This window comes from Lactobacillus sp. M0390 (assembly GCF_016102085.1).
Classification (GTDB): domain Bacteria; phylum Bacillota; class Bacilli; order Lactobacillales; family Lactobacillaceae; genus Lactobacillus; species Lactobacillus apis.
The window spans coordinates 1-57,671 of the sequence record NZ_JACFPH010000005.1 but is presented as its reverse complement, the minus strand read 5'-3'; the positions used below and the strand labels follow the sequence as shown (position 1 = coordinate 57,671).

At 36.9% G+C, this 57,671-nt stretch carries 58 protein-coding genes and 3 tRNA genes (1 of these 61 running past the window's edge); 49 read left to right on the top strand and 12 right to left on the bottom strand.

Features of this window, described 5'->3' with window-relative positions:
* The 8 genes from H3R25_RS08165 to H3R25_RS08130 form a co-directional block, all read left to right on the top strand.
* Positions 1 to 739, top strand: partial view of a PTS transporter subunit IIC gene (locus tag H3R25_RS08165; protein WP_198194953.1) — the 3' portion only. Its footprint begins 680 nt before the window's first position; only the last 739 of its 1,419 coding nucleotides appear in the window; its start codon lies off the left edge, out of view; the stop codon is at positions 737 to 739.
* A gap of 40 nt (positions 740 to 779) precedes the next feature.
* On the top strand, positions 780 to 1,007 hold the full coding sequence (locus tag H3R25_RS08160; protein ID WP_232349923.1) for a hypothetical protein: 228 nt from the start codon (positions 780 to 782) through the stop codon (positions 1,005 to 1,007).
* Between the two features lie 296 nt (positions 1,008 to 1,303).
* On the top strand, positions 1,304 to 2,020 hold the full coding sequence (locus tag H3R25_RS08155; protein ID WP_074426396.1) for a GntR family transcriptional regulator: 717 nt from the start codon (positions 1,304 to 1,306) through the stop codon (positions 2,018 to 2,020).
* 31 nt (positions 2,021 to 2,051) lie between these two features.
* Positions 2,052 to 3,215 (top strand): SIS domain-containing protein, encoded by a 1,164-nt coding sequence (locus tag H3R25_RS08150; protein WP_198194952.1) that lies wholly within the window; start codon positions 2,052 to 2,054, stop codon positions 3,213 to 3,215.
* Positions 3,216 to 3,366: 151 nt separating this feature from the next.
* Positions 3,367 to 3,855: a PTS sugar transporter subunit IIB gene (locus H3R25_RS08145; protein ID WP_198189147.1), complete on the top strand. Its 489-nt coding sequence runs from the start codon at positions 3,367 to 3,369 to the stop codon at positions 3,853 to 3,855.
* Positions 3,856 to 3,865: 10 nt separating this feature from the next.
* Positions 3,866 to 4,780, top strand: a complete 915-nt coding sequence (locus H3R25_RS08140) for a PTS sugar transporter subunit IIC (protein WP_198194950.1) — start codon at positions 3,866 to 3,868, stop codon at positions 4,778 to 4,780.
* Complete coding sequence (locus H3R25_RS08135; protein WP_074426349.1) at positions 4,767 to 5,585, top strand: PTS system mannose/fructose/sorbose family transporter subunit IID; 819 nt, start codon at positions 4,767 to 4,769, stop codon at positions 5,583 to 5,585. The genes H3R25_RS08140 and H3R25_RS08135 overlap by 14 nt, the downstream gene beginning before the upstream one ends.
* A 64-nt stretch (positions 5,586 to 5,649) precedes the next feature.
* Entirely contained in the window at positions 5,650 to 6,051 is a 402-nt protein-coding gene (locus H3R25_RS08130) for a PTS sugar transporter subunit IIA (RefSeq protein ID WP_198194947.1), read from the top strand.
* A 55-nt stretch (positions 6,052 to 6,106) separates the two neighbouring features.
* Here the strand turns inward: H3R25_RS08130 and H3R25_RS08125 are convergent, their stop codons facing one another.
* On the bottom strand, positions 6,107 to 8,125 hold the full coding sequence (locus H3R25_RS08125; RefSeq protein ID WP_198194945.1) for a hypothetical protein: 2,019 nt from the start codon (positions 8,123 to 8,125) through the stop codon (positions 6,107 to 6,109).
* Between the two features lie 471 nt (positions 8,126 to 8,596).
* Between H3R25_RS08125 and H3R25_RS08120 the strand changes: the two genes are divergently transcribed.
* Positions 8,597 to 11,296, top strand: a complete 2,700-nt coding sequence (locus H3R25_RS08120) for a TIM-barrel domain-containing protein (protein WP_198194942.1) — start codon at positions 8,597 to 8,599, stop codon at positions 11,294 to 11,296.
* Between the two features lie 175 nt (positions 11,297 to 11,471).
* The gene (locus H3R25_RS08115) at positions 11,472 to 12,464 is read left to right on the top strand and encodes a tagatose 1,6-diphosphate aldolase (protein WP_122034372.1); all 993 of its coding nucleotides are present in this window, start codon (positions 11,472 to 11,474) and stop codon (positions 12,462 to 12,464) included.
* 249 nt (positions 12,465 to 12,713) lie between these two features.
* Here H3R25_RS08115 and H3R25_RS08110 read toward each other — a convergent pair whose 3' ends face one another.
* Both H3R25_RS08110 and H3R25_RS08105 read right to left on the bottom strand, forming a co-directional pair.
* Positions 12,714 to 13,874: an SLAP domain-containing protein gene (locus tag H3R25_RS08110; RefSeq protein WP_198194940.1), complete on the bottom strand. Its 1,161-nt coding sequence runs from the start codon at positions 13,872 to 13,874 to the stop codon at positions 12,714 to 12,716.
* Positions 13,875 to 14,132: 258 nt separating this feature from the next.
* A complete protein-coding gene (locus H3R25_RS08105) occupies positions 14,133 to 14,894 on the bottom strand; it encodes a MurR/RpiR family transcriptional regulator (protein ID WP_109715153.1) in 762 nt (253 codons plus the stop codon).
* Between the two features lie 118 nt (positions 14,895 to 15,012).
* Between H3R25_RS08105 and pfkB the strand changes: the two genes are divergently transcribed.
* The 3 genes from pfkB to H3R25_RS08090 all read left to right on the top strand — a co-directional run bounded on the left by pfkB (position 15,013) and on the right by H3R25_RS08090 (position 19,103).
* Positions 15,013 to 15,945 carry a 1-phosphofructokinase gene (gene pfkB, locus H3R25_RS08100; RefSeq protein WP_187158705.1) on the top strand — a complete coding sequence of 311 codons (933 nt, stop codon included), beginning with the start codon at positions 15,013 to 15,015 and terminating at the stop codon, positions 15,943 to 15,945.
* On the top strand, positions 15,945 to 17,846 hold the full coding sequence (locus H3R25_RS08095) for a fructose-specific PTS transporter subunit EIIC (RefSeq protein WP_198194977.1): 1,902 nt from the start codon (positions 15,945 to 15,947) through the stop codon (positions 17,844 to 17,846). Before pfkB ends, H3R25_RS08095 begins: the two co-directional genes overlap by 1 nt.
* A 594-nt stretch (positions 17,847 to 18,440) precedes the next feature.
* Complete coding sequence (locus tag H3R25_RS08090; protein ID WP_198194938.1) at positions 18,441 to 19,103, top strand: hypothetical protein; 663 nt, start codon at positions 18,441 to 18,443, stop codon at positions 19,101 to 19,103.
* 81 nt (positions 19,104 to 19,184) lie between these two features.
* On the opposite strand, the gene H3R25_RS08085 is transcribed toward H3R25_RS08090, so the two are convergent.
* The gene (locus H3R25_RS08085; protein WP_198194936.1) at positions 19,185 to 19,904 is read right to left on the bottom strand and encodes a GntR family transcriptional regulator; all 720 of its coding nucleotides are present in this window, start codon (positions 19,902 to 19,904) and stop codon (positions 19,185 to 19,187) included.
* Between the two features lie 184 nt (positions 19,905 to 20,088).
* On the opposite strand from H3R25_RS08085, the gene H3R25_RS08080 reads away from it, so the two are divergent.
* The 16 genes from H3R25_RS08080 (at position 20,089) to H3R25_RS08005 (ending at position 32,354) form a co-directional block, all read left to right on the top strand.
* Positions 20,089 to 21,084, top strand: a complete 996-nt coding sequence (locus H3R25_RS08080) for a sugar isomerase (protein ID WP_187158702.1) — start codon at positions 20,089 to 20,091, stop codon at positions 21,082 to 21,084.
* 257 nt (positions 21,085 to 21,341) lie between these two features.
* Positions 21,342 to 21,764, top strand: a complete 423-nt coding sequence (locus H3R25_RS08075; protein ID WP_046306097.1) for a PTS sugar transporter subunit IIA — start codon at positions 21,342 to 21,344, stop codon at positions 21,762 to 21,764.
* Positions 21,761 to 22,231: a PTS sugar transporter subunit IIB gene (locus H3R25_RS08070; protein ID WP_046306099.1), complete on the top strand. Its 471-nt coding sequence runs from the start codon at positions 21,761 to 21,763 to the stop codon at positions 22,229 to 22,231. The genes H3R25_RS08075 and H3R25_RS08070 overlap by 4 nt, the downstream gene beginning before the upstream one ends.
* Positions 22,232 to 22,248: 17 nt before the next feature.
* A complete protein-coding gene (locus tag H3R25_RS08065; RefSeq protein WP_046306101.1) occupies positions 22,249 to 23,037 on the top strand; it encodes a PTS sugar transporter subunit IIC in 789 nt (262 codons plus the stop codon).
* Between the two features lie 9 nt (positions 23,038 to 23,046).
* Complete coding sequence (locus H3R25_RS08060) at positions 23,047 to 23,883, top strand: PTS system mannose/fructose/sorbose family transporter subunit IID (protein ID WP_198194934.1); 837 nt, start codon at positions 23,047 to 23,049, stop codon at positions 23,881 to 23,883.
* A 53-nt stretch (positions 23,884 to 23,936) separates the two neighbouring features.
* A complete protein-coding gene (locus H3R25_RS08055; RefSeq protein ID WP_187158700.1) occupies positions 23,937 to 24,914 on the top strand; it encodes an SIS domain-containing protein in 978 nt (325 codons plus the stop codon).
* A gap of 110 nt (positions 24,915 to 25,024) precedes the next feature.
* The gene (locus H3R25_RS08050) at positions 25,025 to 26,002 is read left to right on the top strand and encodes an SIS domain-containing protein (RefSeq protein ID WP_198194932.1); all 978 of its coding nucleotides are present in this window, start codon (positions 25,025 to 25,027) and stop codon (positions 26,000 to 26,002) included.
* Between the two features lie 21 nt (positions 26,003 to 26,023).
* Entirely contained in the window at positions 26,024 to 26,728 is a 705-nt protein-coding gene (locus H3R25_RS08045) for a GntR family transcriptional regulator (RefSeq protein WP_341464002.1), read from the top strand.
* A gap of 146 nt (positions 26,729 to 26,874) precedes the next feature.
* Entirely contained in the window at positions 26,875 to 27,933 is a 1,059-nt protein-coding gene (locus H3R25_RS08040) for an SEC10/PgrA surface exclusion domain-containing protein (protein WP_198194928.1), read from the top strand.
* Positions 27,934 to 28,034: 101 nt separating this feature from the next.
* Positions 28,035 to 28,550 carry a GNAT family N-acetyltransferase gene (locus H3R25_RS08035; protein WP_198194926.1) on the top strand — a complete coding sequence of 172 codons (516 nt, stop codon included), beginning with the start codon at positions 28,035 to 28,037 and terminating at the stop codon, positions 28,548 to 28,550.
* Positions 28,551 to 28,668: 118 nt separating this feature from the next.
* Positions 28,669 to 28,740: transfer RNA gene (locus H3R25_RS08030), tRNA-Gln, on the top strand.
* A gap of 164 nt (positions 28,741 to 28,904) precedes the next feature.
* Complete coding sequence (locus H3R25_RS08025; protein WP_187158695.1) at positions 28,905 to 30,086, top strand: aminotransferase class I/II-fold pyridoxal phosphate-dependent enzyme; 1,182 nt, start codon at positions 28,905 to 28,907, stop codon at positions 30,084 to 30,086.
* Positions 30,087 to 30,148: 62 nt separating this feature from the next.
* Positions 30,149 to 30,230 (top strand) — tRNA-Tyr (locus H3R25_RS08020).
* 7 nt (positions 30,231 to 30,237) lie between these two features.
* Positions 30,238 to 30,309 (top strand) — tRNA-Gln (locus H3R25_RS08015).
* A gap of 149 nt (positions 30,310 to 30,458) precedes the next feature.
* The gene (locus H3R25_RS08010) at positions 30,459 to 31,574 is read left to right on the top strand and encodes a hypothetical protein (protein ID WP_187158694.1); all 1,116 of its coding nucleotides are present in this window, start codon (positions 30,459 to 30,461) and stop codon (positions 31,572 to 31,574) included.
* An 81-nt stretch (positions 31,575 to 31,655) separates the two neighbouring features.
* Positions 31,656 to 32,354 (top strand): GntR family transcriptional regulator, encoded by a 699-nt coding sequence (locus H3R25_RS08005; protein ID WP_046306117.1) that lies wholly within the window; start codon positions 31,656 to 31,658, stop codon positions 32,352 to 32,354.
* 74 nt (positions 32,355 to 32,428) lie between these two features.
* Here the strand turns inward: H3R25_RS08005 and tagD are convergent, their stop codons facing one another.
* On the bottom strand, positions 32,429 to 32,815 hold the full coding sequence (tagD, locus tag H3R25_RS08000; protein ID WP_198194924.1) for a glycerol-3-phosphate cytidylyltransferase: 387 nt from the start codon (positions 32,813 to 32,815) through the stop codon (positions 32,429 to 32,431).
* A gap of 125 nt (positions 32,816 to 32,940) precedes the next feature.
* On the opposite strand from tagD, the gene H3R25_RS07995 reads away from it, so the two are divergent.
* The 10 genes from H3R25_RS07995 to trxA all read left to right on the top strand — a co-directional run bounded on the left by H3R25_RS07995 (position 32,941) and on the right by trxA (position 43,972).
* A complete protein-coding gene (locus H3R25_RS07995; protein WP_187158693.1) occupies positions 32,941 to 33,672 on the top strand; it encodes a WecB/TagA/CpsF family glycosyltransferase in 732 nt (243 codons plus the stop codon).
* A gap of 2 nt (positions 33,673 to 33,674) precedes the next feature.
* Positions 33,675 to 34,775 (top strand): glycosyltransferase, encoded by a 1,101-nt coding sequence (locus tag H3R25_RS07990; protein WP_198194922.1) that lies wholly within the window; start codon positions 33,675 to 33,677, stop codon positions 34,773 to 34,775.
* Positions 34,776 to 34,846: 71 nt separating this feature from the next.
* Positions 34,847 to 36,325 carry a nicotinate phosphoribosyltransferase gene (locus H3R25_RS07985; protein ID WP_198194920.1) on the top strand — a complete coding sequence of 493 codons (1,479 nt, stop codon included), beginning with the start codon at positions 34,847 to 34,849 and terminating at the stop codon, positions 36,323 to 36,325.
* Complete coding sequence (nadE, locus tag H3R25_RS07980; protein ID WP_198194918.1) at positions 36,322 to 37,155, top strand: ammonia-dependent NAD(+) synthetase; 834 nt, start codon at positions 36,322 to 36,324, stop codon at positions 37,153 to 37,155. Before H3R25_RS07985 ends, nadE begins: the two co-directional genes overlap by 4 nt.
* A gap of 326 nt (positions 37,156 to 37,481) precedes the next feature.
* Positions 37,482 to 40,118 carry an alanine--tRNA ligase gene (gene alaS / locus H3R25_RS07975; protein WP_198194910.1) on the top strand — a complete coding sequence of 879 codons (2,637 nt, stop codon included), beginning with the start codon at positions 37,482 to 37,484 and terminating at the stop codon, positions 40,116 to 40,118.
* Between the two features lie 52 nt (positions 40,119 to 40,170).
* Positions 40,171 to 40,428: an IreB family regulatory phosphoprotein gene (locus H3R25_RS07970; RefSeq protein WP_046306129.1), complete on the top strand. Its 258-nt coding sequence runs from the start codon at positions 40,171 to 40,173 to the stop codon at positions 40,426 to 40,428.
* Positions 40,428 to 40,856: a Holliday junction resolvase RuvX gene (gene ruvX, locus H3R25_RS07965; protein WP_198194908.1), complete on the top strand. Its 429-nt coding sequence runs from the start codon at positions 40,428 to 40,430 to the stop codon at positions 40,854 to 40,856. Before H3R25_RS07970 ends, ruvX begins: the two co-directional genes overlap by 1 nt.
* A 1-nt stretch (position 40,857) precedes the next feature.
* Complete coding sequence (locus H3R25_RS07960) at positions 40,858 to 41,163, top strand: DUF1292 domain-containing protein (RefSeq protein ID WP_187158690.1); 306 nt, start codon at positions 40,858 to 40,860, stop codon at positions 41,161 to 41,163.
* A 53-nt stretch (positions 41,164 to 41,216) separates the two neighbouring features.
* The gene (locus tag H3R25_RS07955; protein ID WP_198194906.1) at positions 41,217 to 43,577 is read left to right on the top strand and encodes an endonuclease MutS2; all 2,361 of its coding nucleotides are present in this window, start codon (positions 41,217 to 41,219) and stop codon (positions 43,575 to 43,577) included.
* A gap of 83 nt (positions 43,578 to 43,660) precedes the next feature.
* Positions 43,661 to 43,972 (top strand): thioredoxin, encoded by a 312-nt coding sequence (gene trxA, locus H3R25_RS07950; RefSeq protein ID WP_074426377.1) that lies wholly within the window; start codon positions 43,661 to 43,663, stop codon positions 43,970 to 43,972.
* A 78-nt stretch (positions 43,973 to 44,050) separates the two neighbouring features.
* On the opposite strand, the gene mscL is transcribed toward trxA, so the two are convergent.
* Positions 44,051 to 44,425, bottom strand: a complete 375-nt coding sequence (mscL, locus tag H3R25_RS07945; protein WP_074426378.1) for a large-conductance mechanosensitive channel protein MscL — start codon at positions 44,423 to 44,425, stop codon at positions 44,051 to 44,053.
* Positions 44,426 to 44,497: 72 nt separating this feature from the next.
* Positions 44,498 to 44,905, bottom strand: coding sequence for a YslB family protein (locus H3R25_RS07940; protein ID WP_046306141.1), 408 nt, complete (start codon positions 44,903 to 44,905; stop codon positions 44,498 to 44,500).
* A 78-nt stretch (positions 44,906 to 44,983) separates the two neighbouring features.
* Between H3R25_RS07940 and murI the strand changes: the two genes are divergently transcribed.
* A complete protein-coding gene (murI, locus tag H3R25_RS07935; RefSeq protein ID WP_198194904.1) occupies positions 44,984 to 45,772 on the top strand; it encodes a glutamate racemase in 789 nt (262 codons plus the stop codon).
* Between the two features lie 12 nt (positions 45,773 to 45,784).
* A complete protein-coding gene (locus H3R25_RS07930; RefSeq protein WP_198194902.1) occupies positions 45,785 to 46,399 on the top strand; it encodes an XTP/dITP diphosphatase in 615 nt (204 codons plus the stop codon).
* Between the two features lie 64 nt (positions 46,400 to 46,463).
* Here H3R25_RS07930 and H3R25_RS07925 read toward each other — a convergent pair whose 3' ends face one another.
* Complete coding sequence (locus H3R25_RS07925) at positions 46,464 to 47,279, bottom strand: mechanosensitive ion channel family protein (RefSeq protein ID WP_198189168.1); 816 nt, start codon at positions 47,277 to 47,279, stop codon at positions 46,464 to 46,466.
* Positions 47,280 to 47,392: 113 nt separating this feature from the next.
* Here H3R25_RS07925 and H3R25_RS07920 point away from each other — a divergent pair, with 113 nt between their 5' ends.
* The gene (locus H3R25_RS07920; protein WP_198194900.1) at positions 47,393 to 47,824 is read left to right on the top strand and encodes a DUF948 domain-containing protein; all 432 of its coding nucleotides are present in this window, start codon (positions 47,393 to 47,395) and stop codon (positions 47,822 to 47,824) included.
* 19 nt (positions 47,825 to 47,843) lie between these two features.
* Positions 47,844 to 48,221 (top strand): DUF1269 domain-containing protein, encoded by a 378-nt coding sequence (locus H3R25_RS07915; protein WP_074426384.1) that lies wholly within the window; start codon positions 47,844 to 47,846, stop codon positions 48,219 to 48,221.
* Between the two features lie 73 nt (positions 48,222 to 48,294).
* Here the strand turns inward: H3R25_RS07915 and H3R25_RS07910 are convergent, their stop codons facing one another.
* On the bottom strand, positions 48,295 to 49,401 hold the full coding sequence (locus tag H3R25_RS07910; protein WP_187158684.1) for an aminopeptidase P family protein: 1,107 nt from the start codon (positions 49,399 to 49,401) through the stop codon (positions 48,295 to 48,297).
* Between the two features lie 146 nt (positions 49,402 to 49,547).
* On the opposite strand from H3R25_RS07910, the gene H3R25_RS07905 reads away from it, so the two are divergent.
* Positions 49,548 to 50,549, top strand: coding sequence for a substrate-binding domain-containing protein (locus tag H3R25_RS07905; protein WP_198194898.1), 1,002 nt, complete (start codon positions 49,548 to 49,550; stop codon positions 50,547 to 50,549).
* A gap of 48 nt (positions 50,550 to 50,597) precedes the next feature.
* On the opposite strand, the gene H3R25_RS07900 is transcribed toward H3R25_RS07905, so the two are convergent.
* Positions 50,598 to 51,968, bottom strand: a complete 1,371-nt coding sequence (locus tag H3R25_RS07900) for a glycerophosphodiester phosphodiesterase (RefSeq protein WP_187158683.1) — start codon at positions 51,966 to 51,968, stop codon at positions 50,598 to 50,600.
* An 83-nt stretch (positions 51,969 to 52,051) separates the two neighbouring features.
* Between H3R25_RS07900 and H3R25_RS07895 the strand changes: the two genes are divergently transcribed.
* The 5 genes from H3R25_RS07895 to H3R25_RS07875 are packed head-to-tail and all read left to right on the top strand — an operon-like array spanning position 52,052 to position 55,733.
* Positions 52,052 to 52,384: a hypothetical protein gene (locus H3R25_RS07895; RefSeq protein WP_074426388.1), complete on the top strand. Its 333-nt coding sequence runs from the start codon at positions 52,052 to 52,054 to the stop codon at positions 52,382 to 52,384.
* A 10-nt stretch (positions 52,385 to 52,394) separates the two neighbouring features.
* On the top strand, positions 52,395 to 53,795 hold the full coding sequence (locus H3R25_RS07890; protein WP_198194896.1) for a bifunctional UDP-sugar hydrolase/5'-nucleotidase: 1,401 nt from the start codon (positions 52,395 to 52,397) through the stop codon (positions 53,793 to 53,795).
* Positions 53,770 to 54,351, top strand: a complete 582-nt coding sequence (locus H3R25_RS07885; protein ID WP_198184049.1) for a YutD family protein — start codon at positions 53,770 to 53,772, stop codon at positions 54,349 to 54,351. The genes H3R25_RS07890 and H3R25_RS07885 overlap by 26 nt, the downstream gene beginning before the upstream one ends.
* Positions 54,352 to 55,128 carry a TIGR01457 family HAD-type hydrolase gene (locus tag H3R25_RS07880; protein WP_198194894.1) on the top strand — a complete coding sequence of 259 codons (777 nt, stop codon included), beginning with the start codon at positions 54,352 to 54,354 and terminating at the stop codon, positions 55,126 to 55,128.
* Positions 55,125 to 55,733 carry a TIGR01906 family membrane protein gene (locus tag H3R25_RS07875; protein WP_074426392.1) on the top strand — a complete coding sequence of 203 codons (609 nt, stop codon included), beginning with the start codon at positions 55,125 to 55,127 and terminating at the stop codon, positions 55,731 to 55,733. Before H3R25_RS07880 ends, H3R25_RS07875 begins: the two co-directional genes overlap by 4 nt.
* Positions 55,734 to 55,745: 12 nt before the next feature.
* Here the strand turns inward: H3R25_RS07875 and H3R25_RS07870 are convergent, their stop codons facing one another.
* Entirely contained in the window at positions 55,746 to 56,396 is a 651-nt protein-coding gene (locus tag H3R25_RS07870; protein WP_198189174.1) for a VTT domain-containing protein, read from the bottom strand.
* 11 nt (positions 56,397 to 56,407) lie between these two features.
* Positions 56,408 to 57,409, bottom strand: a complete 1,002-nt coding sequence (locus H3R25_RS07865; RefSeq protein ID WP_198194892.1) for an NAD(P)/FAD-dependent oxidoreductase — start codon at positions 57,407 to 57,409, stop codon at positions 56,408 to 56,410.
* Between the last annotated feature and the right edge of the window lie 262 nt (positions 57,410 to 57,671).

Here is a 57,671-nt window from a genome sequence, read left to right as displayed (position 1 = left end):
TGGTTTTTGGGGAAGCAGATTTGCAATTGGTGTTTATCTGGGAGTTTTTGTTTCTTTATTAGCTGGTAATAATTTCGCTACTGAACAAGGTTGGAAAGATATGTTTACTCTTTCTTTCATTGGAGGATCGTGTATTGAACTGTTTTCTGTGATTGGTTCATGGTTTATCGCATCTGTTGAACCACTATCACAAGGTATTGCTGATTTTGCAACTAAGAAATTTTCAGGTCGTACATTTAATATTGGTTTAGATTGGCCATTCTTGGCAGGACGTTCTGAAATTTGGGCAGCAGCAAATGTTTTGGCTCCAATTATGATGCTTGAAGCAATGATTTTACCAGGTAACAGATTAATGCCTTTAGGCGGTATTATTGCGATGGGTGTTACACCAGCATTACTAGTTGTTACTCGCGGTAAAATAATTAGAATGATTATCATTGGTACGGTTGAATTACCAGTCTTTTTATGGGCGGGTACTTTAGTAGGACCATTTGTAACTAATATGGCTCACTCAGTTGGTGCCTCAATTCCAGCTCATACATTAGTTTCAGATACTACAATGGAAGGTCCTGTTGAAAAGTTTTTGGCATACTTGGTTGGTAATGCATGGAAACAACAAGGAATGTTCATTGTTTACGCATTAATTGCTTTAGCTGTTTACCTCTTACTGTTTATCTGGTATGCAAGAGAAATGAAGAAGCGTAATGCAGAATATGAAGCAAAAGAGCAACAAGCCTAAAAAATTTTAGTTTAAGACGAAGGTGATTGGATTGAAAAAAATGAAAAGTTCCTCAAAGGAAAGAGCAAGGCAAAATAAAATCTTCTTTTGGGCTGTAGTCGTAATTGGTATCAATTTTTTACAGTTAATTTTTAAAAACTGGATTACTAGTTTGATTGCAATGGTCGGCACAATTTATGCATTATATCGAATTGTTGTATTCGATAATCCTAAAAATCGCCTTAGTCAGAAATACTATGATTGGAAAGGCAATAAATTAATTAAATAGTAACTTTAAAAACCATTAGGGGTACTTACCTAATGGTTTTTTTGACTAAATAAGTAGTTTTCAAAGTTACAAAAAATATAAATAGTGAGAGACATTATATAAAGGTTTAAATTATATTTTTTGAAATTTCAATTGAATTGTATAAAGCCGGTGACTACATTGTAAGAATCAGTAGACTATTAGTTTAGTTGACACAATTATTTGTAAAAAAGTAATTGAAAGCAGATTGAAATAAAACGCTTTCTTTGCTAAGCTTTAAGTGGTATCAACCAGTTAAAGAGAAAGGGAGTGTGTTAATGCAAAAACCACTTTACCGACAGGTCATTCGAGATTTAGAAAACCAGATTAGACAAATGAAACCTAATGAAAAATTGCCTAGCGAACGCCAATTATTAGTAAAGTATAGCGTTAGTCGAAATACGATTAGGCTTGCTTTACAGGATTTGGAAGAACGCGGGCTAATTTACCGTCTCCATGGCAAAGGGACTTTCGTTTCAAGTAACTTTTTAAGTCAACCCAACATCGGTGGGATGTACTCGTTTACTGAAGAACTTAAAAAAATTGGGCAGAAGGCCTCAACGCAAAATCAAAGTTTGTCGCTAATCGTTCCTGACGAACATATTGCCACACAGCTAAATATGGCTTCGACTGAAAAGGCATATAAATTAGTCCGCTTACGATTAGCTAATAATCAACCACGAATTTTTAGCACATCTTATTTACCAGAAAAATTATTTCCTGGACTTGAACTGTCAGACTTAAATGACAAACCTCTATATGATGTAATGAAGGAAAAGTATGATCAGATAAGTGTGATGGCTTTTGAAGATGTCCAAGCAGTTTGTCTTAACCAAGAAGAAAGTGAAAACTTGGCAGAAAAAGTCGGTTCGCCTAGTTTGAAAATTTTCCGAAAAACAATTAATGATAAAAATGTGCCAATTGAATTCACAATTTCGTTAGCGCGAGGCGATAAATTTGTTTATCGGTCAAGACAATATAACGATTTATTTTAATATTTATAACAACTAAGGAAGGCTTAAAAAAATGTTTACTAAAACTGATGAAGAATTAACAAAAATGGGTGCAAAGATTACAACACGTGAAATTGAACAACAACCAGAATTATGGCAAGAAACCTGGTCAATATATCAGAATAATAAAGCAAAAATAACTGACTTTTTAAATCAAGTTCAAAATCAATGGGGCAAAGTAAGAGTGATTTTCACAGGTGCAGGAACTAGTGCATACGTGGGAAACATGATAATGCCTTATTTACAAAAGAATGGCGATCGTACTAAGTACAATTTTGAGGCAATTGATACAACCAAAATAGTTTCTACACCAGAAGACTATTTAGAAGAGCAAACTCCAACTATCTTGGTATCATTTGCTCGTAGTGGTAATTCACCTGAATCAGTCGCAACTGTTGAATTAGCTAAAAAACTAGTCAAAAATTTGGCCCAAATTGCAATAACTTGTGCACCTGAGGGACAGTTAGCTCAAGATTTAAAAGATGATGCTAATGGATTAGTACTATTGATGCCAGAGAAATCTCTTGATCAAGGATTTGCGATGACCGGATCATTTTCTTGCATGAGCTTAATGGCACTACTAGTTTTCGATACGTTAGCAGATGATCGTAAGGAAAAAATAATAGGTCAAATTGCACATATGGGTCAAAGTGTTATCGAACGAGAAGATGAAATTCAAACTTTGGTTAACACTGACTTTAACCGTATTGCCTATATTGGAAGTGGATGTTTAGGTGGATTAGCAGAAGAGACACGACTCAAGATTCTAGAGTTAACTGCTGGCGAAGTAGCAGCATTATTTGATACTTCGATGGGCTTACGTCATGGTCCAAAGTCATTTTTAGATAAGAAAACCATTGTTTTTGACTTTGTATCCAACAGCACGTACACAAGACAATATGACTTAGACATTTTAAATGAAATTAAAGACGACCAAATTGTTCCATTAGTAATGGCAGTTGGACAAGAAAAAGACGGTCAAAACTTTTCAGGAAAGGCATTTACCTTTAGTGATGAAGAGCTGTTACCTGATGCTTACTTGGCACTGCCAGATGTAATGTTTGGTCAAACAATCGCCTTATTAACTTCAATTAAAGTTAATAATAAACCTGATACACCATCACCAACAGGTACGGTTAACCGTGTTGTCAAGGGTGTAACAATTCATGAATTCTAGTTTTAGAGAATCATTACTATATAAAATGTTTTTATAAGTAAACTTTTTATCAGGAGCATATTGACAAAAAGTGGTTGGTACCTTAATATGAAATTGTGAAAGCGTTTTAATTAATATTTAGATTTCCTTATAAAGATATGGAGGAAGAAATATGAATATTGTGGGGGCAAGAGTCGATGAACGCTTAGTTCATGGTCAAGTTGCTAATCTTTGGACACCAAATTTGCAAGTAGAGCGAATTATTGTACTTGATGAAAAAGCGGCACAGGACGACATTCAAAAAAGCGGTCTAAGGATGGCAACACCAATGACTACAAGATTAAGTGTTTTACCAACTGAAGTAGCTGCTGATCACTTAAAGAAGAATCGCTATGGCAATCAGAGATTGTTTCTTGTTGCCAAAAAGCCAGATAAGTTTCTTGATCTTCTTAATTTAGGAGTTGATCTCGATACAATCAATGTTGGTAATATGTCAAAACAAGATGATACTACTGAGTTAACTAAACAGGTTAACATTAATGCCGATGAAGCTCAGACTTTCAGAGAAATTGCCAATAAGGGCGTTAAGTTGATTGCACAGCTCAATCCTAGTGTTGATGCTCGTGACTTGATGAAATTAATTGATGAAAAAATGAAGTAGGAGGAAGAAAATGGCTTGGTGGCAAATATTACTGCTTACTTTGTATGCAGGATTAGAAATTTTAGACGAACTACAAGTTTATTCAGCATTGAATACACCAGTTGGTGCTGGCTTAATTGCTGGTATTATCATGGGCGATTTGCCAACAGGATTATTCATTGGTGCTTCAATGCAATTAACCGTTTTAGGAATCGGTACTTTTGGTGGAGCATCAAAGATTGATGCAACGACTGGTACAGTCTTAGCAACAGCCTTTTCTACTACTGTTAAAGGAATGAGTCCACAAACGGCTATTTCTTCAATTGCTGTTCCGGTTGCTGCAATTATGATTGAATTGGATATTTTAGCTAGATTTGCAAATACCTATTTCTCTCACAGAATTGATCACTTAATTGATCAAGATAAGATCAACTATAAAGCAGTTGAACGAAATGTTTTATATGGTGCAATTCCTTGGTCCTTATCTCGTGCAGTCCCAGTCTTTATTGCTTTAGCCTTTGGACGTGGCCTTGTACAAACCATCGCTAATGCACTAAATGGTGATTTATTATGGCTAGGTAATGGATTAGCAGTTGCTGGTGCTACTTTACCAGCTGTTGGTTTTGCAGTTTTATTGCGTTATCTACCAGTTAAAAAGCATGCCGCATACTTGATTTTGGGTTTCACGGTTACCACATTGTTCTCAGTTCTCTTTAGCAGTATTCAAGCTCTTGGAACTGGCCTATCTCAAGTTAATAAAGGCTTTACTTCAATTTTCAATGGCTTACCAATGCTTGCAATTGCAATGCTAGGACTAGCTCTCGCAATTTTGCACTATAAGAGCATCCCACTTACAAAGGGTGCTACCCAAACTACTGAAAACCAGAGTAGCAATGCAAATTCTGATTCTGACGATGAAGGAGAGATTACTGATGACGAACTCTAAACCTAAATATAAATTGACGGATCAAGATTTCAATCAGATTAACCGGAGATCACTCTTTGGCTTTCAACTAGGTTGGAATTATGAAAAAATGCAGAACAGTGGCTATCTTTACACGATTTTGCCACAATTACGTAAAATTTATGGTGATGATACACCTGAATTACGTGAAATGATGAAGACGCATATGCAGTTCTTCAACACTTCTAATTTCTTTAATACGATTATCACAGGCTTGGATCTTGCCGTTGAAGAGAATGAAGGAATTGAAGGTAAGGATACTGTAACTGGTATTAAAGTTGGTTTAATGGGCTCATTTGCAGCCATCGGTGACTCGATTTTTGCATCATTAATTCCAACTATCTTTGGTGCCTTGGCAGCTTCAATGGCTACGCAAGGAAATCCAATTGGAGTAATCATTTGGGTTGCTGCATGTTTGTTAATCTGTGTCTTCCGTTGGAAGCAACTTCGCTTTGCCTATGGTAAGGGTGTCTCACTTGTTACTGACATGAGAGATCAGCTTAATGCCTTAACCGATTCAGCAACTGTACTAGGTGTCTTCATGGTTGGCGCATTAGTTGCAACGATGGTTAACATTAAATTTGCTTGGGTACCACAAATTGGTAAGGTAACAATGAATATTCAAAATAATTTGGATATGATTATTCCTAAGTTATTACCAGCTGCGGTTGTGGGCTTTGTATACTGGATGCTTGGTAAGAAGGGTATGACTTCAACTAAAGCAATCTTTATTGTTTTAATACTTTGTGTCATTCTAGGTGGTCTTGGAATTGTTACAAAGATATAATAGAATATAGTGACAGTTACTAAGACATCTTAAATGATTTGATTATTAAATAGAGAGATAAAGTATGGCAGAAAAAGAGTTAATTTTAATTAGTCATGGAACCATGGCAGAAGGTGTGAAAACCAGTGCCGAACTGATTATGGGTGAACAAGAGCACTTGCACACAGTTTGTTTACTACCGTCAGAAGGTCCAGATGATTTTAAACAAAAGTTTGAAGAGCAAATTTTAGGAATGAATGCTGAAGACATTACAGTTTTTGCAGATTTGATGGGTGGTACTCCAGCTAATGTGGTAAGTAGAATAATCATGAGTGGCCAAAATATCCATTTGGTTTCAGGAATGAATTTACCACTTGTAATCGAATGGCTTAACAGTCAAATGAACGGAACAGAATCCGATTTGATTACAGCGGGTAAAGCAGGAATTGTTGATGTTACTAAAATGTTAGCCAACATGAAAAAATAAAATTTGCTAAGTTAAAAGCCTAGTTCTTATTAAAGAACTAGGCTTTTTAGTTGGATTAAAAACATAACTGAATTGTTTCTAAGGAACTAAGTGGTTCGTCAATTGTAGCAATGTCATGTTCAATGTGAATTTGAACTTGCTTTCTTTCCAACTTATTACCATGTTTTCTGATGATGGTAACTGTGTCACTTGGAAGAGGTGCGGCTAGATGCCAATTAATTTGTTGGTAACCATCTAAGGTAAAGTTAGATAGCCATGCGGCTGTACGATCTTCTTGTACAAGTAATTTAACGTTTGGCATTTCCACTAAATAGTCGGCTGGACAAATGCTATTTATCATTTGCTGTAATAGACCCTGTTTATACGTTGTGAATTGTGCTTCCCAACCATGAGCAGGATCTTGATCTATCGGCAAGATAAGAATGTGGTCATCAACTATTGCCATTACATTACCAAGCTTTTCATCAAGTGAGTTATATGCATAAGACCAAATGCTGACATTACTATTCGGCTGATATTCCAACTTTAAGTAACTACCAGTTTGTTGCAGCATAGTGATTCGTGGGTTATCGACACCTTCAACAGTATGACCATCTGCTTGTTCAAACACTTGGTAATTTGACCTATGAGGGTGCCATTCAGCTTTTTTGATATGTAATAAACTACCTAAGCCTCGATCAAGCAATACTTGGATACTCTCACCATCGAGAAGAACATGATTGTTTGCAATTAAGTCCGAGATTTGCGTATTCGTTAAATTGCGGAGCAGTTGCCCCGAAATTGCAAGAGTTTCACCTGTCAAACGGCTATTTGCTGCAAGTGGAAAAATTGTTGTGGCGAAACTAAATGATCCCAAGAGACTTGCCCAATTTTTTTCGTGAGGTAAGAGCTCTTGGATGTCTTTACCTGTCGTTGTATGTATGTGATAGCTCGAATCTTGATCTACTAAGATTTTGATGCCGCTTAAATGGTCAATTGGCAGACGGTTTTCTACTAATTGGTTAACGAATGGTTTGATTTCCGCAAGCATTTCTGCATATTGCCAACTATTATTAATACCATTTCCCATCATATCGAAAAGGTTTAGCAAAATTCCTTGACTGCCTATTAAAGCAGTGGAAATGATTTGGAACTTAGTAAATGACAGTGATTTAACTAGCGGTGAGTACATATAGCTTTCTAGCTCAGGATATAGCTCTGCATTTTCACCTAGAAAAGCGGCAGTTATTCGTGTGTACTCTTCAAAGGCACGCCCGTACTGCAATGGAGCCACTTCATTGTATGCAGGTAAATGGGGACGTGCAATTTTTGGATGTCCTGCTCCTGCTTGGGCTGAGAACAACTTATTCCAGTCGCGTCCTTCTAGGGCATGCCAGTCAGGATAGGAGGTCATTTGTGCCAAATCAGTTTCTGGACTAACTTGATGAACTGCCTGTTCAATTAGATGCTCGGTTTCAATCATTTCAATTCGTGCTTGATCTAAATAAACTTTTCGCTCAAGTGTCGGTTCCCCTGGCTGCAAAAGTTTGGCAACAAATTCTGAGCGCGTTTCTTCATGTGGTAACTTCTGATTATAAAGTTGCATGTGATAATCACAAAAGCACATTAATTTTAGTGGTGAGTGGTTATAGTGACGAAAATCATCTTCTAGCCAGAGGCGGCGAGGATGAATACTGGCATATTGTGCATATGTTTCGGCTAAGTACTGCCGCCATTTTGGATCGGCTGGGCAAGCCATGTCTTTAGCCTTATTACCGTCAAAATCAACAAAAGTGTTAAAACCAATTTCAGGATTAACATGATAGCCGCGATCTGAATGCATAATTGTTGTCCAAGGATTCAGACTTGTAGTAACGCCAATCTCCGCTAGCTCTTTCTGCAATGGTTTAATTGCATCAAGCCAGCGCTCGGTCTCATTTCTAGTCAAATGACTGTGGTTCATTTCCTCACCGTTAATGAAAAACGCAACGTCGTCAATTTGCCCTTTTTTTACAAAATCAATTAGTTTCTGATCTTTAGCTGGAGTATTTGACCGTGGGTCCAGCATGTATCGTAGTGTATAAATAAAGCTCATAATTTCATTCCTAATAATAAAAACTGCTAAATTATTTAAACTTATCATAGCAGTTATTGATGAAATAGAACATTAGTTAAAAAAATATTAATCATTTTTAAACTATGCTATCGGTGAAAAGAAGCTAGCCGGAAAAAATTTATGCCTTGCAATCTAAATAAGTGGTTGGACCTTTAATTCACAACTATCTATTTATCTGACATTTAAAATAGCTTATAATAACTTTTATTAATATTTTTTAATAAAAATCAAATATTTGTTAATTAGCGTGATAATTACGCGCAATTGACTTGTTAAATGAAAACCTTAAAAACTATCAGTTTATAGGAGGAAAGAGCAATTAATCAGCAGAAAGAAACCGAGCAGGTAAAAGAAGTTAAAACATTAAAACTACAAGCAATTGCAAGTGTTGAAAAACAGTGTGATTATTTTGAAATTAAATATGTAGGTGGCTTAGTAGGACGCCTATATTTGATTGATGCAACTACGTTCCGCTACTATGTTGATCCATTGAAAAAATTTCAAGAGCCGGAACAGTCTGAAGAAGGGCTACACGCACAAATCTTTGTTAAAGATGTTTACGGTTATGCAGGGATGAATGAAGCTAGTTTAAAAGAAACTGCAAACGGCTGGCAAATTTCAACTGGAGTAATTGAGATTTGCTTCAAGCAAGCACCGGCAGTAATGTCTGTAAACAAAAATGGTCAAACTATCCTAGAAGAAGCAGAGCCACTTGAACTGACTAATGTAAAAACAACACAGACTTTGGTTAATCATAGTGCAAGCTATTTTGGTGGTGGTACACAAAATGGACGATTTAATCTAACGGGTGAAAAGATCGAAATCGTCAATACTGGTAACTGGGTTGATCAAGGTGTAGCTTCTCCAAGTCCATTTTATTGGTCCAATGCAGGTTATGGCGTCATTCGTAACACCTATAAGCCAGGCCACTATGATTTTTCTAATATTGATAGTCAGAAAATAACTATCAATCATGAAGAAGAGCGTTTTGATGCAGTTTACTTCCTTGCGGACACTGCATATGAATTACTTCATGAGTATCATCAATTAACTGGTCAGCCGATTTTAATGCCAATCTTTGGTTTTTATGAAGCTCACTTGAACGCATATAACCGTGACTATTGGGTTGAAGTGAAGCCAGATGAAAAAGGTGCAATTAAATATCCAGATGGCAAATACTATCGTGAGTATTTGCCTAAGGACTTGCCAGCAGAACTAAAGCAGCAGTCAATTAGAGAGACTTTGAATGGGGAGCATGGCGGTGTAACTTATCAATTCAGTGCACGAGCAATGCTAGAACAATATCTTGAACATGATATGCCGCTAGGCTGGTTTTTACCAAATGATGGTTATGGGGCTGGTTACGGTCAAACAGATACATTAGAAGGAAACTTGGCCAATCTGGCAGAATTTATTAAGTTTGCCAACGCTAAAGGAGTTCAAGTAGGATTATGGACGCAACAAAACTTATCTCCAGTTGATCCTGAACATCCGAAACCAGATGATCGTGACTTTGAAAAAGAGCTTGTTGCTGGTGTAACTGCATTGAAAACTGATGAAGCTTGGGTTGGTAATGGTTATTCATTTGGTTTAAACGCTACTCAAAGCACAGCTAAGATGGTTGAAAAAATAAAAGGAGATCAGCTCCGTCCATTTATTCTCACGCTTGATGGCTGGGTGGGTACCCAGAACACAGGTGCTGTTTGGACTGGGGATGAAGTTGGTGGAGAATGGGAATATATTCGCTTCCAAATTCCGACATATATCGGCGAAGGGCTTTCTGGTCAGCCAAACGTTGCTTCTGATATGGATGGCATCTTTGGCGGTGAACATCCAATTATTAACACTAGAGACTATCAATGGAAAACATATACACCAATTGAACTTAACATGGATGGTTGGGGCAAAAATCCCAAGAATCCTTTTGTTTTTGGCGGTATCACAACTAAGCTTAATCGGGCGTACCTGAAACAAAAATCAATGATGCTTCCTTATAGCTATAGTATTGCGGCTCAAGCTTCCTTTGAGAGTAAGCCAATGATTCGTGCAATGTTTTTGGAATATCCAGAAGTTCCGGAATACTACACTAATTTAGTTAGGTATCAATATCTCTGGGGACCTAATTTCTTGGTAGCACCAATTTATCAGGATACGGCAAGTGATAAAGATGGTAATGACGTACGTAATGAAATCTACTTACCTGATACTGAGCAAATTTGGATTGACTATTATACAGGTCAAGAATATCAAGGCGGACAAGTTATCAATAACTTTGATGCGCCTTTGTGGAAATTGCCTGTCTTTGTTAAAGCTGGGGCAATTATTCCGATGGCACCTGCAACGAATACACCGCGCGACTATCTGAAACTAAAGAAACAACGACAAATAGTGTTTTATCCTGCTGGTGACACCAATTTCACTCTTTATGAAGATGACGGTATTTCGGCTAAATATCAAAAGGGTGAGTATGCCCAAACAAGAATAGCAAGTCAGTTGGCCGATAATAATTTGACAATCAAGCTTGAAAGAACTCAGGGTGGGTACGATGGATTTGATCCTGAAAAAGTAACTGAACTAGATATTAGAACTAAGAAAGCTCCTGTAGCTATTGAAGTGAAGGCTGGAAATGATGAGATTAAGCTAACTGAGGTAAATAGTATAGAAAAATTTGAAAAGCAAGCTAATTGTTTTTATTTTGACCAACACTATTTAACTAATCCATATTTGAAAGAATTCGATCCAAAGCTTGAACAATCCTTTTTAAGAATGAAAATTAGTCAGACTGATGTTGTTCAAACTGATTTAACAGTAAATATTACTGGGGTTGATGCCACTCCTGTTGCCGTTAATAAGATTCCAGCAGTAAATGATACTGTGGCTATTCCAGTGGAACTTAAGCAAGATGAGACCAAAACAACTGACACTGCTATTAGTGTTTTGTGGGAACCAGTTCTTCGTAGTGAGAGTTATCAACTAAAAATTGATCACCTTTTATACACTAATATCAAAAAGCCACAGTTCACTTTGAATAGTTTAAAACCCGACACCCTACATGAATTTCAGGTACGTGTTGTAACTGAAAAGGGTGTATCTGCTTGGAGTCCAAAGGTTAACTTTAAGACAAAAATACAAGTTGAAAAAGAGAAATAATTTTCGAACTAAAAAGAAATATTTTCAGTAAATCAGACATTTAACAGAAAATATTTTCAAAAAACTCCACATAGTTGGAAACCTTTACAAATATGTTAGCGCTTCTTTAAAACGGCATTGTATCGGTATATAATAACAGTGTGCGATTAAAGAAAATACTAAAAGGAGACATATAATGAGAACAATTTCTGCGGCAGTTGCCAAACATATGGAAAATTTGTCAACAACTGATGGGGTAATTAGCGCTTTAGCAATTGACCAACGTGGTTCACTTAAACAAATGTTGGCAGATGCTGCTAACAAGCCAGCTGATGAAACAACAATTGTTGATTTTAAAAAGGCAGTTTCAAGTGAATTAACGCCATATGCTTCGTCAATTTTGACAGATCCAGAATATGGTTTACCAGCAACGAAAGTAAGAGATAAGAATTGTGGTTTACTGCTTTCATATGAAAAAACAGGATATGACACAACAGAGCCTGGTAGAATGCCTGACCTTATTGCTAATCAATCTGGTTTGCGTATCAAAAATGAAGGCGGAGACGCAATTAAGTTTTTAGTTTATTATGATCCAGATGAAGGTCAGGAAATTAATGATAAAAAACAAGCCTTTGTTGAGCGTGTTGGTGCAGAGGCAAGAGCAAATGAATTGCCATTCTTTTTAGAAGTCTTAACTTACGATGCAAATATTGCAGATGCCAAAAGTGAAGAATTTGCAAAAGTTAAGGCTAACAAAGTTATTGAGACAATGAAAGAATTTTCAAAACCTCAATATGATGTAACTGTATTGAAGGTAGAAATACCTTTTAATATTAAGTATGTTGAAGGCTTCAATGGCTCTAACAATGTTGTTTACACTCAGCAAGAGGCAAAGGACTTATTAAAAGAGCAGTCTGAAGCAACAGACTTGCCATATATCTTCCTGTCTGCTGGAGTAACCAGTGAAGAATTTATTGCCGAAATTAAAATGGCTGAGGAAGCTGGCGCTGACTTTAATGGTGTTTTATGTGGACGTGCTACTTGGAAACCATCTATTGAACCATTTGCTGGCGAAAGTGAAGAAGCAGGTCGAAAGTGGCTATCGACAAAAGGTAAAGAAAACATTGAAAATCTTAACGCAGCTCTCAAAGGTGCAAAATCTTGGCGTGAAAAGTTAAGTGTTGAATAATAGCTTTAATGTTTGAAATTAATTAACTGAATATACTTTTTATACTATTGCTGTATTGAAAAATATAGCAATAGTTTTTTGTTTGTATCTTACCGGTACTATCTGCTAATTATTAATTCGTACTTGTTAAATTAGTTTCAATAGATCTGCAGCTGTAGATCTAGCTCTCTCAGCTGTTGTTTAAAGAACAGATTTTTTTACACATAAAAAGGCACTGTTTTTAAGTAATGCCTTTTGCTTTTTTACATATTAATTTTGGTTATAGTAATCTATCCATTCTTGGCTGCTACCTGTTACTTCAATAAACACTAATCCAACACAAGAGGAATTTCCGTCCCAGTAATAGTTTAATCCTAAAGAACCGTATGATAATTTATCGTCTTTGCCTAAAATGGTTCTGTCGTAGTAATCATCATTTTTTAGACTTTCAAAGATTTCAGTTGCTACATGCTCAGGATTTCGATCTTTTATATTAAAAACGGCTGGAGCCCCTAAGTAGTTTCCGTAATACTTATAGTTATCAACTGCACGTATAGCGTTTACTCCTTTTGACGTCAAATTTGGCAAGTGCTTTTCAAGGTCTGCACCATTAATATCGTCCGCATAAATAATCATGTTAGCTGATTTTGATGTCACTTTTTTGATAAAGGAATCTAATTCCAAATTAGACTTATATGCGGGATAGCCTTTTTCTACACGATAGGCTTGTATTTTCTCCCATAAATGGTTTTTTACTTGGGCTAGTTGACTGTCACTAAAATATACTGCATATCCTAGTTTATCATTGCTATTTGCAAGTAAACTTCTAACTTCTTTTGGTGTCGGCTTATCTCTTCGCTCTGATAGCCCTGTGTCAATTTTGTCAGTGGAATCACTGGTCTTATCTTTTTCAGTATTAGTTGCAGTGCCACTACTCTTAGCAGTAGAAGCTAAAATATACTGATTATTCCCAAGTTTGTAGAATAAATATCCTTTAATTTTAGTAGTGCCATATGCAACTTTTTGTGTGCCAGCAGAAATAAGTTTACCTGTCGATACAAATTTGCTATTGAAAATCATAGCAGGCTTAGTCAGTGTTATTTGAAACCCGTTGTTTGCTTTTCCTTGGTTTGAAGTAGCAGCTGCATTAGCTGATTTAATATACCGTGTCTTCGACAAACAGTAGTATTTTTTACCTTTTATATTTATTGTGCCGTGCGTAGTGAAGACTTGCCCTTTTTTCAAACTTTTACCGTGTTTTCGTACACCGCGCTTAGTATATACATATGCGTTGCGCTTGAGCTGCACCATTGTGGTAGCAGCATTTGCTGTTTGCGTGAGAGGAGCTGGGCTTTGTTTACTATTAAAGCTAATTCCTAATAATGCAATGCCAAGAAGAATAGCTATATACTTTTTTCTTTTAGTTTTCATTTTTAAATTCTTTAAGATGGTATTTTATAATTTGATAGATCCTGTGTTTATAATACATTATGGCAAAATTAAGGTAAAGTCGGTCACTAGTCTGTAGACGGTTATCTTTTTTATGACTTAAAATTCTAATACATAAAAGGCATTCTCCAAACTAATATTTGGAAAATGCCTTTTTGCTTGAATTCTTAGTTTTTCTGACAAGATACAACTGACCATTAAGTTAAATGAGTTAGGTATATTTAAGCATAGTTGTGATTGCTACTTACTTTTATAAAAATTAGTTCGAACAGAATATGCATCACTAAAGATACGCGTCATGATCTGTAGTGGCAAGCGTGATCTGACCTCATATTCAGGGAAATAATTTGTTTTTGACTGGTAGCCGATAAATGAAAGCGTTGAATAGTGACTAATACTGCCATTTGAATTCGTCGAGAAAGTTAAAATTGGAATATCGTTTTTGTTTAAAATTTTAGCTGCAGCAACCAATTCTTCAGTTTCACCGTTGAGGGTAATAAAAATCACTAACGAGTCAGGTTTAATTTTTTTAGCAATTGTTTTGATGATATTGGGATCCGAATGGAACTCACAGTACTTACCGGTAAGCTGAAGCTTTACCATCATCTCATTTGCGATTGATTCTGATAAGCCGCGAGCAAAAATATAGACTAATTTAGCTTGTTTAGTCATTGAAATACTGTCTTCAAGCGTACTATAGCTCAAATTATGGAGTGTGTTGTTCATTTCAATTTCGTTCTTAGTAATTACACTACGGATTTTATCGTCTGCGTCATTGAGAACACTAAAAGAAGAGGAGGAGTTACTCTTGAGCTTTAATGATTCACGATAGGACGTATAACCACTGTATCCCATTTTTTGCATTGTTCTGACAATTGTAGCTGTAGAGACATGAGCAAATTGGCTTAACTTAACAATCGACATTTTCGCAATCTTATCAGGATTGTTTTCTACAATATTCCACAAATGTAGTTCAGCAGAACTTAATTCTCTTGATGACATTCTTTTACCCCTTTTGTAAATGTTTTTCTGCTTATTCAAGTAAACGCTATCATTATTGAAAATCGTTACACTCTATAGCCTGTATAATAATCCAAAAGGTGGTAAAGGAGAGAATACTTTGATATACACAATAACTTTAAATCCGGCAATTGATTTAGTAATTGTAACCAAAAAATTAGAGCCTAAGGTTGTTAATCGAACTGAGCGATTTGAATTGCAACCTAATGGTAAAGGTGTCAACGTTTCATTTATTTTAAAGAAACTAAATATTGACAGTATTGCAACAGGAATAGGTGGTGGTTTCACATTAGATTATGTTACATCGGGATTAGAAGATAGTGGGATTAAGGCCAACTTCTATAAAGTTGATGAACCAACTAGGGTTAATGTTTTTACTAATGTAATTGATCAAAATACTGAATATAAAGAGGTTAATCCAGGTCCCATAATTAGTCAAGCTGTCCAAGAAAAGTTTTTGAACTACTTGGATTCTAGCGTTCATAAAAACGACATGATTGTAATTTCTGGAAGTTTTTCTAGGGGAATTGAACCTAACTTTTTAGTTAAGATTGCTCAAATTGCAGAAAAAAATGCAGTCAAATTAGTAATTGATTGTAGCTACCTGGCAGTTTTGGATACATTAAGGTTTCATCCATTTTTGCTTAAACCAAATGATGATGAACTTGCCACTTTTTTTAATTATCACGGTGAGATGACACAAGAAAAGATAATCGAGCTTGCACAAAGATTAATTAGACTGGGGTGTCAGAATGTCCTGGTTTCACTAGGAGCACAAGGGGCTGCGTTAGTTAATGAAAACACTGTACTTTATGCTAATGCACCTAAAATCAAGTTAGTGAATTCAGCTTGTGCAGGTGATACGATGCTTGGAACATTTATTGGATTATTATCCAAGGGCAAATCAGCTAAAGAAGCTCTTAAAACAGCAGTTGCTGCAGGTAGTGATACAGCTAGCAGATTGGGGTTAACCAATTTTGAACTAGATGAGTTATTGCCACAAATTACAATTAGAGAAGGGAAGACTGAATGATGACTAAATATGACTTGGTGGGAGCAACTGGTTGTGCAACCGGTGTTGCCCATACTTTTATGGCTGAGGAAGCTTTAGAAAAAGCTGCTCAAAAGCTGGGATATACAATTAAAATTGAAACGCACGGTCAGACCGGTATTGAAAACAAATTATCACCAGAAGAAATCAAGGATGCCAAGGCAGTCATAATTGCTTCTGATATAGATGTTGGAACAGATCGTTTTGCTGGAAAAAGGCTAGTTATGGTCCCAGTTGCACGAGGTGTAAAAGATCCAGATGCATTAGTGAAGAAGGCTCTAACAGCGCCTATTTATAAAGAAGGGCAGACGGCCAAAGGAGAAAACGAAGCTAGTGCGACACAAACGCAGAATTTCGGCAATAAGATTTATACTTCATTAATGAATGGTGTTTCTCACATGTTACCGTTCGTGGTTGCAGGCGGTGTCTTAACAGCTATTTCCTTTTTCTGGGGAATTGACTCTGCTAACCCTAAAAGTAGTGAGTATAATCAAATTGCTGCAATGCTAAATACGGTCGGTGGTACCACGATGAACCTGATGGCACCAGTTTTGGGAGCTTACATAGCTGAAGCCTTTACACAAAGAACTGGTTTCGTAGTGGGACTAGCAGCTGGATTTGTGACCTTTAATGGAGGTGGCGGATTTTTAGGAGCAATTGTAGCAGGTTACTTGGCTGCAATCGTTGTTACGCTATTACAAAAATTATTCAAGCCATTGCCTGACAATAAATTTAGAGGCTTAAAGTCAATCTTTTTACTTCCTGTCCTTGGCGTTTTAATCACTGGTTCAATTATGTTTATGTTGAATACCCCAATTAAGGTAATTAACGTTGGTTTAATGAACTGGCTTAGAGGATTTGAAAATACTAATCCTGCATTATTGGGAATTATTATCGGTGTAATGTGTGCATCTGACTTCGGTGGCCCGATTAACAAGGCAGCATATGTTACTGGAACAGTCCTTTTAGCACAAGGAAATTATTATTTCATGGCTGGTGTTTCAGCTGCTTGTATTGCACCACCTTTGGCAACAGGTTTTGCAGTTCTATTTAACCCTAAAGCATATTCAAATAGTGAAAGAGCTGCGGGTTATGTTAACTTTTTGTTAGGTTCAACTCACATTACAGAAGGTGCTATTCCATTTGCAGCTAAACATCCGCTTTGGAATATACCTGCATTCATGATTGGTTCAGCAATCGCTTCGGTTCTAACTTATATTACACGTATCACGGTTCCTGCACCTCATGGTGGTTTTATTGTTTTACCTTTAGTTAATAAACCATTTCTATGGGTTCTATGGATATTAATTGGTTCAGTTGTTTCTGGAGCTCTTTTGGCACTAATTGCTGGTAGGTTTGCCAAAAAAGAGCAACTTGCAACTGAGAATGTCACAGCTAGTGTCTCAAATAATGGTGAAGTAAGTGCTGATGAATCATTTGATCCTAGTGAAATTCTTGAACTAAAAAACATTCAAGTTAATGTAGACGTTGCAAGTCGTAATGACGCTTTACACTATTTAGCTGACTTTGCTGAAAGAAATGGTTTAGCAAATGATAGTGAAAAAGTATATGACAGTTATCTTAACCGTGAAAAGGAGGGCTCAACAGGAATGACTGATGGTTTTGCAATACCTCATGCCCAGTCTTCTGCAATTACCAAGTCCTCGATGATTGTTCTCAAACTCAAAAATCCAGTTGAGTGGCAATCACTAGATGGTCAAAAAATTGATACAGTTATTTCTTTCCTAATTCCACAGGTAGATAGTAATGCCCATTTACAGTACTTATCAAACACAGCTAAGCTTTTAACCCATCAGGAATTTATTACTCAGCTCAAGAATGCTAAATCACCTGATGAAATTATGGCACTGTTTAAAAATTAGCAAATAAAAAATCCTAACTTCTTAATAAGTTAGGATTTTTCTTTATTTAATTAATCCGCAATCTTTTTTGCCTCATCGAGAGCCTTCATAATAGAAGGATTTTTTGAATGGCAATCTTTAATCATTTGGATATCTTCGTCACTTAATGTAACAGTATATTTGCTCATGATTATTGTCCTTTCTGCAAAAAACTTATCTTAACTATAGCACTTTTAGTGCTAAATTTAATTAATAATGGCGAAAAAAACAGAGATAGCACCGATAAAATAGCGATTGTTATTTTTCAATCATGTTTCAAAAGCGCCCTAAAAAAATCCTAATTGCTAAATACAAACGTTAGTTCTTGTAAATAGCAAATATAAGTAAATCTAGCACTATAAGTGGTTTTCACACGTTTACTAATTTTAAAAAATTCTATTACAAATGTGACAAGTATTTTTATTTAGGTAATTATTTCTTAAAAAGCGAGTGATACTTCTGTTATGGTTCTGCAATTTTTAGGTTGTAGGATATAGAACATCAAAGCGAAAGTCACTTTTGTGCTTTCAATTTGAGATAGAAAAAAGATTGGGTTTTTTATAAGGAGAGATTTTTTTGAAGGTAAAATCTATCTTGGCTAAAACAGCAGCAGTAGCAGCAATGTCAATTTCTGGTGTAGCATTAATGAACAGCACCAATACAGACACGGTTCAAGCTGCAACAGTAGAAAATGATGCAGAAGTTGTAACTGTAAATTATGTAGATGGCAATTCTATCCGCGTTTGGAACAGCTACAAGCATCCTGAAGCTACTGGACAAATTTTGCCAAGTAATTCTTCCTGGAAAGTTATTAAAACTGCTTATGACAAAGATGGTCATAAATGGTACGACCTAGGTAAGAATCAATGGGTAAGAGCTAAGTACGTTAACAAAGGCTACTACCCAGAAAATGCTTCAAGTCAAGAAGCAGTAGTTGCAGATGATAATTCAGCTAATGCGGAAGATACAAGTGTAAACTACAGCGCAAATGCGCAAAATTATGTAAGTCCAGCTGGCTCAGAATCTGAAGCTAAGGCATGGATTGCAAGTCGGGAATCCGGCGGCTCATACAGTGCACAAAATGGTCAATATATTGGCAAATATCAACTATCAGCTTCCTACCTTAATGGAGATTACTCCGCCGCTAACCAAGAGCGCGTTGCTAATAATTATGTTGCGCAACGTTATGGTTCATGGGCAGCCGCTAAGGCATTCTGGCAAGCAAATGGCTGGTACTAATAATTCCGCTAAAAATATAAATAACAATTTAACAAAAAAGAAGAGCTAGTTTAATTACTAGCTCTTTTTTTGTATTTGAAATTAATGGTCAATTGCATAGGTCAGCTTATCACTACGAAGTATTTGTGAGGTGATGTGTAAGGGTTGGCCCTTTTCGTCATAAACAAAGTCTTTAATTAGCATTAAAGGTGAGTTCTGGTCAACATTTAGTAGAACTGATTCTTCCTTAGTTGCAAATGCTATTTTAAAAGTCTTTCTGCCAGTACTAGGTATTGTTGAAAATTGTTCCTTCAACAACTGATATAAAGGACAATTAAGGTCAGCGCTTTTTAGTTGATTAAATTTTGGTGGCAACCAAATCCACTCAAGGCAAAAAGGTACATCATCAATATAACGAAGTCGATTGATTGCAATCAATTGTTCTGTATCCCCTAAATGGAAAAAAGCTCGTTGTTCATCGTTGCCATGAGTGAGTTCTACACTAATTAGGCGTGTTGACATGTTTTTACCAGCACGTTCAACACTATCAGTTAGACTAGAAAATTGATGCTTTTTTGTTTTGACCTCGTTTCTGTTGTCAGAAACGTATGTACCTTTTCCAGGTAATTTAATCAAAATGTTTTGATCTGTGAGCAATTTTAACGCTTTACGGACTGTAGTACGGCTAACTGCAAATTCTTCACGTAGTTCTGCTTCTGAAGGGATGCTACTACCAACTTGATATTGCTGGTTATTGATACGTTCTTTAATAATATTTGCCAAACTAACATAAAGTGGTAAATGCTCTGCTTTTTTTAACATAAATACCTGTCCTTAAATTTAACTTTCTCTAATTATAGCAAAAACCCTTTAAAATAAACATCTTTCCAACTTTATGCCTTCATTTTTTGATACCTGTATCAAAATATTAGCTTTACTTTTTAAATAAAGCGCTTTATTATGAAGTAAGTTAGATACATGTATCATTTTTTAAAGGAGAAAATACATGAAAGTACAAGAAGAAGTTTCGCAAATAGTCAAGCGAGCAGTTGACAGACTAGAAAAGCAAGGTGGGGTGAAACAAGTAGTCTGGATTGGAGCAGGTGGCTCATTTGGTGGTTTTTATGGTGCACACTATTTCATGCAACAAGAATCCAGTCAATTGTATTCAACAATGTGCACGAGCGGAGAATTCATTTATGCTGCTCCAAAGAATATTGATAAAAATACTCTGGTAGTACTTTGCTCTATGAGAGGAACAATTGAAACAATTGAAGCCGCGAAAGTTGCACGAGATTCCGGCGCGACAACAATTGCTCTGTATGTTGATGAATCAGAACTTGTAGAAGTAACAGATTTCAAAATTAAATATGAGAGTTTGGCTCTGGATGAAAGTAGACTAGACCGAGTAAACGGTAGTATTGGTCTTTGCATAGCAATGAACGTGCTTAATGAAGTAGAAGGCTATGAAAACTATGATCTGGCAATGAATTCATTTGATTTGCTTGATCCAATTTATCGTAAGGCCGTTGAATATACTACGCCACTGGCTAAAGAATGGGCCGAACTAAATAAAAATCAGAAAACAATATATGTAATTGCGAGTGGACCAGCACTTGGTGCGGCTTATGTTTTCTCAATTTGTAATTTAGAAGAGATGCTGCAATTAGATTCACCAACTGTACACAGCTATGAGTACTTTAACGGTCCGTTTGAAGTTACCGACAAAAATAGATCGATTTTTCAATTATTGGCTACTGGAAAAACCAGACCTGAAGATGAAAGAGCTCTGAGGTTTGAGCAAAGATTCGGTGGGAAGAAGCTATATGTTTTGGACGGCAAAGAAATAGGTTTAGATGATCTTAAGCCAGAAGTATCACCGTATTTTAACCACTCAATTTTCTCGTCAATTCTTAATAACGTATATATGCGTGAATTATCGTATACAACTCATGAAAGCTATGAGACACGCAGATATATGTGGAAAGAAGAATACAAATAATTAACTTGTTCAAAATACTGGTTGACACTAAATCTTACTAAAACTATGTGCACAAAGATAATAACTCAAAATTAAAATTATCATATAAAACAAATGATAACGCTTTAAACTGAAAATAATACAAAAATAATTTAATTATTTTCAAATAAAGCCTTTACAGAAATTGGGCGATATAATATTATACATGTGTACGTGTTAATACATCTTATATTTATGGGGAGCTGTATAACATTGTCCATGATTAGGGGTGAAAGAAAGTGAAAATAATTTTAGTTAGCCATGGAAAATTGGCAAAAGGTATGAAAGACACAGTTGAAATGATTGCCGGTCAACAAGAAAACCTTGAAGCATATGAAGCTTATGAAAATGGGACCAGTGATGACAGTTTTATCAATGATCTTAAAAAGTCACTTGCTTCAAGCAAGAACGATGATGTGATTGTCGTAACGGATGTTTTAGGGGGATCAGTTAATAATGAGGCCACACAATTACTGAAGGATCATCCGAACTTAACAATTCTAACTGGAATGAATTTACCTCTGATTATTACATTAGTTACGACAGTCAATTCTGGAATTTCAGATGAAAAGGTTTCAGAAGCGATTGATGAAGGAAAGAAAGGAGTTTTGTCTGTTAATAAGTTAATGACTGAAGAAGATGATGAAGGAGATTTATTATGATTAAAGTAATAAGAGTTGATCACAGATTACTACACGGTCAAGTTGTATTTTCTTGGACAAAGTTTGCCAATATTGAGCGAGTTATTGTCATTGATACTGCAACCGCAAACGATGATTTTAAGAAAATGTCATTGAAATTGGCTAAACCTGAGGATATTAAATTGAACGTGTTTAGTGTTGACGCAGCAATTGAAAAAATTGATCGAATTAAAGCGCTCGACGATAACATTATGTTGCTTTTTGAAAATGTAACAGAACTGAGTAAATTTATTGATGCTTATGGTCCAGTTGAAGAAATTAACTATGGCTTGATTCCTTCAAAAGATGGAGCTAAAAGATTTAGCAATGCAATTTACTTGTTGCCTGAGGAAGTTGAATTAACTAAGAAAATGTGCGACCAGGGTATCAAAATTTCAATGCAACAGGTCCCTTCGTCTAATAAGGAACTTCTAAATAATCTTATTTAGAAAGAAAGGTATTAAAAATGTTTTGGAAAGCGTTAATTGTCGGACTAATTGGTGTATTTGCCATGTTCGACTCCAGATTATTAGGACGTGAAAACTTTGAACAGCCACTGATCGTTAGTACTTTAGTAGGGCTAGCCTTAGGTGACCCAGCGAAAGGATTAATGGTTGGTGCAACCTTGCAATTGGTTTCAATGGGAATCGTTGCTGTAGGTGCAGCTACACCACCAGATATGGTGTTAGGCTCAGTTGTTGCTTCGGCTTTCGCTATTTTGTCCAACACGAGTGCTCAAGCAGCGTTAACAGTTGCTTTACCAGTTGCCGTATTAGGTCAAATGATTGGTATTGTCGTTAGAATGCTGTTTTCTTCCTTTAACCAGTTAGCAAATAAAGCAATCGATGCTGGTAAATTCAAGAAAGCTCGTAGCTACCACATTGTATACGGTCCAATTATTTATGCTCTGCTCTACTTTGTACCAATTTTCTTGGCTATTTTCTTAGGAACAAATGCAGTTTCGAGCTTCGTTAAATTGATTCCAGCTTGGTTGACAAATGGTTTGACCCTAGCAAGTAAGATTTTGCCAGCATATGGATTTGCACTATTAATGTCAACGATGATTGATAAGAAAAATGCAGTTTACCTATTTCTTGGTTTCTTCATTGCTGCATACGGCAAGATGTCAGTAATCAGTGTTGCAATTTTTGCAGTTATTTTAGTTGTTATCCTAAACAAGTTTATGTCTGGAAATGACAATAATAACTCTCAACCATCATCCAGTGACAGTTTAGATGACTTAGAAGAATTATAGGAGACAAAAATGGCTGAACAAAAACATACAGATAAACAACTACGTCATAAGTTCTCGCAATTCTTTTGGAGAGCATGGGCAATTCAGACTTCATGGAACTATGAAAGTCAAATGAACATGGGTTTTATGTACGGCATGGCACCAACAATTGATGAGATTTATGGTGAAAATCCTGACACTCCAGAAAAATTGCAGAAGAAAAAGGATGCATACCACCGTCACATGGCCTTCTTCAACTGTACACCACAGTTAACCTCATTTGTTTTGGGATTATCGTCGGCGATGGAAGAAGAGTATGCAGCTAACCCAGATACTTTTGATCCTGAATCAATTAACAGTGTTAAGACTTCATTAATGGGGCCGTTATCAGGAATTGGTGATTCTTTCTTCCAAGGAACAATTAAAATTATTGCTTTTGGTTTGGGAATCAATATGGCACAACAGGGTAACCTGTTTGGCCCAATTTTGGCAATGATTATCTCCATTATCCCTTCAGCAATAGTTACTTACTGGGGTGGTAAGTGGGGTTACCTACAAGGTAAGAAGAACATTCAGAAATTGATCAGCAACGGTACAATCAACCGAATCATGTCATTAATGAATGTGATTGGATTAATGGTTATTGGGGCAATGATTGCGACAATGATTGGAATTACAACCCCAATTAAGTTTGGCAAGAGTTTTGTTTTACAGACTACATTGGATTCAATCTTCCCGCAAATGCTTCCATTAGCCTTTACATTTGGGATGTTTTACCTGATCAAAAAGAAAGTAAATACTGCTTGGATTATGGTCATCTGTATTGTGGGCGGTATCCTACTTAGTGTATTGGGGATATTTAGTTAATTTATTGGTAATTAGTAATTTTAGAGAATATATTTTAGGAGAAAAAATTTATTATGGATTTTGGAAAAGTTAAAGCAATTGTTGAAGACATTAAGTCAAAGCAACCAGAAATTGACCGTGTAATGTTCGTTGGTTGTGGTGCCTCAATGGCAGATTTGTATCCTGGCTATTACTTCATTGCTCATGAGAGTACTAAGTTATTGTCATCAATTCAAACTGCTAATGAATTTAATTACGACACACCAAAAGGAGTAGGTGATCACACTATCGTTATCACAGCTTCTTTAGGTGGTAGCACACCAGAATCAGTTGCTGCAACTAAGAAGGCTAGAGAACTTGGTGCCCATGTTGTAACTTTGTCAATGGCTGAAGATTCACCAATCATTAAAGAAACTGAATACAAAGTTGTTCACGGTTTCCAAGAAAACTATGCTGCTAAGACTGAAAAGATGACATATTGCTTGGCTTTAGCAATTGAAATTGTTAAAGAATTTGAAGGCTATGAATTTTACGATGAAGCCTTAGCTGCCTTTGATGGCATGCCAGACTTGATTCAAAATGCAGTTAAATCAGTTGGTCCAGCTGCTAAAGAATTTGGTGAAAAATACAAAGATGAGAAGACAATTTATGTATTGAGTAGTGGTGCTTCACTTGGTGTTGCATATTCAACTGCTTCATTCCTCTTCATGGAAATGCAATGGATTGCGGCTCCAACTGTTCACTCTGGTGAATACTTCCACGGTCCATTTGAACTGACAGAGAAAGATGCGCCATACTTGTTATTTATGAATGATGGTAAGACACGTCATTTAGATGCTAGAGCATTAACCTTCTTACAAAGATTTGATGCACAAATCACAAATATTGACGCTAAAGACTACGGCTTAAACGAAATTGCTAGTGAAAATGTCATTGATTACTTTAACCCAATGATTCATACAGGTGTAATGCGTGTCTTTGCTGAAGAATTAGCTAAGGCAAGAAAGCACCCATTAACTAAGCGTCGCTACATGTGGAAACTTACTTATTAATTAAAACAATAATTATCGAAAAGGATCCTATTTTAAAAATAGAATCCTTTTTTCTTTTCTAAGGGTTTAATACTTATCCTACAGTTAATAAAATGAGAGGAATTTTTAAGATGGATAGTAATACGGTAAATGAAGCTGTTAAGCTGGCAGCAAATCATCATCAAGGAAAAATAACCAGTATTTACTTTACTGCATGTGGTGGTTCGCTGGTTGATTTTTATGTTTCGAAGTATTTTTTAGAAGCAGAAGCTAAAACAATAACTACTGGTTGGTATAATGCAAGTGAATTTGTAAATGTTCCACCGGCAAAGTTAGGTAAAGATTCGATTGTATTTATTTGCTCACACAGTGGTGATACAGCTGAAACGATAGAAGCAGCCAAAATTTCTCAAGAAAAAGGTGCATTTACAATTGGTTTGACTTTTAATAAAAATGCTAATTTACTGAAATATTCGAATGCTAAAATTATTTATGAATGGGGTAATGAGGAAGAAGTCGTCAACAACCCGATGGCAATTACACTAGATGCAACAGTAAAACTGCTACAAAACTTTGAAGACTATCAATGTGCTGCAGATTTTGACGATGGTTTTAAAAAGATTGATACTGTGATTTCAAGAGCAATCAGACAAGTACAACCGAGAACAAAGAAGTTTGCACAAGTTTATCAAAATGAGACAATGTTTTATGTTTTGGGAAGTGGACCGTCTTTCGGACATGCATATGGATTCTCTATCTGTTCGTTAATGGAAATGCAATGGTTAAACTCTTCTGCCATTCATTCTGGTGAATATTTCCATGGCCCTTTCGAAGTTACTGATAAGAATCTTCCTTATATTTTATTAAAAAGTTTAGGTAGAACGCGTGTATTAGATGAACGTGCCGAACGATTTTTAGCAAAGTATGCACAAAAAGTAGAAGTTGTTGACGCTAAAGAACTTGGTTTGGATTTAATTGACGATAAAGTTTCAGAGTACTTTAGTCCAATTTTGTTTTATACTGTTCTATGTGAATATAGAGCTAAATTGGCTGTTGTCCATGATCATTCATTAGACATAAGAAGATACATGGGCAAGGTGGAATATTAATATAGGTAGTGGTGACTTTAAGTGAAGGAAACGGGTTCTTTATACTCTCAAGTGATGGAGAAGATAAGACAGAAAATTATTAGTGGGGAATATCCAGTTAATAGTAAATTGCCAAATGAGTTTGATTTAAGTGAGCAATTTGATGTTAGCCGTGTTACTTTAAGAAAAGCAATTAAAGGCTTAGCTGATGATGGGTTGGTGGAAAAGATTCAAGGGGTTGGAACTTTTGTCCGACAGCCACAGAAAGTTAAACGCATCGTTAGTTCTTCGGCCGTAGAGAGTTTTTCAGAAATAGCTGAAAAAGAGGGCTTTAAAGCTAGTGTCGAAGTAGTTAAAGTCAAGGAAGTAGAAACACCTACTGAATTAAAGGATGTTCTTGAAAGTCGTAGAGCACTGTTTATCGAACGGGTACATTCGGTCAATGAAGAACCAATTATGCTTGAATGTAATTATTTTCCCTTACCTCGTTTTAAAAAGTTGAAGGACGAAGATTTACATAAGTCTTTGTATCAAATATTGCGTGAAAAATATCAAATCGATAAATTGAATTCACGTGACATGATTATCAGTGTTGCATTGGCAAGCTTGAGTGAAGCAAAGCTTTTGAAAAAATCGATTGGGTTCCCCTTACTACTTTTGCAGGTTTGTGTTGAAGACGAGAATCATCAGGTGGTTCATGCTGGTCAACAATACGTTATTTCTGATCGATATGAATTCCATGTGTAGTAAAAGGTAAGCTTTTTGATTGGTAATTGTAAAAAACGCAAAAAAGTTGATGAAGGAAATAAAGTGGTAATAACGTATAATTAGTTTTAGAATTAAAAATAAACCATAAAGAGCCGTTAGGTAAAGAATACTCTTGAGGAAGATAAATGAAGAAAAGTAAACTTGCCCTTGTCGCGATTAACCTTATTTTTTGGGTAACTGTCCCAGTACTTGGATTGACTGAGTCAAATCAGGTGGCAGCAGCTACTGTTAAAGGCTATGTTAAAACTAGAAGCAATAAAAAAGTGCGCTTATACACGATTAAAGGCAAGCACTCTAATTTTTATGCAAGTCCAAAGTATCGTTATCCATATAGTTCGAAAAAGAAAATTGGTAAACAAAAGCGTGTAGCATACAAGATTGGTAGTAATTCCCATTGGATTTTAGCTAAAGATGCAACTGTGATAAAACAGCCGAGTCCTGAAAAATATGTTCAAGCACAGCTACAAATGCCAGCGGGATATACCAAGCTAGAGCTGTTACAAGCCTATCAAGGCAATCCTAGTCAAGCTTTTATTAATGCTTCCATTAAAGGGATGAAGACTAATAGCTTTAGTCGCATTAGTGCAGCTGAAAATGAAGAAGATAACCATAATATGGTAGACTTGGCTAAACCAACACCAGAACAAATTGATACTTTAACCACTTTTTCACTCCGCTTAATTAATCAGGCTAGAAGCCAACTAGGTCTTGAATTGTGGCAAGACAGCGTTGGTGCACGAAAACTAGCGCGTGACATAGCAATCCAATATACTGAAAATAATAAAACAATCAAGGATAGTCATTACGTTACTGGGATAGTTAAAGCATGTAAGTCCAATGGACTAAATCTTGATGATAATTATGTCGAAGACATGGCAGGTTTTTATAATCCTAATAGAATAATGTCAATGACAGAATTAAAGAAAAGCGTTTATTTTGGTTTGAAACAAATGATTTTTGGCTATACAGGTAGTGGTGAAGAGGGTCGAAATGATCGCAGCAACTATCAAGAATGGGAACATGCAGGCGACCTATTTAATACTCAGGGCTCTCTACATGATGGTGATTATAACTATTATGGTTTTAGCCTTTCCCATAATAATGATATTTGCTCAATGCACTTTATCAGTGTTCCAACTTATATTGTAAAAAATAATACGTATAATACTGGCTTTAAGCCATAATGAATTTGTAAAGAAGATAGTCGAAATTTGACTATCTTTTTTGTTAGCAAATAATAAAAAATGCTAAAATTAATTATCTTGAATAAAGTGAGGGTTAGAAAATGCCAACTTATATTAAATTAGCGCAAAAAAGCGACTTACCAGAAATAATGAAGATAATTGACGAAGCAAAGCAATTAATGAAAAACGATGGTACTCCTCAGTGGCAAGAAGGAAAGCCTAATGAAGCAATATTATCTGATGATATTGAAAAAGAACGTGCATATTGTTTAATGGTTGATCACGATATTGCAGGAATTGCTGTTTTAATGACGACCCCTGAACCGACGTATAAGCAAATTGAAGGTGAATGGAACAATGATGTTGATCAATATGCGACAATTCACCGCATTGCGATTTCGACTCAGTTCCGTGGACAGCATCTAGGCAAAATTTTTATGTCCAACTTAATTTCTCGTGGAATGATGCTTGGAATACATAATTTTAGAATCGATACACATGCTGTTAATAAGAGAATGCAAGGTCTAATTAAAGCTACCGGCTTTGAAGAACGTGGAATTATTTATATTGATCAAACTGAAAACGGTGCTAGAAATGCTTATGAATTAAACTTGTAGTTTTGGCTAAGTTAATAAGGTAATTACGGATATAAAAAAATAATTTTCCCTCTTGACTTACGAACAACATTTTTCTATACTATTAAATGTTGAGCGAACAAGTAAAAGCTCAAAGGAATGGGTTATAGCCAAGTGGTAAGGCACTAGTTTTTGGTACTAGTATGCGCTGGTTCGAATCCAGCTAACCCAATTGTTCTTACGAACACCCAACCCAAATAAAGGCAGTTCATTTAATTATGAATTGTCTTTTTTATTATAAAAATTAATAACAAATTAAATAAATATGGTAGAAAAATAATTTTGTTAACTGTATAATTTAAAAAAAGCAAGAAAACAGAAGTTAGGGTGAAACATATGGTTAACTTAATTAATTACACTAAAAAAGGTCTAGCAGATCTTCCTTCAAATCCAATTTTGAAGTTTTCCGATTACGCAAGTAAGATTCCTGATGTTATCAAGTTCACTTTAGGTGAGCCTGATTTTGACACACCAGAGCACATCAAGCAAGCAGCTATCAAGAGTGTTACTGATAATCACTCACACTACGCTCCATCAAATGGAACAATTGGTTTGCGCAAAGCTGCAGCTAACTTTTTGGCTGAAAAATATGGTCAAAAGTATGATCCAGAAACTGAAGTTTTGGTTACTACTGGTGTTTCTGAATCAATTTTTGACACAGTTTTAGCGTGTCTTAACCAAGGCGACGTGATGGTTGTGCCTACTCCTGTTTTCCCACTTTATATGTCTGATGCTAATATCATTAATGAAGGAGTAGAAATTGTTAAAGTTGATACTTCGGACGATGGCTTCAAGTTAACACCAGAAAAATTGCAGGCTGTGCTTGATCAGTATGGTGACCGTGTTCGGATGCTGGTAATGAACTATCCTACTAATCCAACAGGGGTAACTTATGCACAAGAAGAGCTTGATGCATTAGCTGATGTGATTCGTGATAAACCAATCTTTGCCTTGTGTGATGAAATTTACAGTGAACTTTGCTATGACGGTCCGCACGCTTCAATGGAGAAATCATTGCATGACCAAGTCATTGTAATGAATGGTGTCTCGAAGGCATGGGCAATGACCGGATACCGGATTGGAATTGTTTGTGCTCCAAAGGACGTTTTGGAACAAATCGCTAAGGTGCACCAAACAATCGTAACAACAGAACCAACACCAATGCAGGATGCGGCTGAAGAAGCATTTAAAAATGGGATGGATGATTCCAAGCCAATGAAAGAAGAATTCCAAAAACGGCGTGACGTTTTATACAAAGGTTTAACTGAAATTGGCTTTGAATGTGCAAAACCTGAAGGTGCCTTCTACATCTTTGCTAAAATTCCGGAAGGACTAGAGCAAGACGATAACAAATTTATTTATGACTTGGTTGATAAAGCTCATGTCGCTGTTACAAGTGGTTCATGCTTTGCAAAAGGTGGTGAAGGCTATATCCGTTTCTCATATGCAGTTGCTATGGCAGAGATTGAGGAAGGCCTAAAACGAATTGCAAAATACGTTGAAGAATATAAGAAGTAAAATAGCATAATTTTTGCTTGCAATTACGCATGTTTTTAGATAAGATAATTAACGTGCGTAACGGAGGAGTAGCGAAGTGGCTAAACGCGGCGGTCTGTAAAACCGCTCTCTCTGAGTTCGGCGGTTCGAATCCACCCTCCTCCATTATCAGTGGGTTATAGCCAAGTGGTAAGGCACTAGTTTTTGGTACTAGTATGCGCTGGTTCGAATCCAGCTAACCCAATTAAGATTACAAACTAAAGGCAGCTGTTGATAGTTGCCTTTTTACTTTCTTTTGTTGACTGTTTAAAATACAATTTTCATGCGAGAATAATGACTTGGCGCTGAAAAATAGTAGTAGCTAGTTTGCTTTTTAACTAAGAAGGGAATTTTATGTCGAGACTAGTTAAAGTTGGGGCTGGAGGTAGTGAAATCGGCTGGCACGAAGCTTTAAAAGATTTACGTGCAGATGATGTATTACTTCTAGAACCGGGCTTTTATGAATTACCACAGGATACCCTGTTTTCAGACATTACAGTTAAGGGTACTGGTAGTTTGCCAGAAGATACGACAATTCTTGGCTATGTTAACATTGCGGCTGATAGTCAGTTTGTTAACTTAGAGAATTTATGCATCAATACTAATACAGATTCAAACAGCTTATTTGTGCCCGCTGAAGCAAACACTTATTTAACATTACGCAATTGCATAATTAAGGGTTACGGTAACGATACGGCAGCCATTGCCGCTAACGGTAAAGTGACCTTAGAACTGTATTCAACCATGATTTTAAATGGTTCACTATCTATTTTTGCAAACGCCGATTTTCGCTTAGAAATGAATGATTCTTCAATTGAACATGTTTCGGAAGAATTTGGTACTTTGGCACTTGAGGGTCACGGTACGGCTATTATTAATAATTCTCGTATTCATGGTAGTATTGATACTTTTACAAAAACTAATGCGGAAATTGATTTAAATAATTCCGTTACAAATTCAATGCTGCTTCAGGGTGAAGTTTGGCTGAATATGTTGAATAGTAAAGTCGTATCCGATGATGATACCTCGATGTATATTACTGATAAAACGTGGGCTAACATCATTGGTTCGGATTTTAATGGTGGAATCTATCTCGATAAAACACCGCACGTGATTATTCAAAACAGCCAACTTAACCGAATGATCGCAGTTAATGATGCAGAAATAACAATGATTAATTCTATTGTAGTTAATCATGCTGATTTTCAAGATAAGGCAAAGTGTTCGGCACGCAGAGTGACTTTTAATGGCGGTGCTGAATACCAATACTTTTTAGCGCTTGGTGACCAAGCATTTTTAGAAGGTCATGACCTGATTTTTAATTCTAATGGGGCCGACTTGGCAGTGAAAGATGCAGCCAAGATGCATGCTAGTGTGATTGCCAGTAGTGATGACTCGATTGCTGTTGAATGCAGTCAAGGAGCTAGTGTGCAACTTTTGGGTATGAAGTGGACCAACAAGAAAAAATAGCGCCAAAAAATTAATTTGATTTAGCTTGGCTAAAATAGACCAATTTGGAATATAATATGGTCATACATGGAGGTGTGATAATTGGAAGAACCAATGTACATCAAAATTCATAATCAAATAAAACGTGAAATTGAGAATCACGTATACAAAGTCGGCAGCAGAATCCCAGCCGAACGACAATTGGCGCAAAAATTTGGTGTTTCGCGGATGACTTTACGTCAAGCAATCAAGACGCTTGAGGATGAAGGAATCCTTGAACAGCGCATTGGTAGTGGCACTTACGTAGCTAACCAAAAAGTTCAAGAAAAAATGTCTGGTATCATGTCGTTTACTGATATAACTCATGCTAACGGGCAAACACCGTCAAGTAAGCTGATTTCGTATCGAATCGGTAAGCCTTCATTGTCAGAAACTGAACGTCTTGACTTGGCTCCTAACCAAGAGGTCTTGCGAATGGAGCGTATTCGCTATGCCGATGATGTGCCTATTTGTTATGAGGTTGTAACTATACCACAGAGCCTGATTGCTAAAATGTCTAAGGCAGATATTTCATCACACCTGTACCAAACTTTAGAAAAAAATGGTTATAAAATAGGTCGAGTAACAGAACATATTTCTGCTGCGATTGCTAATGAAAACTCTGCTCGTTTACTTGATGCCAAAAAAGGCGAGGCGCTGATTACACGTCTTCAAGTGACTGAGCTCTCCACTGGATTACCTTTTGAATATACTAGGGCCAGCTATGTAGCTGATCGTTTCGAATTTACTTTTTCTAAATAAAAACTCTGAACTGCTTTAATTATGATATGCCGTCTAAATTTTGGGGGCATGTCATTAGCTTAGTTCAGAGTTTTTTATTTTAAATCTTGTTTGATTTTAGTAGAAGAGATTCCAGGAGTACGAGGTAAATAAACGACGTCACAATATGATTTAAGAAAATCAAATTTACCTTCCCAGTCATTACCCATTACAAAAGTGTCAATATCATACTTTTGAATGTCAGTGATTTTTTGGTTCCAGTCTTGTTCTGGAATAACTTCGTCAACGTAACGAATAGCTTCTAAAATAAACTTTCGTTCGGCGTAATTGTTGTATGATTCTTTATGTTTTTGCAGCTCATTGAATTCATCAGTCGAAAGACCGACGATCAGGTAGTCACCGAGCTCACGAGCGCGCTTTAGTAAGCGAACATGGCCGTAGTGCAATAAATCAAAAGTGCCATAAGTGATAACTTTTTTCATTTGTAGTGTTGCTCCTCTTACTTCGACAACTAAATATTATCATATTTATAGAAAAGGTAAAACATAGTCCGAAATACCAAATTGTCTGCTAAAATAAGGTAAATTAATCGCAGGAGGAAACTAACATGAGTAAAGTAAGCGTTTTAGGCGTTGACTTTGATAATAAGAGTTTCAAGCAATTTCAGAATGAACTTATCGGTCGGATTAATACTCACCAATCTACCTTTGTAGTAACTGCAAATCCAGAAATTGTCATGTCAGCGAACGAAAATCCCGAATTTATGAAGATTTTGAATTATGATGCGGATTATGTCACTCCTGATGGAATTGGCGTGGTTAAAGCCGCTAAAATACTGGGAACACCATTAAAAGAACGAGTAACAGGCTATGATTTATTTTCTTGGCTAATGAAATTGGCTAACGAACGTAGCCTAAGGGTTTACTTAATTGGGGCTAAACCTAAGGTAATACACGCAATTCAAACTAAAATTGCGCGTGAATATTCTGATATCCAGCTGGTTGGTGCAGAAGACGGCTACTTTAAAGATGATTTAGAAGTAGTTGCATACCAAATTGAGCGTGCTGAACCAGATTTGGTTTTTGCAGCCCTAGGATCACCTCGACAAGAACAACTGCTTGATATTTTGCGTAAAAACCTATTACCTGCTTTGATGATGGGCGTAGGTGGCAGTTTTGATGTCTTTTCTGGAATGGTTAAACGGGCACCTCAAGTCTGGCAAAAAGCACACTTGGAATGGTTTTACCGTTTGCTAAAAGAGCCATCACGCTATAAAAGAATGGGAAAGATTCCTAAATTTATGGTAGAAGTTTATAAGTCTAAAAAGGACCGAAGATAAGCATGAAAGTTTTGCATGTTAATGCTGGCCTCGAATCTGGTGGCGGGTTAACGCACATTATTAACTTATTAACTGAAGCTAAGCTGCAAGGTAAAGATTTTACGTTATTATGTTTAGCAGAAGGGCCGGTGGCCCAAGCTGCAAGGGAGGCAAAGTTAAATTGTCATGTACTAGGCTCAAATAGTCGCTACGATTTGACCGCGCTCAGGCGCCTAGCTACTTTTATCAACGAAGGCAATTATCAAATTGTGCACACTCATGGTGCGCGTGCCAATCTTTTTATGGCGCTAATTAAACGCCGAATTACTGCTAAATGGTGCGTAACGGTTCACTCTGATCCATATTTAGATTTTGAGGGAAGAGGACTAGCAGGTAAAGCTTTTACCAAAACTAATGTTAAGGCAATCAAGGCAGCAGATTGCGTATTTGCGGTAACACAGAAATTTGCTAATTTACTCACAGAACAAGCTCATGTTGATGGAAATAAAGTTCATGTCATTTATAACGGAACTTTTTTTCATGAAGATAGCGACATCCCTGCTAAGTATGAACACCCACATTTTAATATTGTTAATGTTGCGCGAGCCGAAAAAGTTAAGGGTCAAGAACTGCTGCTAAAGGCTTTAAAAAAGCTGGATAATCAAAATGTTCATCTATATCTTGCTGGTGATGGTACACAGCTAGATAATTTGAGGACCTTAACACAAAAATTGGATTTGGGCTCACAGGTAAACTTTCAAGGCTTTATGACACATAAGCAATTGAAGCATCTTTATCGCCGTATGGATCTGGCTGTTTTAACATCGTATTCGGAAAGTTTCCCGCTTGTTTTGCTAGAGGCTAGTGACAACTTGCTACCACTTCTTTCAACAGCAGTCGGCGATATTAAAAAGATGATTCCGGATGGACAACACGGCTTTGTTGCCGAAGTCGGAAGTGTTGATTCAATTACCAACGCTTTGAAAAGTGCTGTCGCTATGCCACCGGCTGAGCTTAGACAAATGGCTGAGCGTGAAAAGAAATATGTTGCGGCTAACTTTTCTCTGGCACAACAATTAGCAAGTATTGAAAAAGTTTATCAAACACTGCTAGCAGTCCATTAAATTGTTTAAACTGGGATAAGTGGTTATAATTAAGAACAAAAAATTTATTGTAATCAAGTTAAGAGGACACAATGTTTTACCAAGAACTAGACCAAGATGATTCTTTAACCCTGCATACTGATTTGTACGAAATCAATATGATGTATACCTACTTTAAAAAGGGTATTTCCGAACGTAATGCTGTTTTTGAAGTATATTATCGTGAAGAACCATTTGGCAATGGCTATTCAGTTTTTGCGGGCTTAGAGCACGTAATACTATATTTAAATAATCTGAAATTCAAAGAAAGTAATCTCGAGTATCTAAAAAATGAAGTAGGATATGATGATGACTTTATTGACTACCTGCGCAATTTGAAAATGAAATTGACAGTGCGCTCAATGAGTGAAGGTGAAATTGTTTTTGCAAATGAGCCTCTTCTTCAAGTAGAGGGACCGCTTGCGCAATGTCAATTGGTTGAAACGGCAATTTTAAATATTATCAACTATCAAACATTATTGGCTACCAAAGCAGCAAGAGTGAAATTGGCCGTTCAAGGCGATGGCGTAATGGAATTTGGTACGCGTCGTGCACAAGAAACAGACGCTGCAATTTGGGGAACTAGAGCTGCATATATTGGCGGTTTTGATTCCACTAGTAATGTTCGCGCGGGAAAACTATTCGGTATTCCTGTTTCTGGGACACACGCACATTCACTTGTTGAAGCTTTTGGCAGTGAATATGAAGCATTTAAGGCTTACGCCGAAACGCATCATGACTGTGTTTTCCTAGTTGATACGTATGACACGGTCAGAAGTGGTGTTCCTAATGCCATTCGAGTAGCAAATGAAATGGGCGACAAAATTAATTTCCAGGGTGTTCGAATTGACTCTGGAGATATGGCCTACATTTCAAAACAGGTTCGTCATGAACTAGATGATGCGGGCTACACGGACGCAAAAATTTATGCTTCAAACGATTTAGACGAGACAACTATTACTAGTTTGAAAATGCAAGGTGCCAAAATTGACGTTTGGGGAATCGGTACTAAGTACATTACCGCTTATGATCAGCCTGCACTTGGTGCTGTTTACAAGCTAGTATCAATTGAAGACGACAGTCACCAAATGCGTGATACGCTCAAAATATCTTCAAATGCGATTAAGGTTTCTACGCCTGGTAAAAAGCAAGTTTGGCGTATTTCTGCTAATACTGCTAAGAAAAATGAGGGTGATTGGGTTGCACGTGCTGGAGTTGATCCAAGAAAATTTGATTCACTTTACATGTTCCACCCGCAATATAACTACATTAATAAAGTCGTAACTGACTATACTGCTGAGCCACTGCTTAAAGATATTTTTAAAGACGGCAAGTTAGTATACAAGCAACCTAAATTGATTGAAATAAAACAGTTCTGCGCTGCTAATTTAGACGGCTTGTGGGATGAATATAAACGTAGCCTAAATCCACAGGAATACCCAGTTGACCTCTCACAAGATCTATATGATAGTAAAATGAACTTAATTCAAGATATTCGTAACCATATTAATGAAGGAGAACTAGGTAAATGAGACCATTGCAAAAAGAAATAATTGCCTATGAACATGTTTTACCAGAAATTGATCCAAAAAAAGAAATTAGACGATCCGTTGACTTTCTCAAGGATTATTTAAAAGCCAATCCATTTTTAAAATCTTATGTTTTAGGAATTTCAGGCGGACAAGATTCAACCTTAACTGGTAAATTATGTCAGATGGCAATTGCCGAAATGAGAGAAGAAACTGGCGATAAGTCATATCAATTTATTGCGGTGCGCTTGCCATACGGTATTCAAGCCGATGCCCAAGACGCAGCTGACGCGGTTGCTTTCCAAAAACCAGATCAGGACTTGATTGTTAATATTAAGCCTGCTGTTGATGCAATGGTTGCTAGTTTAAATGAAGCTGGACAAGAAATAACTGATTTTAATAAGGGCAATATTAAAGCGCGTGAGCGGATGGTTGTGCAGTATGGCATAGCTGGTGCTAATAACGGTGCTGTTGTCGGAACTGATCACGCAGCTGAAAACTTTAGTGGTTTTTACACAAAATATGGCGACGGTGCGGCCGATCTTACGCCTCTTTTCCGTTTGGACAAGCGTCAAGGTAAACAAATGCTCAAAGAACTTGATTGTCCGGAACATTTATACTTAAAGACTCCTACAGCTGATTTGGAAGAAGACCAACCAGATCTTCCTGATGAGACAGCTTTGGGAGTAACGTATCAAGAAGTTGATGATTACCTTGAAGGACGAGAAGTGTCAGACGAGGCCGCTGAAAAAATTGAGGCACTCTGGCGAAAGAGTGAGCATAAGCGCCGTATGCCGGTTTCGGTATTTGATGATTTTTATAAGCACAAATAAAAAGCGGCCTAAAAATAACAAAATTAATTTGCAAACTCAGTATGTGAATGAGCTTCTAGATCTTCCTATTATGCATTGACAAAGATTGTGCAAGTAGTACAATTACTGTTAACTTAAGATATGTTTTTTAAATTAACAGTTCAAAGAGAGAGCTAATTGGTGAGAAGGGCTTACTGTTATTTAAAAAATGCTCCTTATAGATTTAACGAATAAAAATAATTAAGAGGTAACAAACACTGTTGCAATTGAGGTGGTACCGCGTTTTAAAGCGTCCTTGAATTTGGCAACGGTGTTTTTATTTTTGGATAAAAAAGGGAGAGATATTGATGAAGAAACTAACAAGTTCGGAATTTAGACAAATGTTTTTGGATTTCTTCGAACAACATGGTCATATGGTGATGCCAAGTCAATCACTAATTCCGCAAGATGATCCAACACTACTTTGGATTAACTCTGGTGTTGCAACAATGAAGAAATACTTTGATGGCTCTGTTGTACCTAAAAATCATCGAATCACTAGTTCACAAAAATCAATTAGAACTAATGATATTGAAAACGTAGGTAAAACAGCACGTCACCAAACCTTCTTTGAAATGCTTGGTAACTTTTCAGTTGGTGATTACTTTAAAAAAGAGGCTATTTCTTGGGCTTGGGAATTTTTGACTAGTCCAGAATGGCTTGATTTGGATAAAGAAAAGCTTTACTGCACGGTTTATCCTAAAGATACTGAAGCACATAAAATTTGGCTTGAAGTTGGCATGCCTGAAGATCATATTGTTAAATTAGAAGAAAACTTCTGGGACATTGGTGAAGGTCCTTGTGGTCCTGACTCCGAAATCTTCTATGATCGTGGTCAAGAAAATAATGATGTGGAAGAACACGATCCAGAGAACTTCCCTGGTGGTGAAAATGCGCGTTATCTAGAAATTTGGAACATTGTGTTCTCCCAATACAACCACTTGGCAAATGGTGAATATGTTGATCAACCGCATAAAAACATTGATACGGGAATGGGACTAGAGCGTGTACTGTCAATTTTACAAGACGCTCCAACTAACTTTGAAACTGATTTATTCTTGCCAATCATCCATGAAACAGAAAAGATGACTGCAAATAAGAAATATGGCGAAAACGCAGCAGACACTACTGCTTTCAAGATAATTGCCGATCACGTTCGAACAGTCAGTTTTGCTATTGCTGATGGGGCATTACCATCAAATACTGGACGTGGCTACGTTCTACGCCGGTTAATTCGTCGTGCCGATTTAAATGGTCAACGCTTAGGTATTAAAGGTTCATTTCTTTATAAGCTGGTACCTGTTGTTGGTAAGATTATGGAGAGCCATTATCCAGAAGTTACTGATCAGAAGGACTTTATTGCTAAAGTAATTAAGAACGAAGAAGAAAGATTCCAATTAACTCTTGATTCTGGTTTAACTCTACTTGATGACTTAATTGAAAAGGCTAAGAAGTCTGACGATAAAACAATTTCAGGAAAAGATGCATTTAAGTTATTCGATACTTACGGTTTCCCTTACGAATTAACTTTTGAAACTGCACAGGATGCAGGATTAGAAGTTGATAAAAAGGGCTTTGACGCTGAAATGAAAGCTCAAAAAGAACGGGCACGTAAAGCACGTGGTGATTTGCAATCAATGGGTGCGCAAGATGAAACTTTAATGAACCTAAAAGATAAATCAGAATTTGAGTACGGCGTATACGAAGACAATGCAAAATTGATTGATATTCTTGTTGATGACCAACTAGTTGATCGCGCTGACGGTGATCATGCAGTCTTAATCTTTGATAAGACTCCATTTTACGCTGAACGAGGCGGTCAGGTAGCCGACCATGGTAATATTTACAACCGTGAAGGTGAATTAGTTGCTCAAGTAACTGACGTACAACACGCACCAAATGATCAAAACATGCACTTTGTTGATGTTGTTTTGCCACTAGAAAAGGGTGAAGAATACACCTTAAAGATTGACCGTGTTCGTCGTGAAGGGTTACGTCATTCACATACAGCTACGCACTTATTGCACGCTGCTTTAAGAAGTGTGTTAGGTGAGCATACTCATCAAGCAGGAAGTTTGGTAGAACCTGATTTCTTACGCTTTGACTTTACTGCTATTGAGCCAATGACCGCGAAAGAAATTAAATCGGTTGAAAACTTAGTTAACCAAAAGATCTGGGAAGCAATTGAAGTTAAAACAACCATTACTGATCCAGAAAAAGGAAAAGACATGGGAGCTTTAGCCTTATTTGATGGTAAATATGGTGACAAGGTCCGCGTTGTTCAAATGGAAGACTTCTCAATTGAATTCTGTGGTGGTACCCACTGTGCTAATACCAATCAAATTGGTGTCTTCAAGATTATTTCCGAGTCAGCAATTGGTGCGGGAATGAGAAGAATTGAAGCAGTGATGTCCAAAAAGGCATATGAATACCTATCAAACCGTTCCGAATTATTGGACGAAATTCAAGCAGAAGTAAAATCAACTAAGCCTGAAGATATTCTTGATAAAGTTGGTAGTCTAGAACAAGAGCTGCACGATAGTCAAAAACAAGTTGAAGACTTGAATTCACAAATTAACCAAGTTAAAGCTGGTTCAATTTTTAATAACGTTGAACAAGCGGGTGATTTATCAATTATTGCGCAAAAAGTTGACGTTAACGGTATGACTGACTTACGTGAGCTGGCTGATACTTGGAAGAGTGAGGACAAATCAGACGTTCTAGTTTTAGCTGCAGGTAAAGATGGCAAGGCCAACATGATTATTAGTCTAAATGACAAGGCGCTAGATGCAGGTCTCAAAGCAGGTGACCTAATTAAACAGGTTGCCCCAACCTTTGGTGGCGGCGGTGGTGGTCGTCCAAACATGGCTCAAGCAGGTGGTAAAAAACCTGAAGGTCTTGAAGATGCTATCAAACAAGTGATTTCAATCGTCACAGAAAATTAAGTGTTTGAGTTTAACGTGTTTTTCAAGTAAAATTATGCTAGGAGGAATGATTATGAGTTCGCTAGATAAGACAATGCATTTTGACTTTAATGAAAATAAAGGCAAGAATGTCTATGACACTCTCCAAGAGGTATATAATGCCCTTGAAGAAAAAGGATACAATCCGGTTAACCAGATTGTCGGTTACTTACTGTCTGGCGATCCGGCATATATTCCACGGCATAATGACGCACGTAATTTGATTTTAAAACATGAACGTGATGAAATAATTGAAGAGCTTGTAAAAAGTTATCTTGGTAAAAATAAATAATGCGCTTGCTTGGTTTGGATGTCGGTTCAAAGACAGTCGGAGTGGCAGTTAGTGATGAATTGGGAATAACCGCCCAAAAAGTTACAACCATTCCGATTGATGAAGATCGATTTAATTTTGGGATGCGTCCTTTGAAGCAAATCGTTCGTGAATATAATCCGTCCGGTTTTGTGCTAGGATTACCTAAGAATATGGACGGTTCATCTGGTGCTTCTGTTAAAAGAAGTAAGGCATACGGTCAAAGATTGCAAGAAAAGTTTGGCTTGCCGGTTTATTATTCAGATGAACGCTTGACCACAGTTGAATCCCAGCGTGTGCTGGTTGATGAAGCTGAAATTCATGATCGCCATAAACGTAAAGAAGTTATTGACCAAATGGCCGCGGTTTTAATTCTGCAAAATTATTTAGACCTAAATCGAAAGGATTAATATGACACAAGAAATACAAGGCGATGATCGCCAATTAACTTTAGTTGATGAAAATGGTAATGAGGAGTTATACGAAGTTTTATTCACTTTTCATTCAGACGATTATGACAAGTCTTACATTTTACTTTATCCAGCTTCGACGGATGAAGATGAGGAAATCGAAGTCCTTGCATTCAGTTTTGATGCTGACGCTGATGGAGATGTAACCAGCAACGATTTGCATGAAATTGAGGCAGACGATGAATGGGATATGGTTCAGGGTGTACTCAATACATTCTTGGACGATGACCGTTTAAGCGGTGAATAAATGAAAAAGACTGGCGAAGCCAGCCTTTTTTTATTAATAGAGATTTTAAACAGATGAATAATAAAATATTAGAAACACTAGAATTTGCAAAAATCACTGAAAAATTGCAAAAAATGGCGATTACGGCTCCGGCTAAAAAAATGGCAGCTAAGCTTTTGCCAAGTGCTGATTTTACTCAAGTTGAAAGAGAATTAGGTCAAACACTAACCGGTGCAAATTTGTTGCGTATAAAAGGGCAGATGCCGTTAACTGACTTCATGGATGTTACGCCAAGTACGAAACGCTTGCGAATTAAGGCTAATTTGAATGCCCATGAATTGGGTAACTTGCTACTAGTACTAACTCTGGCTAATGACATTAATAACTTTGTGGCTGATGTAGATGAAGAAGAACTTGATTTATCGGCCATTGAAACTATTTTAGCAGAGTTAGATGTACCAGATACCTTATTCAATCAGTTAAAAAAGGCGCTTGATTATGACGGTGAAATTCTTGATAGTGCCTCCACTAAGTTGGCACAGCTACGTCATGAACTAAAAAATAATGACCGTGAAATCAAGAATCGAATGGATGCTTACACTAAGGGGAGCAGTAGCAAGTATTTGTCTGAACAAATTGTGACAATCAGAGATGAGCGCTACGTTATTCCAGTTAAGCAAGAATACCGAAATAAGTTTGGCGGTGTAGTTCATGATCAAAGTGCTAGTGGACAAACACTGTTTATTGAGCCTAGCAGTGTCCTGAACCTAAATAATCAACAGCAAAACTTGCTTGCGGAAGAAAGACGTGAAATTGAACGCATTTTACGTAATCTTTCTGATTTGGCACGCGAAGAGGTTGATCAAATTGATACTATTTTTTCTGCAATTGTTCAGTTAGACTTCATTCAGGCTAAGGCAAGGCTTGCTCATGAAATGAAAGCGACCGAGCCTAAATTAACGCAGGACCACTCACTTTCATTTATTAAAGCGAGACACCCGTTAATTGATCCTGAAAAAGTTGTGGCTAATGATATCCGTTTGGGCGAAGAATTTGACACAATTTTAATAACGGGACCGAACACAGGTGGTAAGACAATCACTTTGAAAACTGTTGGTTTGTTGCAGTTAATGGCACAAGCAGGACTATTTATTCCAGCAGCTGAAGGCAGTAAAGCAGGAGTTTTCCGTGATATTTGTGCTGATATTGGTGATGAACAGTCAATTGAGCAATCGCTCAGTACCTTTTCATCCCACATTAATGGCATCATTGATATTATGAAAAATGTCGATGATCAAACTTTGGTTTTAATTGATGAAATTGGTGCGGGAACTGATCCAGAGGAAGGAGCCAGTTTAGCAATTAGCATTTTAGACTTTTTGCGCAAAAAGCAGGCTAAAATTATTGTAACCACACACTATCCGGAGCTGAAACTGTATGGCTATAACCGACCAAAAGTTACTAATGCTTCAATGGAATTTGATTTGAAGACCTTATCGCCGACTTATCGGCTACAAATAGGGATTCCTGGCCACAGTAATGCCTTTGCAATTGCGCGAAGACTAGGGATGCGCGAAGACGTGGTCAAAAGCGCCGAAAGCCTCATGTCAGATGATAATGCCGACATTAATCAAATGATTGAAGAATTGACTAAGCAGACTAAGGCAGCAACAGATGCTCGCAATCATTTAGTGACAAGTCTTGATCGTAGCAAAAAGCTTGAGCTTAAACTGCAGCAAGCACTTGACTGGTACAATCAACGTGTCCAAAAGCAACTCGAATTTGCTCAGGAACGTGCTAATGAAGTTGTCGCAAAGAGCCGTAAAAAAGCCGAAAAGATTATCGAACAGCTTGAAAATCAGCAAGGCAATGTAAAACAGAATGAGCTGATTGAGGCTAAAAGTGAATTTAACCAGCTTGAAAAGCAGAATGAAAATCTGGCGCATAATCGTGTTTTACAAAAAGAAAAACGCCGTCACCATGTCAATGTTGGCGATAAGGTTAAGGTGTTGTCATATGGCCAGACTGGTACAATAACTAAAAAGATGTCAGAGCATGAGTATGAAGTACAAATGGGCATTATTAAGGTTAAAGTCAGTGACCGTGACATTGAAAAGGTTGGTGTGGATAATGAAGCAAAGAAGCATTCAACTAAGCTAGTCCGTGCTACTGGTGCTAATCGTCGCAGTAATGCACGTAGTGAATTAGACTTGCGTGGACAGCGCTATGATGAAGCAATGACCAATCTTGATCGTTATATTGATTCAGTTTTACTGGCTGGGCTTGATGTAGTGACGATTATTCATGGTATCGGAACAGGTGCCATTAGAAAGGGCGTTTGGCAATACTTAAAGGCAAGTAGACACGTCAAAAGCTTTAATTACGCTCCTGCAATCGAAGGTGGCAACGGAGCGACGATTGTTCACTTGAAGTAGCACGTTTAACTTGTAAAAAGTAAGTTACATGCTATAATTAAATTACTTATGAAAAGCTACAACTATTTAGGGAGGTTTTACTCATGGTTGATGAACTTACAGATCAAAACTTTGAAGAAGAAACTAAAGATGGCGTTGTCCTAACTGACTTTTGGGCAACATGGTGTGGTCCTTGCAAAATGCAATCACCAGTTATTGATGAATTAGCTGAAGAGCGTCAAGATGTTAAATTCACCAAGATGGATGTTGATGAAAATAAAGACACACCAAGTTCTTTAGGTGTAATGGCAATTCCAACTTTAATCATCAAAAAGAATGGTGAAATAGTTGATCGCTTGACAGGTTACACACCTAAGGCAAAGCTTGATCAAATTTTGAATCAATACACAGATTAAAAGTATAGGAAAAACCTTCTGCAATTAGCAGAAGGTTTTTTGATTGCTCTAACTTTGGAAGTGACGAACAGATCACTATTAGTTGTTTCTAGCTTGTAAAAGATCACGAATTTGTTTTAGGTAATCTTCTGAAGTAGGTTGAGCTGGTTTTTGCTCAGCAGGTTTAGGTCTAGTTACTTTGTTGACTGCTTTGACAAGCAGGAAAACAATAAAGGCGATAATTAAGAAATTAATCACCGTATTGATAAATGCACCATATTTAAATGTTGCACCGCCAACTTTCAAAACTAAGTTGGATAAGTCGATTCGACCGATAAATAGACCGATAAGTGGGTTGATTAGGTTGGATACTAATGAATTTACAATATTGGTGAATGCACCGCCGATGATAACACCGACTGCTAAATCAATTACATTGCCACGTTCAATAAATTGCTTAAATTCTTTCAGCATAATTTTTTCCTCCATTCTCACTTTAATCATAGAGCAAAGATGGCAAGAAACTCAATTAAGCTGCTTTTTAATTTAATCAAATTTGGCTGCTATGTGAACTAAATTATTTTTGTGATCAATTTCTAATTCGCATTCAGTTGTGCGGCCAGTTTCTTTTTCAACTGCCTCCGCAATGATTCCTGCTTCAAGCGAAAACTCTTGGCTGTCACTATTAAGCCGGTCGGTAACGCTTTGGCCTGCTAATTCAAAATCAATTTCTGTTCTGCGTTCCTTTATTTTAGTTAAAGTGCCAAATTCAGTTGTTTCAAAGAAACTATTAACATCTTCAAAGGAAGCTAAATCATATTTACGAGCGATTCTTTTGCCGCCCCAATATAAAATTTCTTCGCTCGTTTCACCCAAAATAGTTGGTAAAAGAAAGTCGCGATATAACTGATTAACAAAATATACGTGTTCACTTTGTTGCTGATTGTCTTGCATTAAGAATTCATCCCTTTTATTTTCTTATATTTTACCTTAAAATTGATTGAAATAGAAAAAATAAGGGGATTTTATATTATGGATAATCGGCCAATCGGGTTGTTAGATTCTGGTGTTGGCGGTTTAACGGTAGTTAAAAAAATTATTGCGCAAATGCCAAATGAAGCAACAGTTTTTATTGGTGATAATGCACATATTCCATATGGTGATAAAACTAAAGAAGAAATCACTGAATTAACGAGACAAAGTGTTGAATTTTTATTGAGTAAAAATGTTAAATTGATTATTTTTGCCTGTAATACGGCAACTAAGGTTGCATTAGATGTTATCCAAAATGAAACTAACACTAAGCTGATTGGTGTGATTAAATCTGGCAGCATCGCTGCAATACGTGCGACTAAAAATAAGCATATTGCTGTTGTCGGAACTCAAATGACGGCGACCTCGCACGCTTACAAAAAAGAAATTACGGCGCTTGATCCTACAATTGAAGCTACAGAATTAGCTGCTCCTAAGTTAGTGCCGCTAATCGAAAATAATGCTACACCAGCGGACATTTTACCTGTTTTAAAGGAAACACTAGAACCATTACAAAAGAAGAGTTTTGATACATTAATCTTGGGCTGTACCCATTATCCAATTATTCAAAAGCAATTTGCACAGTGTTTACCTAAAAACGTGCAATTAATCAATCCTGCTGATGAGATTGCCAGATATACAGAAGAATTATTGCAGACCAAAGGAGCAACATGTGAACGGCCAAATTTGGGCAAGCATGAGTACTTTACAACTGGGGATGTCAAAAAAGTAAATAAATTGGGTGCGAAAATTCTCGCTGATCCTAATTTCAACGCAATTCAAGTATAAAAGGGACAAAAAATGAAAGAAATTTTATTTGCTACAACTAATCAAGGAAAAGTAAGAGAGCTTCAAGAGGCCTTCAAACAGGCTATGATTGACGTTCAAATCAAGACTAATGCAGATTTAAAGCATCCACCTGTCGTTGAAGAATACGGAACGACTTTTGAGCAAAATGCGAAGCTAAAAGCACATGCTTTGGCCGAATTTAGTAACATGATTACGATTGCTGATGATTCTGGTTTGATGGTTGATGCACTTGATGGTGCACCTGGGGTGCGCTCAGCACGTTTTGCTGGTGAAGAGCACAATGATCAAAAAAATAATGCTAAATTGTTAGTTGAGCTCGGTGGAGTTCCATCAGAAAAGAGAACGGCCAAATTTAATACAACAATTGTGGCATCCTATCCGGGCGAATTTGAACATGACTTAGTTGTTTCTGGACAGTGCGCGGGTCGAATTCTGGTGGCACCAGAAGGTGAAGATGGTTTTGGTTACGATCCACTTTTTTATGTGCCAGAAAAAGGTAAGACTTTTGCTCAAATGACGGTTGCTGAAAAAAATGGACTATCACATCGTGGTCGAGCAATCCAAAAGCTGCTTGAGGAATTTCCGACCTGGCTAGCCCAGTTTTAAACAAAAAAAGGTTAATTACACTAAAGTATGTCGTTTGTTACGAACTTAATGTAATTAGCCTTTTTTATTGCGCTAAATTGATGTCATGTGCCTGTAAAGTTTTTAAATACTCAGATAAATAGCGGTCTTGCACTGCTTTTTCATTGCCTGGCTTGACTTGAAAATGAACAACATATTTCACTGTTTGAGCAGTTTGAGAAGTAACCCCAACAATTAATGGTTTTTGAATAAGCGCTTTTTCTTTGCCCTCATTTTGTGAGTTAACCTGATCGATCAATTCTCGAACATAATTGAAGTCATTATCAACTTTTAACTGCAGTTCAATATCAAGGCCAATACCACCGTGTGCGAGATTCTGAACAATTGAGATGTTACGATTAGGAATATAGATAATAGAACCATCGGTGCCTTTGAGTCTAGTAGTTCTGAGTCCCAGTTGAATCACTACACCTGTTTGATTGTTTATTTGAACAAGGTCACCCACGTCAAATTGATCTTCGCTTAAAATAAAGAAGCCGTTGACGAGGTCACTAACAAAGCCTTGTGCGCCCATCCCTAATGCAAGTGAGAAAATACCAGCACTTGCGAGCAAGGTGCCGATTGGAACACCCAGAATTGATAAAACTGCAAAGAGGTAAAAGAAAATTACAGTGTAGGAAAAAATACTATTAATTAGGGCAGCAACTGTCTTAGACCGCTTATTTTGGGGTCTTTTGCTGTTTTTCCAATAATGATTAATTATTTTTTTGCCAAAATGAGAAATTAAGAAGAAGATAATTGTGGAGATGGCAAGCTGCCAAACCACAGTCAACACTTGCGTACCAATTTGGTCCCAATTAAATTTTAAATTTCTTTGATTTAGTTGAAATGTCGGTTTCATGGTTTCCCGCCTTTCTTATATGCATATTAATCATAGCAAAATATTACATATAGATTGAGATTGAAGCATTTTCATGCTAGACTTTTTTTAAGGTATAGAATTGGAGGTAGAAGATGGAGAATATATCTTATGGTGAAGTAGCAGGGTTGATTGCCGCTGCGGCATTATTAGTTTTGATACTTTTCACAATTCCTGTACTTATCCACGCTGCAAAAGCAGCAAAGCAAGCGAATCAAACAATCAAAGCTGCCAACGAATCACTTGAACAAATCTCAAAAGATATTGATGTTTTGGCCCATCAAACAAGTGACTTGCTTGATAAGACCAATGTGCTTTTAGCAGATGTCAATGTTAAGATGGAGACTTTGGATCCTGTTGTCAAGGCTGCTGCTGATTTAGGTGAAAGTGTCTCAGATGTGAACGCCTCTTCACGTAAGATGGCAAAGCGGGTTAGCAACTTTCATTTAAATAGTGGTAACGGGTTCGTATCTTCTGCTTTATCGTCAATGTTTGCGCGTAGGAAACGTCGCAAGGGTAAAGAATAGAAAAAAGGAGTTTTTTACAATGAAGAAATTTACAAACTTTGTTTTAGGTGCAATCATTGGTGGTGCAGCAGGTTTTCTAGCTGGCTCATTATTAGTTAGTGATGAACAAATCGATGATTTGAAGAAAAAAGTTAAGGACAATGACACTGTTCAAGACCTTAAGAAGAAATATGACAATGGTACTGAAGTCGTGAAAAATCAATTAGCTTCATTCCCAAAAAATGTTGAAGATGATTCTGAATTGAAAGACTTTGATGATATCGTGATTGATAACTCTTCAGACGATGATCCAATGTTAGCTGATAAAGCTGAGGATTCAGTAAGTGATTTACACAACGCTGAAGCACCTGAGAGACCAGATGCTTTTCCTAAAGAAGATCCTTTAGCAAGACCATAATTAAAATTGCTTAATAAAAAATGCACTAGCAGGAAGTTAAATTCTGTTAGTGCATTTTTAGTTCTTGTAAATCTTAATCACTAAGTGGGATGTATTTAAGTTCCTTGCTGGTATGAGTAAATGGTTCATAACCGTCTTTAGTTACAACACCACAGTCTTCGATTCTAACACCAGCAACGCCTGGAAGATAAATTCCTGGTTCAATCGAGAAGCACATACCTTCCTCGATTACCAAGTCATTGCCACCAACAATTGAAGGGTACTCATGAACGTCTTTACCAATTCCGTGACCTAAACGGTGAATGAAGTATTCGCCGTAGCCAGCCTTTGTAATGATGTCACGTGCAACTCCATCTAACTCAGAAGCGGTCATGCCAGGCTTAACTGCATCAATTGCGGCTTGCTGTGCTTCACGATCAATTTCATAGATTTCTTTAGCTTTAGCACTTGGTTCACCGTAGGCAACTGTTCTACTGGCGTCTGATGCGTAGCCGTTATGCATAGTTCCAAGATCAAATAAAACGAGTTCATTAGGTTGAACTTTATTCATTGTTGGACCTAAGTGTGGATTAGCTGCATTTGCCCCGGTTTGAACAATTGTTTCAAAACTTTCTTGCATAACACCTTTTTGCACCTTTAATTGATATTCAATTTGTCCAGCAATATAGCGCTCGGTTACACCAGTTTTAATTGCGTTAAAACCAATCTCAAAAGCAAAATCTGCTTCGCGTCCGGCAGCTTGTAATTGTTTAACTTCTTCTGGTGTTTTATATAGTCGAATTTTAGCAATAAAGTTTGAAACATCACCATCAAAATTTGCGTCTGGGAATTGTTCATGCATCAGTTGGAAATGTGCTACAGACAAATTATTTTTCTCTAGTGCCCATTTTTGGTATTCTGAAGTCCTACCTTTAATTTTATCTGCAATTACTGCCCATGGGTCTTCTGAATCAAGGTAGCCGAAGACATCACCATCCCAAGCAGAATTTTTAGCTTCTTCAACATTTAAGGCAGGAACGAAAACAAATGGATCGCTATCTTTAAATGCTAGAAGAGCAAAGATACGCTCGTGTGGTTCCATGTCGTAGCCAGTAAAATAAGCGATTGTGGTTGGATTGGAAATATAAGCAACATCATTGCCAGATGCTTGCAGCCATTCTTGTAATTTGTTTAAATTCATAAACTTTTCCTTTCATATCAAGTAATTAATTATGAAAAGTATATCATGTTATAGCAATGAAAAAATGAAAGAATAGCTGTAAACGTTTGCACTTTTTGGGAAATCATGATAAATTTGTTAGGAGTATTCAAGATAGGGGATTAGAGATGCGTAAACAAGATATTACAATTTATGACGTTGCTCGCGAAGCTAAAGTGTCGATGGCGACCGTTTCACGAGTAGTTAATGGCAATACCAATGTTCGTAAAGATACACGTGAACGTGTATTAAAGGTGATCAACCGGCTGCACTACCAGCCAAATGCAGTAGCGCAAGGGCTTGCCTCTAAACGAACAACAACGGTTGGACTAATCGTTCCAGATTTAACTAACCTTTACTTTGCTGAGCTTTCAAAGGGAATCGATGATATCGCATTACTGTACAAGTATAATATCATCATTACTAGTATTGAAAACCGCTTAATGAAGGAAGATCAAGCAATTCAGGGTCTATTGAACAAGCAAGTTGACGGCATAATTTACATGTCAGATAATTTACCAGAAGAAGCTGCCGAAGCTTTCAAGCGTACAGATACACCGGTTGTTTTAGCTGGTACTAAAAGTAATCACCAAGAGTTTCCGTCAGTTGCAATTGACTACATGAAGGCTGACACAGAGTCATTAAACTTACTTTATAACGATGGTAAGAAGAACTTAGCGCTTGTATTAGATGATCCAGATACAGTCGTAAATGCAGAAAACCGCATTCCAGCATATAAGAAGTTTATGGTTGATCATAACTTGGGTGAAGGGCACATTTATAGCAATATTAAAGACCATTCTGATGGCTATAATCTATATTCCCAATTGCGTCAGGATGGCATTGATAGTGTAATCGTTACCCGAGATATTACCGCTGTCGGCATTTTAAATGCTGCAACTGATGCGGGTACAAAGATTCCTGAAGAAATGGAAATTGTTACTGCTAGTGCAACGCAAATTGCGTCTGTCGTTAGACCAGCACTGACAGCCATTCGTCAACCACTTTATGATATTGGTGCTGTGGCAATGAGATTGCTAACTAAGCTAATGAACAACGAAGAAATTGACCAAAAGCAAATTGAATTGCCATATGAATTGTTGAAAAAGCAAAGTACGGCAAATAAATAATAAACAAAAAATCGATTCATTATGAAGTGAATCGATTTTTTGTTGCCTTTAATTATTTAACTTCCAAGTTGCTCTAATCTGTTGAGTAAGATTTAGAGTCTTTGGTGCTTGTAAAGGTAGATATTCCAGTAGAGCGATATTAGTGTAACGATTAATTCTAGGCAGCTTATTGTAATTATGCCAACTAGTTCCGTCAAAGAAGCCATAGAAAAGAATATCGCGAGCCTTAACCCAACCTAAAGAGGTGTATAGCCACATGCTTTTTGGACTTCCATTAAAGTTCTGAATTTTATACAAAGTATTAATTGGCATTTCCTTTTTGGTTTTTGCTTGATTTTCCGGTAAGCGATAAATTGGTACTTTGTGTTGGGGTTTGGCCAGTATCTGCTTGTCCTGGTATGGAGCAACATCCTGTTGCTTTAAATCAAGGTTAACAAACTCGGCGGAAATGAAGGTCTGATTGTCTATTTGATAATAGAGCTGATTGTGGGCACGGACGCCGTACATTACTTCCAATTTTTGACCAGGTTTAACATACTTTTTTTGTTTAACCCTGACGTATGGATTCATCATTGTCGCTGTTTTTTCTTTACCAAAATAGATGCCGTTACGATGAATGTCGTATTTCTTAGTGCCTTGCTTAGCCAGCTTATATTTAAAACCGGTACTTGGAAAGTTGGTTACAACGCCATCAATATTTTTATTGATCAGCCAATGCCATAATTCAGGTGATTCATCCATTTCTGCCCAAACATAAACTTGCTTGTTGATGCGATGAAGCCAGTGAATTAGCCAAGAGTGATTTAAAATCAAGTCCGACGAAACATTAACCGCATCGACTTGTGGTAGATTACTAAAGTTGATTCGCTTAAGACTGCCGACAAGTAAAATTAGGTACGCATCTGGCATGATTTTCCGAAAGTGAAATAAGCTTGCCGCCGAAAAAGAGTGAATCATAACCCTTTTTTCCATATGATATTTTTTAATTGTTGCAGCAATTTCATCTTCTAGTTGGTAAGACGGATCAATTGAATGATCAATTTTGGTTTCTAAAACAAATTTGGTATTTGGCTTTTTTTGATAGTGTTCAAATAACTCATCCAGACTCATCACATGTTCACCATTATCATATGTTAATTGGCTAAGTGCCTGCCAAGTATTTTGTGATACAATTGCATGTGTATGAGTAACTCGATATAAATCATCATCATGTGAGACGACCAGTTGTCCATCTGCTGAAAGATGAAGGTCGAGTTCAACGTAATCAGCACCTGAATTAAAGGCGGAATCATCGCTCTGGATTGTTTCTTCAGGATATTTCGTGGGATCGCCGCGGTGCCCGACAACAGTAAAACCACTACTTGTCAAAAAGATTATGGTAAGAAAAATAGCCGTAAATACATGGCTTTTACGTTTCATGTGTACACCTCTATTGTTTATTACGATAGCATGGTTACACATTTTTTGCTATATTTAACAGTTTAATTTTAGGGATAATTTAGATGAAGCAAGAGTATGAAGAATTAGATTTAATTGAAGAAATCACACGCAATGATGGCAGTAAATACTTTGAAATTTCTAACATTGATCAAAATGGGATAGCCGAACTGGCGGTTGATCACGGGAATATAAAAAATGTGCGCATCTTGCAACTAAATATTCCACGTACTAAAGCGTTGATCACTTATGAAGAGTATATTAACAAAAACTACCACCTTGAAACATTAACCAATGAGGATGATTGGAAAAATCCTGATTGGGTTGAATGGGATAAGCCAAAGGGTAAAGTCTTGGATGCGTACGAAATGATTTTGAAATCGAATCAGATCGGTTAGGGGACAAGAGATGGAAAAACTTCGCATTTTACATACTAATGATTTGCACTCACATTTTGAAAACTTTCCTAAAATCGGTCGTTATCTGAAAAAGGCGCAACAAGATAAGACTGTCGACCAGGTGCTAACGTTTGATGCTGGTGACTTCATGGATAGATCCCATCCATTAACTGATGCAACTTATGGTCAAGCTAATATTAAATTGATGAATTCGTTTAATTACGATGCCATCACAATTGGCAACAATGAGGGAATATCGAACTCGCATGAAGTAGTTGAGCACCTTTTTGATCATGCCAATTTTCCTGTAGTTCTTGCTAACTTACGTGAAGAAGATGAATTAATGCCGCATTGGGCGGTGCAAGATAAAATTCTGACAACCAAAAAAGGCACAAGAATTGCATTAATTGGTTTAACGGCTGCCTATCCCTTATCTTATGAACCTAATCATTGGCACGTTAAAATGCTAAAAGATGCGATGGATGAAGTTCTACCCAAAATTAAAGGAAAATATGATGTTTTAATCCTATTGACACATGTTGGTCTTAATATGGATTCCTTTTTGGCCCATAATTATCCACAAATTGATTTAATTATTGGTGGTCATACGCATGACTTGTTACCACATGGCAGAAATGTAAATGGTGTTTGGATTACTCAAACTGGTAAATGGGGTCATTATGTAGGAAATATTCATGTGGAAATTGATGACAAGCACCATATTCAAAGAATCTCACCACATGTTGTAGCTACAAGTTCGATGAGAGAACATGATGATGATCAAAAAACCATTTTAGGTTACCGAGAACGTGGAAAAGAAATCCTAAGCCAAGAGAAAGTTGCAGATTTACCAGAAAAATATGATGGTGACCGTGAGGCAGCAATTGATGTGTCTCTAGATGCGATTGCTGATTTTGCTGGAACAGATCTTGCAATGTTAAGCACTGGCTTGTTTTTAGAACCCTTTAAAAAAGGCATCATAACTAAGTATGATTTGCAAAAAATATTACCTCATTCAATGCATGTTGTGCGTTCAATATTAAAAGGTAGTGACCTATGGCGCCTTGTAATGGAAATCGAAAAAAATCGCCATTACCTTGATCATTTTCCACTTCAAGGGATGAGTTTTCGGGGAAAAGTATTTGGTCAAATGCACTATCGCGGAATAAAGTTTGATCCACTAAGCAAAGCGGTTTTTGTTGGGGGAAAGGAAATAAACCCAGCAAAAGAATATCAAATCGCTGTTTTGGACCACTATGTTTTGGTGCCTTTTTTCCCTACGCTTGCAATTGTGGGGGATAATCAATTTTTATTCCCACAATTTTTGCGTGAAGTAATTGGTGATTATTTAGCTAAAAAATATCCGATAATAGGAAGTGAAACTAATGGCGGACCAAAAGAGCCAAATTGATGAGCCAAAAAAAGAAAATAAGTTTGAGGAACAGCAGCCGCTTCGTCATCCACTTGCTGCAGTCAAAATAGTTGGCAAGCAAATCAAAATTAACAAGCAACTGTATCAAGTACTTGTGGATAAACAAGAAGCGCTTGATACTGAACTTTTAAGTAAAAAATATGACCCTTATTTAGATCAATATGATTATATTGTGGGTGATGTTTCAAGTGAACACTTGCGCCTAAAAGGCTTTTTTAAAGATAAAGTACAAACGGCAATTGACCGCAAGGAACAGACAATTGCTGATTATTTGATGGAATACTGTAATCCTGGTGGTGGCTATTTTATTTTGCAACTGGTGAGCCCAGTGCATCACTACCGAAATACTAAGTTTAAAAGACGTACCAGTGTAACCCGCTATAAGAAGCAAACTGCGCCTAACAATAAGACTGCTACTTTTAAAAAGTATAAAAAGAGTGCGTCACGCATCAAAAAGCCAAAAACAGTTACAGTGAAAAAGGCACAAGCTAATAATCATACTTTTGTAATCAAAAAGAGGAAAGGTAGCAATTAAGTGAAAGATTATCAATTGTTTTTAATTGATCTGGATGGAACAATCTATCGCGGAAAAGAGACTATTGCATCTGGTGTAAGATTTGTTCATCGACTTGAGGCAGCTGGCAAAAATTATCTTTTTTTGACTAATAATACAACGCGTACACCGCAAATGGTTGTAGATAAGTTGGCTGGGCATGGAGTAACGGCAGATACTTCACATGTGTATACACCTTGCATGGCGACCACTAGTTATTTGCTAAATGAAAAAGAGACTGATAGTGGCAAAATTGGTGTTTATTTAATTGGACAAATTGGTTTATGGCATGAATTCCTCAGCCACCCTGAATTTGAAATCAACGAAGAGAAGCCAGATTATGTAGTGGTAGGAATGGACACTGATTTGACTTACCACAAAATTCAAGTTGCTACTAACGCAATTAGAAATGGCGCGAAGTTTATTGGGACAAATGCTGATGTCAATTTACCGAGTGAAAATGGCTTACTACCCGGAAACGGTTCGCAGTGTGCGATGATCGCCACGGCAACTGGAGTAGAGCCACTGTTCATTGGGAAGCCTTCCGAAATTATCATTGAACGTGTTTTGCAAAAAATGGGTTGTTCAAAAGAAGACGCACTAATTGTGGGTGATAATTATGATACAGATATCAAAGCTGGATTTAACAGTAAAGTGGACCAACTGCTAGTTACAACAGGAATTACTCAGCCAGATGATATTGTTGATAAAAAGCAGCCAACAATTTTAGTTGATGATTTAGATGAGGTTGAACTATGAAAAAAAGCAATCCCATTTTAGCCGTAATGTTTCATTTCATATTCGGTATTACTAGTAGTGTTGTTGGTGCAATAATTGCAAGCTGGCCCTTACTACTTGTTTTTGTCATTGTTCAAAAGACTTATAAAACTGTCAACCTATCAGTTGGGCAAGTAATTCATAACTACAATCAACTGATGGGTTATTTGGTTTGGCCATTTAAGCAGCATTTGCATATGAGCAATTTCCCAACTTCAGTAATGGCGGCGCAACACTTTGCGGAAGTAAAGAGACTGTTTATTTTAGCGGTTTTTGCGTTTTTGTGCTGCCTAATAATTTTCTTAATTACTAAAAACAAAAAAAGCAAAGCACTTAAACTTGATAAGGTTTGGGCTTTACTCTTTCTACTTTTACCAATTGTTGTATTACCGTTTGCTTTAACTAACTTTGACGATTTTTTTATTACTTTTCACCATTTATTTTTCGCCGGTAGTAACACATGGTTATTTGATCCATCAACCGATCCAATTATTAACGTACTTACAGAAGGCTTTTTTGCGTCATGTTTTGCTGTGGGCGGAATTATTTATGAATTATATTTTGTAAATCAATTATTGAAAAAATAAAAAGGAGCTCCATTAATGGAGCTCCTTTTTTTGTGTCATTCGTTTTTTTAAGCCAACAATTAAAATTGGTAAAACTGAAATAAGTATGATTGCTAGAATTAACATTGAGAAATGATCTTTAACAAATGGGATGTTGCCGAATAAGGCACCAATAATTGTAAAGAGTCCACTCCAGATAATGCCGCCAATAATATTGTAAATGGCAAACGTACCGTAGTGCATTTTACTACCACCAGAGATAAAAGGAACAAATGTCCTAATAAAGGGGATGAACCTACCAATTACAATTGTGATTGAGCCATGCCGCTCAAAAAATCGCTCGGCTGCTTCACGATTTTTTTGATTAATTAGCTTATTAAACCAGGAGTGTTTCGCTCCGGCCTTGACCGATCGTGCCCCGATTTCATAGTTGCATGCATCACCGAGTATTGCGGCTAGTAAAACTGCAAAATACACGAGCCAAATGTTGAGGTGATATTTTGGATTGACTGCCATTGAACTAGCGGCGAAAATCAATGAATCACCTGGCAAAAAAGGGAAAATGACTAATCCAGTTTCAATAAAAATAATGGCAAAAATAATCAAGTATGTCCAGCTGCCAAACTGGTTGACTATTTCAATCAGATGGTGATCAATGTGAAGAATAAAATTGATTATTGTCATATATGTTGCTCCTAAATACTGGTTGAATGAATGGTTAAAGTCTTTTCGGGAAATAGTGCACGCATAATTGCAGTTACTGCAATCTGTGCTTCGCCAAATCCAAGACCGATGACCGGAACTTTGCCAGGATAAGCTGCTACATCTCCAATCGCATAAATGCCAGGGATGTTAGCTTCCATTTCACGCGAAACTTTAATATGGCCGTCTTCAAGGTCAACACCCCATTTGCGGACAATACTATTATTCGCGCGAAAGCCATAAGCAACGACTATTTGATCGAACTGCTTTTGTAATAACTCAGTTTGACCGACCTGCTTAAGTCCGATATCAAGTTGATTATTTCGTATTGCAATCGTTTTAGGAAGATAAGGAGTGAGAACTTGAACATTTTTTAAACTTTTGAGTTCTTGCAATGTTGATTCTAAACCGCGGAAATCTGCCCTTCGATGAATTAAATTGATTTTAGTTCCGGGTTGTTTTGCTAATTCAAGTGCCCAGTCAAGTGCAGAATCTCCGCCACCAAAAACGCCGATTGATTTTTCAGCAAAGTGACTCGGGTCTTTAACAAAGTAATGGACACGCTTTTCAATGGCTTCATCCATCTTCAGAGGGAACTTTTTGGGAGAAAATGAACCTGTTCCAGTGGCGATAATAATACTCTTTACTTGAAAATCATTATCGATAATAAATCCTTGATCATTCTTTTCAATTGATGTTACTTGATGGTTCAATTGAAAAGTAGTCTTATCCTTGGCGGAATCAATTAAGTGATCAGTTAATTCCTGACCAGATATTTTTCCAAAAACAGGAATATCAAATATTTCCTTAAAAGGATATAGAAGTTTTGGTTGTCCCCCAATTTCTTTTAAAGCTTCAAAAGTAACTGTTTTTAATCCATGTAGGTGTGCAAAACTAGCGCAGAACAATCCTATTGGTCCAGCACCAATAATTGCTGTATCAAATTTTTTGATTTTTAAAACCTCCTCTAAACGCTGATATAATAACTTTAACATGATTGAAAAAGATAATCATCAGGAATAAATCGAAAAAAGTACTTGCCAAAAAGAGAAATAGTTGCTAGTATTAATAACTGTCGTCAGGACATAGGGCACAATAGCTCGAGCGATTGAACGACAAAAAAATCAAGCAAAACCAGTTGACAAAAGTTAGCAGGTTTAGTAAGATAACAAACGCTGCTAAGGCAAGTCGAAGATAGCGGTCAGAAAAAAGTTCTTGACAAAGAGAACAAGATCTGATTAAATATCTAAGGCGCTG

What these genes read in the sequence shown, in the direction of transcription:
- H3R25_RS08160 (WP_232349923.1), top strand. Translation starts at nt 780, where the DNA reads ATGAAAAGTTCCTCAAAGGAAAGAGCAAGGCAAAATAAAATCTTCTTT.
- H3R25_RS08155 (WP_074426396.1), top strand. Translation starts at nt 1,304, where the DNA reads ATGCAAAAACCACTTTACCGACAGGTCATTCGAGATTTAGAAAACCAG.
- H3R25_RS08150 (WP_198194952.1), top strand. Translation starts at nt 2,052, where the DNA reads ATGTTTACTAAAACTGATGAAGAATTAACAAAAATGGGTGCAAAGATT.
- H3R25_RS08145 (WP_198189147.1), top strand. Translation starts at nt 3,367, where the DNA reads ATGAATATTGTGGGGGCAAGAGTCGATGAACGCTTAGTTCATGGTCAA.
- H3R25_RS08140 (WP_198194950.1), top strand. Translation starts at nt 3,866, where the DNA reads ATGGCTTGGTGGCAAATATTACTGCTTACTTTGTATGCAGGATTAGAA.
- H3R25_RS08135 (WP_074426349.1), top strand. Translation starts at nt 4,767, where the DNA reads ATGACGAACTCTAAACCTAAATATAAATTGACGGATCAAGATTTCAAT.
- H3R25_RS08130 (WP_198194947.1), top strand. Translation starts at nt 5,650, where the DNA reads ATGGCAGAAAAAGAGTTAATTTTAATTAGTCATGGAACCATGGCAGAA.
- H3R25_RS08125 (WP_198194945.1), bottom strand. Translation starts at nt 8,125, where the DNA reads ATGAGCTTTATTTATACACTACGATACATGCTGGACCCACGGTCAAAT.
- H3R25_RS08115 (WP_122034372.1), top strand. Translation starts at nt 11,472, where the DNA reads ATGAGAACAATTTCTGCGGCAGTTGCCAAACATATGGAAAATTTGTCA.
- H3R25_RS08110 (WP_198194940.1), bottom strand. Translation starts at nt 13,874, where the DNA reads ATGAAAACTAAAAGAAAAAAGTATATAGCTATTCTTCTTGGCATTGCA.
- H3R25_RS08105 (WP_109715153.1), bottom strand. Translation starts at nt 14,894, where the DNA reads ATGTCATCAAGAGAATTAAGTTCTGCTGAACTACATTTGTGGAATATT.
- H3R25_RS08095 (WP_198194977.1), top strand. Translation starts at nt 15,945, where the DNA reads ATGACTAAATATGACTTGGTGGGAGCAACTGGTTGTGCAACCGGTGTT.
- H3R25_RS08085 (WP_198194936.1), bottom strand. Translation starts at nt 19,904, where the DNA reads ATGTTAAAAAAAGCAGAGCATTTACCACTTTATGTTAGTTTGGCAAAT.
- H3R25_RS08080 (WP_187158702.1), top strand. Translation starts at nt 20,089, where the DNA reads ATGAAAGTACAAGAAGAAGTTTCGCAAATAGTCAAGCGAGCAGTTGAC.
- H3R25_RS08070 (WP_046306099.1), top strand. Translation starts at nt 21,761, where the DNA reads ATGATTAAAGTAATAAGAGTTGATCACAGATTACTACACGGTCAAGTT.
- H3R25_RS08065 (WP_046306101.1), top strand. Translation starts at nt 22,249, where the DNA reads ATGTTTTGGAAAGCGTTAATTGTCGGACTAATTGGTGTATTTGCCATG.
- H3R25_RS08060 (WP_198194934.1), top strand. Translation starts at nt 23,047, where the DNA reads ATGGCTGAACAAAAACATACAGATAAACAACTACGTCATAAGTTCTCG.
- H3R25_RS08055 (WP_187158700.1), top strand. Translation starts at nt 23,937, where the DNA reads ATGGATTTTGGAAAAGTTAAAGCAATTGTTGAAGACATTAAGTCAAAG.
- H3R25_RS08050 (WP_198194932.1), top strand. Translation starts at nt 25,025, where the DNA reads ATGGATAGTAATACGGTAAATGAAGCTGTTAAGCTGGCAGCAAATCAT.
- H3R25_RS08040 (WP_198194928.1), top strand. Translation starts at nt 26,875, where the DNA reads ATGAAGAAAAGTAAACTTGCCCTTGTCGCGATTAACCTTATTTTTTGG.
- H3R25_RS08035 (WP_198194926.1), top strand. Translation starts at nt 28,035, where the DNA reads ATGCCAACTTATATTAAATTAGCGCAAAAAAGCGACTTACCAGAAATA.
- H3R25_RS08025 (WP_187158695.1), top strand. Translation starts at nt 28,905, where the DNA reads ATGGTTAACTTAATTAATTACACTAAAAAAGGTCTAGCAGATCTTCCT.
- H3R25_RS08010 (WP_187158694.1), top strand. Translation starts at nt 30,459, where the DNA reads ATGTCGAGACTAGTTAAAGTTGGGGCTGGAGGTAGTGAAATCGGCTGG.
- tagD (WP_198194924.1), bottom strand. Translation starts at nt 32,815, where the DNA reads ATGAAAAAAGTTATCACTTATGGCACTTTTGATTTATTGCACTACGGC.
- H3R25_RS07995 (WP_187158693.1), top strand. Translation starts at nt 32,941, where the DNA reads ATGAGTAAAGTAAGCGTTTTAGGCGTTGACTTTGATAATAAGAGTTTC.
- H3R25_RS07990 (WP_198194922.1), top strand. Translation starts at nt 33,675, where the DNA reads ATGAAAGTTTTGCATGTTAATGCTGGCCTCGAATCTGGTGGCGGGTTA.
- H3R25_RS07985 (WP_198194920.1), top strand. Translation starts at nt 34,847, where the DNA reads ATGTTTTACCAAGAACTAGACCAAGATGATTCTTTAACCCTGCATACT.
- nadE (WP_198194918.1), top strand. Translation starts at nt 36,322, where the DNA reads ATGAGACCATTGCAAAAAGAAATAATTGCCTATGAACATGTTTTACCA.
- alaS (WP_198194910.1), top strand. Translation starts at nt 37,482, where the DNA reads ATGAAGAAACTAACAAGTTCGGAATTTAGACAAATGTTTTTGGATTTC.
- H3R25_RS07970 (WP_046306129.1), top strand. Translation starts at nt 40,171, where the DNA reads ATGAGTTCGCTAGATAAGACAATGCATTTTGACTTTAATGAAAATAAA.
- ruvX (WP_198194908.1), top strand. Translation starts at nt 40,428, where the DNA reads ATGCGCTTGCTTGGTTTGGATGTCGGTTCAAAGACAGTCGGAGTGGCA.
- H3R25_RS07960 (WP_187158690.1), top strand. Translation starts at nt 40,858, where the DNA reads ATGACACAAGAAATACAAGGCGATGATCGCCAATTAACTTTAGTTGAT.
- H3R25_RS07955 (WP_198194906.1), top strand. Translation starts at nt 41,217, where the DNA reads ATGAATAATAAAATATTAGAAACACTAGAATTTGCAAAAATCACTGAA.
- trxA (WP_074426377.1), top strand. Translation starts at nt 43,661, where the DNA reads ATGGTTGATGAACTTACAGATCAAAACTTTGAAGAAGAAACTAAAGAT.
- mscL (WP_074426378.1), bottom strand. Translation starts at nt 44,425, where the DNA reads ATGCTGAAAGAATTTAAGCAATTTATTGAACGTGGCAATGTAATTGAT.
- H3R25_RS07940 (WP_046306141.1), bottom strand. Translation starts at nt 44,905, where the DNA reads ATGCAAGACAATCAGCAACAAAGTGAACACGTATATTTTGTTAATCAG.
- murI (WP_198194904.1), top strand. Translation starts at nt 44,984, where the DNA reads ATGGATAATCGGCCAATCGGGTTGTTAGATTCTGGTGTTGGCGGTTTA.
- H3R25_RS07930 (WP_198194902.1), top strand. Translation starts at nt 45,785, where the DNA reads ATGAAAGAAATTTTATTTGCTACAACTAATCAAGGAAAAGTAAGAGAG.
- H3R25_RS07925 (WP_198189168.1), bottom strand. Translation starts at nt 47,279, where the DNA reads ATGAAACCGACATTTCAACTAAATCAAAGAAATTTAAAATTTAATTGG.
- H3R25_RS07920 (WP_198194900.1), top strand. Translation starts at nt 47,393, where the DNA reads ATGGAGAATATATCTTATGGTGAAGTAGCAGGGTTGATTGCCGCTGCG.
- H3R25_RS07915 (WP_074426384.1), top strand. Translation starts at nt 47,844, where the DNA reads ATGAAGAAATTTACAAACTTTGTTTTAGGTGCAATCATTGGTGGTGCA.
- H3R25_RS07910 (WP_187158684.1), bottom strand. Translation starts at nt 49,401, where the DNA reads ATGAATTTAAACAAATTACAAGAATGGCTGCAAGCATCTGGCAATGAT.
- H3R25_RS07905 (WP_198194898.1), top strand. Translation starts at nt 49,548, where the DNA reads ATGCGTAAACAAGATATTACAATTTATGACGTTGCTCGCGAAGCTAAA.
- H3R25_RS07900 (WP_187158683.1), bottom strand. Translation starts at nt 51,968, where the DNA reads ATGAAACGTAAAAGCCATGTATTTACGGCTATTTTTCTTACCATAATC.
- H3R25_RS07895 (WP_074426388.1), top strand. Translation starts at nt 52,052, where the DNA reads ATGAAGCAAGAGTATGAAGAATTAGATTTAATTGAAGAAATCACACGC.
- H3R25_RS07890 (WP_198194896.1), top strand. Translation starts at nt 52,395, where the DNA reads ATGGAAAAACTTCGCATTTTACATACTAATGATTTGCACTCACATTTT.
- H3R25_RS07885 (WP_198184049.1), top strand. Translation starts at nt 53,770, where the DNA reads ATGGCGGACCAAAAGAGCCAAATTGATGAGCCAAAAAAAGAAAATAAG.
- H3R25_RS07875 (WP_074426392.1), top strand. Translation starts at nt 55,125, where the DNA reads ATGAAAAAAAGCAATCCCATTTTAGCCGTAATGTTTCATTTCATATTC.
- H3R25_RS07870 (WP_198189174.1), bottom strand. Translation starts at nt 56,396, where the DNA reads ATGACAATAATCAATTTTATTCTTCACATTGATCACCATCTGATTGAA.
- H3R25_RS07865 (WP_198194892.1), bottom strand. Translation starts at nt 57,409, where the DNA reads ATGTTAAAGTTATTATATCAGCGTTTAGAGGAGGTTTTAAAAATCAAA.